This window comes from Streptomyces sp. NPDC028928 (assembly GCF_055564915.1).
The window spans coordinates 217,935-265,032 of sequence record NZ_JBVHVI010000015.1; the positions used below are offsets into that span (position 1 = coordinate 217,935).

Below are 47,098 nucleotides of genomic sequence, written 5' to 3' on the forward strand. Positions count from 1 at the left end.
GACAGAAAGCAGGTCCTCCGGGCACGAAACCCCAACAGAACCGTCTCCTTCCGCTTCTTCCGCCTCCCCCCCTGGACCCACACAACCCCCGCCCGAGAAAGCACCCCCCCCCCCCTCCTGCCCCCCCCCGCCTCGGCGTTTCCGCCCCCTAGCGCGGCTGGGCCGACGCGTCCGGCCGCAGCGAGCCCGCCTTCGCCTTCGGGACCTCCTTGCCGTCCGTGCCGACCACCGTCCGCCCGTCCAGCGGCGCGTCCAGCGTCACCGTCTTCACGTACTCCTTGGCGATCAGTACGCACACCCGGCCCGGCCAGGGCTTCTCGGTGACCGTCACCGTCACCCGGCCGCCGCTCTCCCGGGCCGACGTCCTGTAGTCGGCGCACACACCGCCGTAGAAGCTCAGGTTCAGCGTCCGCCCGTCGGCCGTGTAGGCGTTCACCTTCACGCTCCGGCTTCGGCCGGGCGCGCCGGTGGACGGCGGCGCCGAGGGCGCGGAGGGCGCGGCGGCCGTCTTCGACGTCAGGTACCTCGGGTCGACCGCCGGATACGTCACCGTGAACGCGCCGTCCGCCCCGGACCCCCGCACCTGGAACAGCCAGGACGGCACCAGCGTCTGCCGCCCGCCGACGGAGTGCGCGGCCAGCCCGAACACCGCCTTCTCGACCGTGACCGTGTTCGTCTCCCTGTCCGCCGTCGGCTTCTTCGGTGCTCCCGTGGACGCGCCGCACGGCTGCTCCAGCCGGTCCTTCAGCGGCACCGGAGTGGCGCACCCGCCGATCCCCATCCGGTGGCCGTCCTTCGCCGGCCCGTTCAGCAGCTCCAGCGTCTTCTCCGCGCCCAGCACCGGGTACGTGTCGCCCTTCACCGGGGTGGCGAGCAGCCCGTGACCGCCGACCAGCTCGCCCGTCCGGTCGACGGTCAGGCCGGTCGTCCAGCCGTACGTGGGCAGCCCGCCCACCACCGGGTCCGCGTTCACCACCCGCCGGGCGCCCATCACCTGGCCGGCGTCGGTCCTCGCGTCGTCCAGCCCCGCCGCCCTCAGCACCGGCGCCGCCGCCTTCTCGGCGTCGGCCACGCTCACCGGGTCGCCGGCCGGAGCGCCCGGGTCCTGCGTGCAGACGGTCACCTTCCGGCAGTTGTCGGTGCCGGGCGCGTACCGGTCGAAGCTCCAGCTGCCCGGCGCGTCCCGGTTCACCTTCAGGCTCGGCCCGGACCCGTCCTGGCCGCCGACCCGCCACATCCGCCCCTCGGCCACCGGCGCCCCGTCGATCCCGAGCGCCTTCGCCAGCCGGGCCACCTGCTCCCGGCCCACCTCGGCCCCCGGCTCGTACACCGGTGCCGAACCGGGCCCGTCCGGCAGCTCGCCCCGCGCGACGTACCGGGTGCCGTACGGGTCCGGTTCGCCGGGCGCGATACCGCCCGTGCCGGAGTCCGCCCAGCCGTCCAGGGCGAGCGGTGGGGGAGTACCGGCCCCGGCGGGTGCCGCCGCGTCGCCCGTACGGTCGCCCGGGGCGCCGCTCGCGGCGAGGTAGGCGCCGCCCGCGCCGATCAGGAGAACGGCCGCGGTGGCCACGGTGACGATGGTGCGACTACGCGCCCGCCTCGGTTCCGTCGTTGCCGACTGCGGGTCCGTGGTCGCTTCTCGCGCAGTTCCCCGCGCCCCTTCGGGGCGCTCAGGCCGGTCGGTGTTCACCGCATCGCTCCTCGCTGGGTCGGGTCCGGCGATGGGACGCGGGAAGGGAGCGTACGGTTCCCGGGCGCGCGCCTCCGGGTCAGTCGCCGTAGTCGGACATCGCGTCCAGCAGCCGGGCGGACCGCACCGGCACGCTCACCCCGTGGATGAGGGACGGCGGCACCGGCCGGGGCTCGGCGTGCTCCGGGACGGCCCAGTGCGGGGCCATCCGGGCGCAGTCGCCGCGCAGCGCGGCGAGATCGCCGTCGAGGTCGGCCGGGGCGTGGGAGGTGACCTTGGGGTTCGTCATGACCGAACCGTAGGCACGGCTCAGGGGGCGAAGAAAGAGCTACTATCGGGTAGTTTTGCCTGCTTCAGTGGCGGCTTCCGACCGGGTAGCGTGAACTGTCAACCCAGCCTCCCGCAGGAGAATCCCCGTCGTGCGCATCGCAGTCACCGGCTCCATCGCCACCGACCACCTCATGACCTTCCCCGGCCGCTTCGCCGACCAGTTCGTCGCGGACCAGCTGCACACGGTTTCGCTCTCCTTCCTGGTCGACAACCTCGACGTGCGCCGAGGCGGTGTCGCCGCCAACATCGCCTTCGGCATGGGCCAGCTCGGCACCGAGCCGATCCTGGTCGGCGCCGCCGGCTTCGACTTCGACGAGTACCGGGCCTGGCTCGACCGGCACGGCGTGGACACCGCCTCGGTCCGGATCTCCGAGACCCTGCACACCGCCCGCTTCGTGTGCACCACCGACTCCGACCACAACCAGATCGGCTCCTTCTACACCGGCGCGATGAGCGAGGCCCGGCTGATCGAGCTGAAGACGGTGGCGGACCGCGTGGGCGGCCTCGACCTGGTCCTCATCGGCGCCGACGACCCCGAGGCGATGCTCCGCCACACCGAGGAGTGCCGCACCCGGAACATCCCGTTCGCCGCCGACTTCTCCCAGCAGATCGCCCGCATGGAGGGCGAGGAGATCCGCGTCCTGCTCGACGGCGCGACCTACCTGTTCTCCAACGAGTACGAGAAGGGGCTCATCGAGTCCAAGACCGGCTGGACCGAGGCGGAGATCCTCTCCAAGGTCGGCCACCGGGTCACCACGCTCGGCTCGCGCGGCGTGCGCATCGAGCGGACCGGTGAGGACCCGATCGAGGTCGGCTGCCCGGAGGAGGAGCGCAAGGCCGACCCCACGGGTGTCGGCGACGCCTTCCGCGCGGGGTTCCTCTCCGGGCTGGCCTGGGGGGTCTCGCTGGAGCGTGCCGCGCAGGTCGGCTGCATGCTCGCCACGCTCGTCATCGAGACCGTGGGGACGCAGGAGTACCAGCTGCGCCGGGCGCACTTCATGGAGCGGTTCGTGAAGGCGTACGGCGACGAGGCGGGCCAGGAAGTGCGGGCCCACCTGGGCTGAGGGGCGTACCGACCCCCGGGCAACTCAGCTCACCCGGCGTACCAGGTACGCCGTCCCCCTCTTCGCCGGTTCCTCTCCGACGTACTCCTGCCCCCGCATCTCGCACCACGCCGGGATGTCCAGGCGGGCCGCCTCGTCGTCGGAGAGGACCCGGACGATCCCGCCCACCGGTACCTCCCCGAACACCTTCGCCAGCTCGATGACCGGAATCGGGCAGCGCTTGCCGAGGGAGTCGACGACCAGTTCCGCCGCCCGGACGGCCGTCGTGGGAGCCGGCGCCCCCAGCTTCTCCCGGACGCCCGCCACCGTCTCCGGCAGCACCTCCAGGAAGCGGTCCACGTCCGCCTCCGGCGTGCCGGGCGGCAGGGACACCCGTACGTTGCCCTCGCTGAGCACGCCCATGGCCTTCAGCACATGGCTGGGCGTCAGCGTGCTGCTCGTGCAGGAGGAGCCGGAGGAGACCGAGAAGCCGGCCCGGTCCAGCTCGTGCAGCAGGGCCTCGCCGTCGACGTAGAGGCAGGAGAAGGTGACGACCCCGGGCAGCCGGCGCTCGGCGTCGCCGACCACCTCCACGTCCGGCACCAGCCGCGGCACCCGTGCCCGGATCCGCGCCGTCAGCTCCCGCAGCCGTACCGCCTCCTGGGCCGCCTCGGCCCGTACCGCGCGCAGCGAGGCCACGGCCGCCACGATGGCCGGGAGGTTCTCGAAGCCGGGCGCCCGGCCGGACTCCCGCTCGTCCACCGGCCCTTGGGCGGCGAACCGCACCCCCTTGCGGACGACGAGCAGCCCGACCCCCGACGGCCCGCCCCACTTGTGCGCGCTGGCCGCGAGCAGCGACCAGTCACCCTCGACCGGCCCCCAGCCCAGCGACTGGGCCGCGTCCACCAGCAGCGGCACCCCGGCCGCCCGGCACACCTCGGCCACCTCGGCCACCGGCTGCACGGTCCCCACCTCGTGGTTGGCCGACTGCAGGCAGGCCAGCGCGGTGTCCGCCCGGAGCGCGGCCGCGTACCCCGCCGGGTCGACGGCTCCGGCCCGGCTGACGGCCACCCGGGTGACGCTCCCGCCCTCCGCCTCGAACACCTCCGCCGAATGGAGTACGGAGGAGTGTTCGACGGACGACACGATCAGGTGGCGTCCCACCCGCCGCCGCCCGGCCAACGCCCCCGCGATCCCGCTGTGTACGGCCCGGGTGCCGGACGACGTGAACACCACCTCGTCGGCCCGGCAGCCGACGGCCTCCGCGGCCGCCTCCCGCGCGGCGTCCAGCAGCATCCGCGCCTTGCGCCCCTCCCGGTACAGCCGCGCGGGATCGGCCCAGCCCTCATCCAAAGAGGCCAACAGCGCCTGACGGGCAACGGGATGGAGAGGGGCGGCGGAGGCAGCGTCAAAGTAGGCCATACGGCAACGCTAAACCGCCGGTCAGGGCAGTGCCCCGAAGGGGCGCGGGGAACGGCGCGACCAGCCACAACGCACCCGCAGCCGCCAATCAAGCGAACCACCCGAGTCAGTAGGCACCCCTCCCCGCGAACCCTCGGAGAGGGTGGGCTAGGGTTTGGTCCGCATAAACATCCAAACCCCTGCCCGACGCAGGGCGGCGACCGACCAGCGAGAAGGCCGCAGCCAACCGCGCGGGCGAGACTCTCGGGAAGGCGCTACGTGAGTCCCAACGGCTCCGACCGCTCGCCGCGGCGCCCGATGCGGCGGAAGCTGCTGCAGGCACTGACCGCGGGCCTGGTCCTGGCGACCGCAACCGGTTGCACATACAAGGACTTCCCCCGCCTTGGCATGCCCACCCCGACCACGGAAGAGGCTCCGCGGATCCTCTCCCTGTGGCAGGGCTCCTGGGCTGCCGCGCTCGCCGTCGGCGTGCTGGTGTGGGGCCTGATCCTGTGGAGTGCTTTCTTCCACCGGCGCAGCCGCACCAAGGTCGAGGTTCCTCCGCAGACCCGGTACAACATGCCGATCGAGGCCCTGTACACGGTGGTCCCGATCATCATCATCTCGGTGCTCTTCTACTTCACGGCCCGGGACGAGTCGAAGCTCCTGGACACCTCGAAGAAGCCCGACGTCACGGTCAACGTGGTCGGCTTCCAGTGGAGCTGGGGCTTCAACTACATCGAGAACGTCCCCGGTTCCACCGGCGATGCCAAGACCGACAAGAACCTGGACGCCATTCCGGACCGGTTCAAGAAGGCATTCCCGGCGAACGCCGGCGGTGTCTACGACGTCGGCACGCCCGGCACGCGGAACCCGCAGACGAACAACCCCGGTCCGACGCTCTGGCTCCCCAAGGGCAAGACGGTCCGCTTCGTCCTGACCTCGCGTGACGTCATCCACTCCTTCTGGGTGGTGCCGTTCCTCATGAAGCAGGACGTCATCCCGGGCCACACCAACGCCTTCCAGGTGACCCCCAACAAGGAGGGCACCTTCCTCGGCAAGTGCGCCGAGCTGTGCGGCGTCGACCACTCCCGGATGCTGTTCAACGTGAAGGTCGTCTCCCCCGAGCGTTACGAGCAGCACCTCAAGGACCTCGCCAAGAAGGGGCAGACCGGTTACATTCCCGCCGGCATCGCGCAGACGAGCCACGAGAAGAACCGGGAGACGAACAACCTGTGAGCATCCTCAACGAACCCCAGGGTGCCGCGGCAGCTGAAGGCTCATACGCTGACGAGCTGCCGGTCAGGCGCAAGCAGCCCGGCAATGTCGTGGTGAAGTGGCTGACGACCACCGACCACAAGACGATCGGCACGCTGTATCTGGCGACGTCGTTCGCGTTCTTCCTGATCGGTGGCGTCATGGCGCTGCTCATGCGCGCCGAGCTGGCCCGGCCGGGCATGCAGTTCATGTCGAACGAGCAGTTCAACCAGGCGTTCACGATGCACGGCACCGTGATGCTGCTGATGTTCGCGACGCCGCTGTTCGCCGGTTTCGCGAACTGGATCATGCCGCTGCAGATCGGCGCGCCCGATGTGGCGTTCCCGCGGCTGAACATGTTCGCCTACTGGCTGTACCTGTTCGGCTCGCTCATCGCGGTGGGCGGCTTCCTCACCCCGCAGGGTGCGGCCGACTTCGGCTGGTTCGCCTACAGCCCGCTGTCGGACGCGGTCCGCTCGCCGGGCATCGGCGCCGACATGTGGATCATGGGTCTGGCCTTCTCCGGCTTCGGCACCATCCTCGGCTCGGTCAACTTCATCACCACGATCATCTGCATGCGTGCCCCGGGCATGACCATGTTCCGCATGCCGATCTTCGTGTGGAACGTGCTGCTGACCGGTGTGCTGGTCCTGCTGGCCTTCCCGGTGCTGGCCGCCGCGCTGTTCGCCCTGGAGGCGGACCGCAAGTTCGGCGCCCATGTCTTCGACCCGGCCAACGGCGGCGCACTGCTGTGGCAACACCTCTTCTGGTTCTTCGGCCACCCAGAGGTGTACATCATCGCCCTGCCGTTCTTCGGCATCATCAGCGAAGTGATCCCGGTGTTCTCCCGCAAGCCGATGTTCGGCTACATGGGTCTCATCGGCGCGACCGTCGGGATCGCCGGTCTGTCCGTGACCGTGTGGGCCCACCACATGTACGTCACCGGCGGTGTGCTGCTGCCGTTCTTCTCCTTCATGACCTTCCTGATCGCGGTCCCGACCGGTGTGAAGTTCTTCAACTGGATCGGCACCATGTGGAAGGGCTCGTTGTCCTTCGAGACGCCGATGCTCTGGGCGACCGGCTTCCTGATCACCTTCACGTTCGGTGGTCTGACCGGTGTCATCCTGGCCTCGCCGCCCATGGACTTCCACGTGTCCGACTCGTACTTCGTGGTGGCCCACTTCCACTACGTGGTCTTCGGTACGGTCGTCTTCGCCATGTTCTCCGGCTTCCACTTCTGGTGGCCGAAGTGGACCGGCAAGATGCTGGACGAGCGCCTCGGCAAGATCACCTTCTGGACGCTGTTCATCGGCTTCCACGGCACCTTCCTGGTCCAGCACTGGCTGGGCGCCGAGGGCATGCCGCGCCGGTACGCCGACTACCTGGCGGCCGACGGCTTCACCGCGCTGAACACGGTCTCGACCATCAGCTCCTTCCTGCTCGGCCTGTCGATCCTGCCGTTCCTCTACAACGTGTGGAAGACGGCCAAGTACGGCAAGAAGGTCGAGGTCGACGACCCGTGGGGCTACGGCCGCTCGCTGGAGTGGGCGACCTCCTGCCCGCCGCCGCGGCACAACTTCCTCACCCTGCCGCGGATCCGCAGCGAATCCCCGGCGTTCGACCTGCACCACCCTGAGATCGCCGCGCTCGAACAGCTCGAGCACGCCGGTCACGGCACCGCCGTCGCGGGCAGCAAGGAGGCCGGCAAGTGAAGATCCAGGGTCGGATGTTCATCTGGCTGAGCGTCTTCATCCTGATCATGGCCATCGTGTATGGCGTGTGGTCGAAGGAGCCGGCCGGTACCACCGCTCTCTTCCTGGCCTTCGGCCTGAGCGTCATGATCGGCTTCTACCTGGGCTTCACCGCCCGGCGGGTCGACGCGGGCGCCCAGGACGACAAGGAGGCCGACGTCGCGGACGACGCGGGCGAGCTGGGCTTCTTCAGCCCGCACAGCTGGCAGCCGCTCATGCTGGGCTTCGGCGGCGCGATCGCCTTCCTCAGCATCGCGGTCGGCTGGTGGCTGATCTACTTCTCCGCCCCGTTCATCCTGGTCGGCCTGTTCGGCTGGGTGTTCGAGTACTACCACGGTGAGAACCGCACCCAGTAGGACACGCGGAACGCGCCGGGAGCCCGGACCCTCCCCTCGGGGGGTCCGGGCTCCCGGCTTTTCCGTCGCTTCCGGCGGGTCCTTCCTTTGCCGCAATGCCGTTCCCTCGTACGAGTTACCTGCCGCGCCGGTACGGTCTCCAGCTCATAGCGTGATCGTATGAACCACACTCCGCGGACCCGCACCGTCGTCAGCTGCACGCTGCTGGTGACCGCCCTCGGCGCGGGCGTCACCGCTTGCGGTTCGGACGGCAACCCCCTGTCGGCCAGGCCGTACGACGCAGCGGGCCTGATCTCCTTCAACGGCCCCACCGAAGCGGGGAAGCGGGCCGACCCGGACAAGCCCCTGGAGGTCACCGCCAACAGCGGTGAGGGCCGGATCACGGACGTCACCGCCCAGGACTCCACAGGGCGCTATGTGGCGGGCGAACTCGCCGCCGACGGCAGCCGTTGGCACAGCACCTCACCACTGGCCGCCAACGCCCACTACACGGTCACGGTGAGCACCGAGGACGAGGACGGCGCGCCCGGCCGCAAGGTCCTCACGTTCGACACCAGCAAGCCCACCAGCAAGAAGCGCCTGAACGTCACGTTCGGGCCGGAGAAGGGCACATACGGCGTCGGACAGCCGATCACGGCCCAACTCGACCACGAGATCAAGGACAAGGCGCAGCGCGCCATCGTGGAACGCGCCCTGCGGGTGGACTCCACGCCGGCCGTGCCGGGCGCCTGGCACTGGGTGGACAACAAGGAACTCCACTACCGTCCCAAGGAGTACTGGCCCGTCCACGCCACCATCCAGGTGCACAGCAACCTGGACGGCGTCAAGATCGGCGACCGGCTGTGGGGCGGCGCGTCCAAGCCGCTGACCATCACCACGGGCGACAAGATCGAGGCCGTCACCGACGCCGCCTCGCACCAGATGACGGTCTACAAGAACGGCCAGGAGATCAACCAGATCCCCGTCACGACGGGCAAGCCCGGCTTCGAGACCCGCAACGGCGTCAAGGTCGTCCTGGCCAAGCAGTACTTCGTACGCATGCGCGGCACCACGGTCGGCATCGCCGAGGGCAGCGCCGACTCCTACGACCTGCCGGTCTACTACGCCACCCGCGTCACCTGGTCCGGCGAGTACGTCCACGCCGCCCCCTGGTCCGTGGGCTCCCAGGGCTACGCCAACGTCAGCCACGGCTGCACGGGGATGAGCACGTCCAACGCCGAGTGGTTCTTCGAGACCGTGCGCGAAGGGGACCTCGTCAAGGTCATCAATTCCAACGGCGACGACATGGAGCCCTTCGGCAACGGCTTCGGCGACTGGAACGTCGACTGGCAGAAGTGGCGTCAGGGCAGCGCCCTCTTCAACGGCAAACCGGACGGCCCGGCCCCGTCGGACGCCCTGAGGATCCAGCCAGCGGCCCTGTGAACGCGCCGCGGGGGCGCGAGGCACGAGCCCCGCGCCCCGACCCGCTAGGCGCCGACCAACCGCTTCCGACGCAGCAGGGAAGCCAGGGCCGAGGCGAACTCCACCGGATCCACCGGCAGGGTGACCGCCGCGTCCGCCCGGCTCCACGTGGCCAGCCAGGCATCCTGCGGCCGTCCCATCAGCAGCAGCACCGGCGGACAGCCGAACACCTCGTCCTTGATCTGCCGGCACACTCCCATGCCCCCCATCGGCACGGCCTCGCCGTCGAGCACGCACACATCGATGCCGCCCTTGTCCAGCTCCCGCAGCACCGCGTCCGGCGTCGCGCACTCCACGAACTCCACCAGGGGGACGTCCGGGGCCGGCCGACGCCCGGCGGCCAGCCGTACTTGCTCGCGGGTGTTGGAGTCGTCGCTGTAGACCAGCACCGTGGCGGTCGGCTGCATTGTTCCTCCGAGACGTCAGCGTCGTACGGACAGGACGGGCAGGCCCGTTCCGGCGGATGTTACTCCCGTCGTCGTCCCCGTGAACACCACGTCGAACACCACGTCAACACCGGTCTGGCGGGTGGCAACACTCCGAACGGCACCCCCCGGAGTGAGCGCGAGATAAGCGACCGACATAATGTCGGTCGTGGCGACAGCAACGACAGTAGAAACCGGGCACGCGCACCCGTCGGTCAACCGGCCGAACCTCACCAGCGTCGGAACCATCATCTGGCTGAGTTCCGAGCTGATGTTCTTCGCGGCCCTCTTCGCGATGTACTTCACCCTCCGGTCGGTGACCGGACCGGTCCACTGGAAGGAACAGGCGGAGGCACTCAACGTGCCCTTCTCCGCCACGAACACCACGATCCTGGTGCTCTCCTCCCTCACCTGCCAGCTCGGCGTGTTCGCGGCCGAGCGCGGCGATGTGAAGAAGCTCCGTGGCTGGTTCATCCTCACCTTCATCATGGGTGCGATCTTCATCGGCGGTCAGATCTACGAGTACACGGAGCTGGTGAAGAAGGACGGCATCTCGCTGTCCTCCGACCCGTACGGCTCGGTGTTCTACCTGACCACCGGCTTCCACGGCCTGCACGTGACGGGCGGTCTCATCGCCTTCCTGCTGGTCCTCGGCCGCACCTACATGGCCAAGAGGTTCACTCACGAGCAGGCGACCGCCGCCATCGTCGTGTCCTACTACTGGCACTTCGTCGATGTCGTCTGGATCGGCCTCTTCGCCACGATCTACCTGATCAAGTAGCCGGGACCGCTCCCGCACATCCAGAAGCACCGACGCAGAAGATCCTGACACCGGGGTAATCCGTGAAAAAGCTCTCCGCACGACGACGCCATCCGCTGGCGGCGGTCGTCGTCCTACTCCTCGCGCTGGCGGCCACTGGGGGGCTGTACGCCGCGTTCGCGCCTGCGGGCAAGGCGCAGGCCGATGAATCCTCCCAGTCCCTGACCATCAAGGAGGGCAAGAAGCTCTACGAGGTCGGCTGCGCCAGCTGCCACGGCACCGGTGGCCAGGGCTCCTCCGACGGCCCGAGCCTCGTCGGCGTGGGTGCCGCCGCTGTCGACTTCCAGGTCGGCACCGGCCGTATGCCCGCCGCGACCTCGCAGGGCGCCCAGGTCCCGCGCAAGAAGCCCATCTACACGCAGGCCCAGATCGACCAGCTCGCCGCGTACGTCGCCTCGCTGGGCGCCGGCCCGAGCGTGCCCACCGAGCAGCAGTACGGCCCCGAGGGCGCGGACATCGCCAAGGGTGGCGAGCTGTTCCGCACCAACTGCGCGCAGTGCCACAACTTCACCGGCAAGGGCGGCGCCCTGACCAAGGGCAAGTACGCGCCGAGCCTGGAGGGTGTCGCTCCGAAGCACATCTACGAGGCCATGCAGACGGGCCCGCAGAACATGCCGTCCTTCCCCGACACCACGATGTCGGAGAAGAACAAGAAGGACATCATCGCGTACCTGAACGCGGTCAACGGCAGCGAGACGGAGAACCCGGGCGGTCTGGAGCTGGGCGGCCTCGGGCCGGTCAGTGAGGGTCTGTTCGGCTGGATCTTCGGCCTGGGCGCGCTGATCGCGGTCGCCGTCTGGGTCGCCGCTCGGACCGCAAAGGCCAAGAAGTCATGAGTAGCCAAGACATTCCTGAAGAGAACCTGCCCGCTGAGCAGGACCACGCACACGGCGCGGTAGGGATCGCGGACGAGGAGAACCCGTTCGCCGACCCGGGCCTGCCGCCGCACGAGCACCGGATCCAGGACATCGACGAGCGGGCCGCCAAGCGGTCCGAGCGCATGGTCGCCCTGCTGTTCACGGTGTCGATGCTGGCCACCATCGGCTTCATCGTCGCGTACCTGGCCATCCCGACCGACAAGTCGATCTTCGTCTTCCCGATCGGGCACATCAGCGCGATGAACTTCGCGCTGGGCCTGACCCTGGGCGTGGCGCTGTTCTGCATCGGCGCGGGCGCGGTCCACTGGGCCCGCACCCTGATGTCCGACGTGGAGGTCGCCGACGACCGGCACCCGATCGAGGCTCCCGCCGACGTCCGGGCGAAGGTCCACGCGGACTTCCGCCAGGGCGCCAAGGAGTCGGCGCTCGGCCGCCGCAAGCTGATCCGCAACACGATGTTCGGCGCGCTGGCCCTGGTGCCGCTCTCCGGCGTCATGCTGCTCGGCGGCCTCGGCCCGGCGCCCGGCACCAAGCTGCGCCACACCATGTGGGCCAAGGGCATGCGCCTGGTCAACATGAACACCAACCAGCCGCTGCGTCCCGAGGACGTCGCCGTGGGCTCGCTCACCTTCGCCAAGCCGGACGGCCTGGAGGAGCACGACGAGGAGTTCCAGAACGAGATCGCCAAGGCTGCCCTGATGATCGTCCGGATCCAGCCGGGCAACATCAAGGACAAGCGCGAGCTGGAGTGGTCGCACGAGGGCATCGTCGCGTACTCGAAGATCTGCACCCACGTCGGCTGCCCGATCTCGCTGTACGAGCAGCAGACCCACCACGTGCTGTGCCCGTGCCACCAGTCCACCTTCGACCTCTCCGACGGTGCCCGAGTGATCTTCGGCCCCGCCGGCCACGCCCTGCCGCAGCTGCGCATCGGCGTGGACAGTGAGGGTTACCTCCAGGCGCTCGGCGACTTCGAGGAGCCCGTCGGTCCTGCATTCTGGGAGCGCGGATGAGTACTTCAGAGAACGAGACCCGCTCTCGCGGGAAGGCTCCGGCCGGCGAGCGGATCGCCGACTGGGCCGACGGCCGGCTCGGGATCTACTCCCTGGCCAAGGCCAACATGCGCAAGATCTTCCCCGACCACTGGTCGTTCATGTTGGGTGAGGTCTGCCTCTACAGCTTCATCATCATCATCCTGACGGGTGTCTATCTGACGCTGTTCTTCCACCCGTCGATGAACGAGGTGGAGTACCACGGCTCCTACGTCCCGCTCCAGGGACAGCTGATGTCCGAGGCGTTCAGCTCGACCCTGCACATCTCCTTCGACGTGCGCGGTGGTCTGCTCATCCGGCAGATCCACCACTGGGCCGCGCTGATCTTCCTCGCCGGCATGTTCGTGCACATGATGCGCGTGTTCTTCACGGGCGCGTTCCGCAAGCCGCGTGAGATCAACTGGCTGTTCGGCTTCCTGCTGTTCGTCCTCGGCATGTTCACCGGTTTCACCGGTTACTCGCTCCCGGACGACCTGCTCTCCGGCACCGGTGTCCGCTTCACCGAGGGCGCGATCCTGTCCGTGCCGATCGTCGGCACGTACATCTCGATGTTCCTCTTCGGCGGCGAGTTCCCCGGCCACGACTTCGTGGCGCGGTTCTACTCGATCCACATCCTGCTGCTGCCGGGCATCATGCTCGGCCTGGTGGTGGGCCACCTGATCCTGGTCTTCTACCACAAGCACACGCAGTTCGCGGGTCCCGGAAAGACCGAGAAGAACGTCGTCGGCATGCCGCTGCTGCCCGTGTACATGGCCAAGGCCGGAGGCTTCTTCTTCCTGGTCTTCGGTGTCATCGCGGCCATCGCGGCCGTCGCGCAGATCAACCCGATCTGGGCCATGGGCCCCTACCGTCCGGACCAGGTGTCCACCGGCGCCCAGCCCGACTGGTACATGGGCTTCGCCGAGGGTCTGGTCCGCTACATGCCGGGCTGGGAGATCAACCTCTGGGGTCACACGCTCGTCCTGGGCGTGTTCATCCCGCTGGTGCTCTTCGGTCTCGTCCTGATGGCGATCGCGGTCTACCCGTTCATCGAGTCCTGGATCACCGGCGACAAGCGCGAGCACCACATCCTGGACCGCCCGCGCAACGCCCCGACCCGCACGGCCTTCGGTGTCGCCTGGGTGACCGTGTACATGGTCGGTCTGGTGGGCGGTGGCAACGACCTCTTCGCCACCCACTTCAGCCTGTCGATCAACGCCGTCACCTGGTTCGTCCGGATCGCCTTCTTCGCCGGACCGGTGATCGCGTTCATCGTCACCAAGCGGATCTGCCTCGGCCTGCAGCGGCGCGACCGCGACAAGGTGCTGCACGGTCGCGAGACCGGCATCATCAAGCGGCTGCCGCACGGTGAGTTCATCGAGGTGCACGAGCCGCTCAGCCAGGAGCAGCTGCACACGCTCACCGCGCACGAGCAGTACAAGCCGGCCGAGATCGGTCCGACGGTCGACGAGAACGGTGTCGAGCGCAAGGTGAAGGCCTCGGAGAAGCTGCGCGCGAAGCTCTCCAACGCCTACTACGGCGAGGACAACCAGATCCCGAAGCCGACCGTCGAGGAGTACAAGGAGATCACGAGCGGCCACGGCCACCACTGATCCCCGCGTCGCCACGCCACGCTGAAGGGCCCCGTCCGTAACCCGGACGGGGCCCTTCGCCGTGCCGCCGGCTGGATAGGGTGGGGTACGACGGAGCAGGAACCTGTACGAGGAGCGGCTGATGAGCGCTGTGACCCCCGCTGGAGGCGACACCGCGGCGGGCCGCTCCTGGCCCGCCCTGCTGAACGGCCTGCTGGACGGCCGGGACCTGTCCGCCGACGACACCGCCTGGGCGATGGACCTGATCATGCGCGGGGAGGCGACCGACGCCCAGATCGCCGGGTTCATGGTGGCACTGCGGGCCAAGGGCGAGACGGTCCAGGAGATCACCGGACTCGTCCGGACCATGTACGCGCACGCGAACGTCATCGAGGTGCCCGGACCGGCCGTGGACATCGTCGGCACCGGCGGCGACGGCGCCAAGACGGTGAACATCTCCACCATGTCCTCGATCGTCGTCGCCGGCACGGGCGCGAAGGTCGTCAAGCACGGCAACCGCGCCGCGTCCTCCGCCTCCGGCTCCTCCGACGTCCTGGAGAAGCTCGGGATCAACCTGAACCTGACCCCGCAGCGGGTCGCCGAGGTCGCCGAGGAAGCCGGCATCACCATCTGCTTCGCGGTCCGGTTCCACCCGTCCCTGCGCCATGTGGCCCCGGCCCGCGCCCAGTTGGGCATCCGGACCACCTTCAACGTGCTGGGCCCGCTCACCAACCCGGCCCAGGTGCGGGCGCAGGCCGTCGGGGTGGCGGACCCCCGGATGGCGCCGATCGTCGCCGGTGTCCTCGCCGAGCGGGGCAACTCCGCGCTGGTCTTCCGGGGCGAGGACGGCCTGGACGAGCTGACCGTCACGGCGCCCTCCCGGGTGTGGGTGGTGCGGGACGGCAAGGTGACGGAGGAGACCTTCGACCCGCGGGACGTCGGCATCGGCCTCGTCCCCGTGGACGCCCTGCGCGGCGCCGACGCCTCCTACAACGCGGAGGTCGCCCGGCGGCTGCTGGACGGCGAGATGGGCGCCGTACGGGACGCCGTGCTGCTGAACTCGGCGGCGGCGCTGGTGGCCCTCCAGCCGACGGACGCGCCGCTCGCCGAGCAGCTCCGGGCCGGCATGGCGAAGGCCGCCGAGTCGATCGACTCGGGCGCCGCGAAGCGCACCCTGGACCGCTGGGTGGCCGTCAGCAACGCCTAGCGGGTTTCACCCGTCGTCGTCCCGCGATCCGGACACCGGGTTGCGGGGCGACGATCACATCGCGTACGTTCCTGTACCAGGTCATGAGTGACAGTCATGAGGCCCCGGCCGACTGTCCGGCAACCCTCCGTCCGTGGCGGGGTGCCCCGGGTGAAGACCAGGCCGTGCACAGCAAGGTGTACGGCAAGCGCGGATCCCTCACGAACCCAGGGATCCTGGTCGTCGAGGAGTCTTCCGTGAGCAAGCGAATGCGTTAGGGCCGCAGAGCCCCGCCTCCGCACACCCTTTTCCTTCTTCTTCCTCTTCCTCTCACGGGAGTTCCGCCATGTCCGTCTCCAGCGCTGCCTCCGACCAGACCGTTTGCACCCCTCTGCCCGTTCTGGGGCGAGATGTCACTGTCCCGCTCGTCACCGGCGGCGAAGTCACCTACGCCGCACTCGACTACGCGGCCAGCGCCCCCGCCCTCCAGCGCGTCTGGGACGACGTCGCCGCGTACGCCCCGTACTACGGCAGCGTCCACCGCGGTGCCGGCTACCTCTCCCAGCTCTCCACGGACCTGTTCGAGAACGCGCGGAACACGGTCGCCGACTTCCTCGGCTGCCGGGCCACCGACCAGGTGGTCTTCACCCGCTCCACGACGGACTCCCTCAACCTCCTCGCCCGCGTGATCCCGGCCGACTGCCAGGTCTTCGTCTTCGAGACCGAGCACCACGCCTCCCTGCTGCCCTGGCAGGACGCGCGGGTCACCTACCTCGACGCCCCGCGCACCCCGCAGCAGGCCGTCCAGACGCTGGAGCGGGCCCTCGCCGACCGCGACCCCTACGGCCCGGCCCTGGTCTGCGTCACCGGCGCCTCCAACGTCACCGGCGAGCTGTGGCCGGTGCGGGAACTGGCCGCCGCCGCGCACGCCCACGGCGCCCGCATCGTCCTGGACGCCGCCCAGCTCGCCCCGCACCACCCGGTGTCCGTCACCGACCTCGACGTCGACTGGATCGCCTTCTCCGGCCACAAGCTGTACGCCCCCTTCGGCTCCGGCGTCCTGGCCGGCCGCGCCGACTGGCTCCAGGCGGCCGAGCCGTACCTCGCGGGCGGCGGCGCCAGCCGCAAGGTCACCCGGCGCGAGGACGGGGGAGTGGCCGTCGAGTGGCACGAGACCGCGGCCCGCCACGAGGCCGGCTCCCCGAACGTCATCGGCGCCTACGCCATCGCGTCGGCCTGCAAGGCCCTGACCGAGGCGGGCTGGGACACCCTGGTGGCCCGCGAACAGCAGCTCGTCCGCGCGGTCCGCGAGGGCCTCGCCGAGGTCCCCGAGGTGAAGATCCTCTCCCTCTTCGGCGACGACGCCCCGCGGGTCGGCGTCCTCTCCTTCGTCGTCGAGGGCTGGAACAGCTCCCACTTCGCCGCCGCCCTCTCCGCCGAGTACGGCATCGGCGTCCGCGACGGCCTCTTCTGCGCCCACCCCCTGGTCCGCACCCTCCTCGGCAGCGACCCCCAGACCCAGGGCGAGTGCGGCGCCCCCGACGCGGCACCCGGCGAGAAGTCCCTCAACGCCATCCGCGTCAGCTTCGGCGCCGGCACCCCCGACGAACACGTCGAGCGCTTCGTCAGCGCCGTCAAGGAACTGGTGGCGGAGGGCGCGAAGTGGACGTACAGGACGGAGGACGGCCGCTGCGTGCCGGCGGTGTGATGCGGCGCCCCGCACCCGTCCGACGCTGAGGCGCATATAACCTCCCCCTGACGACACGTTGGACAGGGGGACCCGGAGTGCAGCCGCTGCGCGCAGCAGACCCGCGCCACATCGGCCCGTATACAGTCATGCACAGACTCGGCGCGGGCGGCATGGGCGAGGTCTACCTCGCCGCGTCCCGCACGGGCCTCAGACTCGCGGTGAAGGTGGTGCGGGCCGAGCACGCCGAGGACCGTACCTTCCGCGCCCGCTTCCGCCACGAGGTCCGCGCCGCCCAGACCGTCGGCGGCGCGGGCACGTACACCGCACGGGTCGTGGACGCCGACACCGAGGCCGAACGGCCCTGGATGGCGACGGAGTTCGTGCCGGGCCCCAATCTGCGGGACGCCGTCCTGGACCACGGCGCGCTGCCCGGGCCCGCGGTGCGGATCCTCGCCGCCGCACTCGGCGAGGCGCTGGCCGCCATCCATGCCAAGGGCCTGGTCCACCGGGACCTGAAACCGTCGAACATCCTGCTCGGCCCGGACGGGCCCCGGGTCATCGACTTCGGGATCGTGCGGGCCCTGGAGGCCACCGCGCTGACCCGCACCGGCGCGGTCGTCGGCTCGGTCGGCTACGTCTCTCCGGAGCAGATCCGCAACGGGGGCCAGGTCGGCCCGCCGAGCGACGTCTTCTCCCTCGGCGCGGTCCTCGCCTACGCGGCGGGCGGCCGGGAACCCTTCGGCGAGGGGCAGGACTCGGTGGTCCTGCTGCGCATCCTGACTCGTGACGTCGACCTGTCCGGCGTCCCGGAGGACATCCGTCCGCTGGTGGCGGCCTGCCTGCGCGAGGACCCGCTGGAGCGCCCGGAACCGGCCGAGGTGGTGGCGAGCGCCGGCTTCACCCCGAAGACCCTGCGCACGGCCGTCCGCCCGGACTGGTACGGCCCGGCCGCGCGGCCCCGCCCGACCCCCGACGACCGCCCCAGCGGAGTGGAGTACCTGGCCCCCGCCCCCGCCGCCTCGACCTCCGCCCCCACCAGTTCGCCCGCTCCCACGACCCCGACCCCTGCTTCTGCCGCCTCGGCTCCTGCCTCTGCCGGCTCGACCTCCGCCCCCACCAGTTCCGGCTCGCCCGCTCCCACGACCCCGACCCCTGCCTCCGCCGCCTCGGCTCCTGCTTCTGCCGCCTCGGCTTCTGCTCCCGTCGGCCCGACTCCTGCCTCGGCCGCCTCGGCTTCTGCTTCCGTCGGCCCGACTGCCTCCGCCGCCTCGGCTCCTGCCTCCGTCGGCCCGACTGCCCCCGCCGCCTCGGCTTCTGCTTCCGCCGGCCCGACCCCTGCCTCCGCCGCCTCGGCTCCTGCCTCCGTCGGCGCGATCCCCGCGCCCGTCGGCCGCACCAGTCCCGGTTCACCCGCTCCCGCTCCCGCCCCCGTCCCCGCCTCCGCGACCCCGACACCCGCCCCCGCAGGTCCCACCAGTCCCGGTTCACCCGCTTCCGGCCGCCGCCTCGGGCCCGTCGCCCCCGGCCGCCGTCGTCTGCTGAAGGCCATCGCCGGCGGAGCCGTCGCCGTGGCCGGCGCGGGTGTCGGCGGCTGGCTGCTGGAGCGGGGAGTCGGTACCGAGAGCCTGCACGGCAGCTACCGCTCACCCGAGGGATCGTCCCCCGGCGTGGCGGCGAGCCAGGGCGCGGACCGGCCCGCGGTGCTGCGCTGGAGTTACGACCTCGGCGGCATCGGCGGCCTGGACGGGGCGTGCTGCGCGCTCTCCCCGGACGGCTCCGTCGTCTACGCCGGCACCTCCGGCGGCGTCCTGCACGCGGTCTCCCGGGACGGCTCCAAGCGCTGGAAGGTCCGGCTCGGCGACGACGTCTCCACCCCCGTGGCCACCCGGGACGCCGTGTACTGCGTGGTCGGGTTCGACGCCGACGACGAGCGCAGGCTGACCGCGGTGAGCCCGTCCGGCAGCCCGCTGTGGACCCGCACCCTCGGTGACCGGGGGTACGCCGTCCCCGTCCTGCTCGGCTCGGACGTGCTCGTCTCCGTCGGCGGCACGGACGCGGGCGGGCTGCGCCGCTACGCCTCTGACGGCAGCGAGAAGTGGACCGCCAGGACCCCGGCCGGCCCCACCGGCACGCCGATCGTCGCGGGCGAGGTGATCTACACCGGCAGCTACGGCGACGCCCTGCTGGCGCTGGACGCGCGGGACGGTTCACGCAAGTGGCAGGTGTCCGCGGGCACCGACGTCACGGCCGTCGCCCTCGCGGGCACCACCCTGTTCGCGGACTCCGCCGCCGAACGCCAGGGCCTGCGCGTCTCGGACGGCCGGCGTCTGTGGCGCAGGGAGGCCGACACGGGTTCGTTGAGCGCGGGCAGCCGCGCACTGGCCGTCGGCGCGGAACAGGGCACCGTGTACGCCGTGCGGGCGGCCGACGGCTCCCGCGCCTGGGCGTACGACATCAAAGGGAGCACGGCCGAGCCGCGGGCGGTCGTGGCCGGCGAGACCGTGTACGTCCGCGCGGGTGACCGGGTCTGGGCGCTGGACCTGGGCGGGAAGAAGCGCTGGAGCGCGGCCCTCGGCCGTGCCGCGGGCGACGACCAGCACACCCCGCTCGTCCACGCCGGCCGCCTCTACGTCCCCTCCGGCACCGGCATCGCGGCGGTGCAGATCAGCGGCCAGGGGGTGTCTTCCCCCTAGTTGTCGAGGCCGATCGCGAAGGCGGCCTCCAGGTCGTGCTGGGAGTAGGTGCGGAAGGCGACGTGCGTGTCCGTGGCCTCCACGCCGGGGATCTTGCTGATCCGGCCCGGGATGACCTCGGCGAGGTCCTCGTGCTGGCGGACCCGGACCATGGCGATCAGGTCGTAGGTGCCGGTGACCGAGAAGACCTCGCTGACGCTGTCGAGCGCGGCGATCCGCTCCGCGATCTCGGGGATCCGGTCCACGCTGGTCTTGATCAGGACGATCGCGGTGATCACGGCTGTTTCTCTCCCTCGGTGACCGGAGCTGGGGCGGCCTTCACTCTAGTCCCACGGCCGTACCGCACCCACGCGTAACCGAACCCGAGACCGAACCCCACCAGGTGTGCCAGATACGCCACCCCGGGCCCGTCCGAGGCCTGCCCCGCCGCCAGCCACTGCAGGGCCGCCCAGAGCGGCAGCACCACCCACGCGGGGAAGCGCAGCGGCAGGAAGAACAGGAACGGGAGGAGACTGGTCACGCGCGCGTGGGGGAACAGGTAGAGGAACGCCCCGAGGACCGCCGAGACCGCCCCGGAGGCGCCCACCAGCGACTGCTCGGACGTGGCGTTGGCCGCCGCGTACCCCAGCAGCGCGAGGTAGCCGCAGCCCACGTAGAAGAGGGTGAACTCCACCCGGCCCATCCGCTCCTCGGTCATCGCCCCGAAGACGAAGAGGAAGAGCATGTTGCCGAGCAGGTGCACCCAGCTGCCGTGCACGAACAGCGCGGTGGCCGGGGTGAGCGCCGCCCCGGCGGGTCCGTCGAACAGCTCGGCCGGGACCACGCCCCAGTGCCGGAAGTACGTCCGCTGCGCGGCGAGCAGCGCGTCCCCGGAGCCGTGTCCGGGGACCAGCCCGGAGGCCGGGCCGAGCGCGAAGATCAGGGTGCACAGGGCGATGAGGCCGTACGTCATCGGGGCCGAGGTGCCCCGGACCGCTCCGAGTGTCCTGCCGGCCGCCCTGCTCCAGGTGCTGATCATGACTACAGAGCATGACGTAACGGGACGCAAGCTGACAGACCGCCTCGCCGCCGTGAACGGACGGGCGGCGAGTCCCCGGCAGGCCGTAGGGTTACGAGCCACACGCGTCGGGGGACGGCGCGGACCGACACGAGAAGGAAGAGAACAGTCACCATGACGGTTCCCCTGCCGACGGCCACGACACGATGGCGCTGCACCCTGTGCGGCAACCTCACCCGGTTCGACGTCACCCGCTCGTCGAAGGTCGTCGAGTACGTCCACCTCGACCTGGCCGGTGAGCCGAAGGTGGAGGAGCGCGAGGTGGTCAGTGAGACCATCGAATCGGTGCGCTGCCGCTGGTGCAACGCGGTGGACCAGGTGGAACTCGTGGACAGGCCGGGCGCCGGCTCCTGAGCGGAGCGGCCCCCGGAGAGGCTTTTTCCGGTATTGGGGTGTGACGGATGGTGGAGACCGCAGGCGGGGGGCCGGGCGACGGCACCGCTGAGGTGCTTGACCGTCCGCTGCCCGACGGCGTGCGCCGGCGCGTCGTCCAGATCGTGTCGGACGGCTTCGGCGGGCTGACCGTGGCGGAACTGCCCGCCCAGCTGAGGCAGTACGCCCGGTTCGCCCCCAATCGCCGGGCGAAGTTCGCCGGGAACGCGATGGCGGCGGCGCTGGAGACCGATCCGCTGTTCCGGCAGCGGATCGGGGAGAAGTTCAGAGAGGCCCAGCCGGAACTCTCCGGCGCCCTCGACTCCGGCTCCCCGCCCCCGGCCGCGGACCCGCTCGACGTGGCGGCTGCGGCCTACGTACTGCGCCCGGCGGGCTGGGTGAAGCTGGTCACCGCGGCCGGCGAGGAGGCCCAGCGCGCGGACGCCGAGCGCGCCGACGAGGAGAGCCGGGCCGAACTGGAGCGGCTGCGGGCGGAGCTGGCGCAGGCCCGGGAGCACACCCGCGCCGAGACCGAACGTCTGCGCACGGAGCTGGAGTCGGCCCGGAAGGAAGCGGAATCGCTTCACCGGAAGCTGCGTGCCGCGCTCAGTGACGTCAAGCGGGGCGAGGCCGCGCTGCGCAAGGCGCAGGGCGAGATGGACGCCGTGCGCACCGAGGCGCAGGCCCAGGTGTCGGCCGCGGAGAGCGAGGCCCGCCGGCTCAAGTCCCGCCTGGGCGAGGCCGAGGCCGCGCTGGAGGCCACCCGCCGTGCCGCGCGTGAGGGCCGCAGCGTGGAGGACATGCGGGTACGGCTGCTGCTCGACACCCTGCTGGACGCGACCCAGGGTCTCAGGCGTGAACTCGCCCTGCCCCCGGTGTCGGTGCGTCCGGCCGAGACGGTGGACGCGGTCGAACCGGGCCGGATGACACCGAAGGACATCGCCGCCCGCGCGCTGTCCGAGGACGATCCGGCCATCCTCGATCAGCTGCTGGCGCTGCCGCAGGCGCATCTGGTCGTCGACGGCTACAACGTGACCAAGACCGGCTATCCGCAGATGCCGCTGGAGAAGCAGCGGCTGAGGCTGCTGGGCCAGCTGTCGGCGCTCGCCGCGCAGACCGGGGCCGAGGTGACGTGTGTCTTCGACGGCGCCGAACTCGCCGCGCCGGTGCTGCTCGCGCCGCCGCGCGGGGTGCGGGTGCTGTTCTCCAAGCCGGGCGTGACGGCCGACGAGCTGATCCGTCAACTGGTGCGCGCGGAGCCGCCGGGACGTCCGGTCATCGTCGCCTCCACCGACCGGGAGGTCGCCGACGGGGTCGCGAGGGCGGGTGCCCGACCGGTGGCCTCTGCGGTACTTCTGAAGCGACTGTCCTGAAGGTCCAACGGGCGTAGGCAATGCCCGAATTGGCCGCTTCCTCACGCAGCGCAGTGTCAGTCACGCATCACTGCATGTGAGTTGTGTGCAAAGAATGCATTGCGTGACGGGAATTTTTGGTGTGAGGATTTGAATGATCACAACTACATCACTAGGGTCTGGGCTCGAACCTCCGAACGGGTGATCACTCACAAGAAGGAGTTCGTCCTCCGTGGCGTCCCACCGTCGACCCAAGCAGCCGAGCCGCACCCGTGTGACCGTGCTCACCACCGCTGCCGCAGCTGCCGTCGCGCTCAGCGCCAACGCCGCCAACGCCGCGCCGAGCGAGAAGCTCAGCAAGGACGAGGTCAAGGCCAAGGTCGACAAGCTCTACGAGCAGGCCGAGCAGGCGACCGAGAAGTACAACGGCGCCAAGGAGAAGCAGCAGAAGCTGCAGAAGGAAATCTCCACGATCCAGGACAACGTCGCCCGCGGCCAGGAGGAGCTGAACAAGCTGCGCGACGGCCTGGGTTCGCTGGCCACCGCCCAGTACCGCTCCGGCGGCATCGACGCCTCGGTCCAGCTCTTCCTCTCCTCCGACCCGGACGACTACCTCGACAAGGCGTCCACGCTCGACCAGTTGAGCAGCCAGCAGGTCGACGCGCTGAAGAAGATCCAGGACAAACAGCGCGAACTCGCCCAGGAGCGGGCCGAGGCCACCGAGAAACTCAAGGACCTCTCCGCCACCCGCACCGAACTGGGCAACAAGAAGAAGGAAGTCCAGAGCAAGCTCGCCGAGGCGCAGAAGCTCCTGAACACCCTCACCGCCAAGGAGAAGGCGGAACTCGCCGAGAAGGAGCAGCGCGCCAACCGCTCCTCCACCGAGCGCGTGGACCTCGGCGACGCCCCGCCGGCCTCCAACCGCGCCCAGGCGGCCTTCGCCGCCGCCCAGACCCGGCTCGGCTCGCCCTACGTCTACGGCGCCACCGGCCCCTCCTCCTTCGACTGCTCGGGCCTGACCTCCTGGGCCTACGCCCAGGCCGGCGTCTCCATCCCGCGCACCTCCGAGGCGCAGTCGCAGATCGGTACGAGGATCACTTCGGTCAACGACTTGAAGGTCGGCGACCTGGTCTTCTTCTTCAACGACCTGCACCACGTCGGCCTCTACGCGGGCAACGGCCAGGTCCTGCACGCCCCGCGCACCGGCACGGTGGTTCGTTACGAGTCCATGAGTACGATCGGCGGCCCGTTCATGTGGGGCGTCCGGGTCTGACCCACGGCACCCCGCGGACACGGCACACGGGGCCGGTACACGGACCGACACACGGACACGGTGGCGCCCGAACGGGCGAATCCCCGGGACCCGAACTGACTCCACGCCCCGCCGGTGACCTGCGTCAGCGGCGGGGCGTCAGTCTGCGTTGACTCCGAGGTCTTTGGTCCGGGCCGGTCCGCACGGCTACTGTCTGCCGCGTTTCCCCGGCGCCGGGGCCTCCCCGTCCCCAGGCGCCGGGGCAACGGTCTTCGTCCGCCAGCAGAAGGACTGCCGTGGGGTCCCATCGCCGCCTTGCACCGTCCGGATTCGACCGGGGCGCCCTCGCCCTGTGCGTGCTGTCGGCCGCGGCCGCGCTCGGCGCCGTACCGGCGCAGGCCGCGCCGGGCGCCGACACCCGGGCCGAGGTGGACCGCCTGTACGAGGAGGCCGAGAAGGCGACCCAGGCCTACGACAAGGCCGACGAGCGCGCCGGCCTGCTGCGCCGGGAGGTCCGCGACACACAGGACCACATCGCCCGGCAGCAGCAGCGCGTCAACGAGCTGCGCGAGCAGCTCGGTTCACTGGCGGGCGCCCAGTACCGCTCCGGCGGCATCGATCCGGCGGTCGCCCTGCTCTTCTCCGCCGACCCGGACGACTACCTGGACAAGGCGTCCACCCTCGACCGCATCGGCGCCCGGCAGGCCGGCCGGCTCAGGGAGTTGCAGTCCGTGCTGCGCGAACTCGCCCAGGAGCGCGCGGAGGCGGCCGGCACCCTCGCCGAGCTGGAGCGCAGCCGCAAGGCCGTGGCCGCGCACAAGCGGACCGTGGAGCAGAAGCTCGCGCGGGCCCGGCAGCTGATCAACGCCCTGCCGGCCGGCGAACGCGCCGCCTACGACCGGGCCTCCCGGGGCAGCCGCGCGGACCTGCCCGAGCCGACCGGCGCCGCCGCCCCCGAAGGCCGCGCCGCCGCCGCCCTGGCCGCCGCCCGCTCGGCCCTCGGCCGCCCCTACGTGTGGGGCGCCAACGGCCCCTCCGGGTTCGACTGTTCGGGCCTGATGCAGTGGGCGTACGCGCACGCCGGTCTCCATCTGCCGCGCACCTCGCAGGAGCAGCGGTTCGCCGGCCGGCAGGTCCCGCTCTCCCAGGCCCGTCCCGGCGACCTGGTCGTCTACCGCTCCGACGCCAGCCATGTGGCGATGTACGCGGGCAACGGCCAGGTCATCCACGCCCCCTATCCCGGCGCCCCGGTGCGCTACGACCCGGTCGGGATGATGCCGGTCTCCTCGGTCACCCGGCCCTGACCGCGCTCGGCGCCGTACGATCGGCGCGTGGCTGGTCGCAGGCGGGCGTGGAGCATCGGAGCCGTGGGGCTCGGTCTGCTGCTGCCGCTGACCGGGTGCGACCGGCCGACGGCGGCCGACTCCGCGCGCGCCGAGGTGCAGCAGGTCCTCGACCGGCGCGCGGCGGCCCTGCTCGGCCACGACGAGACGGCCTACGGCACGACCGGCGCCCGCACCGAGTACACCCGGCTGCGCGCGCTCCCGCTGGCCTCCTGGAGCTACAAGGTCGGTGCCCTGCGCCGTACCGCCTCCGGCGCCACCGCCGACGCCGAGCTGCGCTACCGGGTCGCCGGCTACGACCGGGCCCCCGTCGGCACCCGCCGCACCCTCACCCTGGGCCGCACCGCCGACGGCCGCTGGTACGTCACCGCCGACAAGCCCGCCGAGGAGGCCGGGCAGCAGCTGTGGGACCAGGGCACGGTGACCGCCGTCAAGGGCGCGCGCAGCCTGGTGCTCGGCACCGGGGGCTCCGCCGCCGATCTGCGGACGTACGCCCGGCTGGCCGACCGGGCGGTCCCGGCCGTCTCCGGGGCCTGGGGCACCGACTGGAGCCGCCGGGTCGTCGTACTGGTCCCGCGGTCCCTGGCGGGCATGGCGTCCCTGCTGGGCTCGCCCGCCGCCGACTACCGGGGCATCGCCGCCGTCACCACCGGCGAGACGGGCGGGCCGGGCCGGGCGCCGGCGGACCGGGTGGTGGTCAACCCGGAGGCGTACGCCCTGCTCGGCGACGCCGGCAAGCAGGTCGTCCTCACCCATGAGACGACCCATGTCGCCACCCGGGCACGCACCACCGCCGCCACCCCGCTGTGGCTCTCCGAGGGCTACGCCGACTGGATCGGCTACCTCGGCACCGGCCGCACCCCGGCCGAGGCCGCCCCGGAACTCGCCCGTGCCGTCCGGGACGGCGAGGTGCCCGAGGCGCTCCCCGCCGACGAGGACTTCGGCTTCACCCGCGAGCCGGTGAAGCTGGCGCGGGCCTACGAGGGCGGCTGGCTGGCCTGCCGGATGATCGCCGACCGGTGGGGCGCCGCCCGGCTCGGCGCCTTCTACCGGTCCGTGGGCGCCCACCCGGAACGGGCGGGCGCGGTCGAGGAGGCCCTGCGGGAGGTGCTCGGGACGACACCGCGGGAGTTCACCGCCCGCTGGCGCGACTACGTCACGACCCAGCTCGGCTGAGCACCTCGATGGCCTCCCGCAGCCATTCCCGCTCGGCCTGCCCGGTGGCCCGGGCCACCCGCAGCATGCCCGCGCGGAACAGGTCCCCGGCCTCCTCCGCCCGCATCGGCTCGCCCTTGCGGTAGAAGAAGCTCGCCGGGGTCTCGAGGAACTCCAGGCGGCGGCGGAGCACGGCGGCCTGCTCGGCGGGGTCGTCCAGGTGCCGCAGGAAGGCCAGGACCGTGTTGAAGCGGACGTGGTCGGTGATCTCCGCCTGCTTCGGGTCGCGGAGCCGCTCGCGCAGCTCCGCGCGGCCCTTCGCGGTCAGGGACAGCACCCGGCGCGGGGCGGCGCTCACGCCGTCCTCGGTGCGCTGGTCGAGCAGGCCGGCGGCGACGAGGCGGTTGATGGCCGGGTACAGCGCGCCGTCGCTGACCGGGCGGACATGCCCGCTCAGTGCGCGGATGCGGTCCTTCAGTTCATAGCCGTGCAGTGGCTCCTCGGCGAGGAAGCCCAGGATCGACAGCTCCAGCACGTGCGTTCCTCCTTGCGGCTCTCCGGCCTCCATGCTACCTCTTATCGAGCTACCTCGAACCGAGGTAGCTCGATAAGAGGGCCTCGACAAGAGGGTCTCCCTGCCGAGGAGCCGGACCGTGAACGCCCACCGCAGGCAGCTCATCGCGCTCGCCCACCCCGTCTATCTCTCGCTGCTCGCCTCCGTCGCCTCCGGGATCATCAACACCGTCTGGGTCTCCCGGCTCGGCGGTGCCGCCGTCGCCGCCGTGGCCGTCGCGACCAACACCGAGAACGTGCTGCTCGGCGTCGCCCTCGTCTTCGCCTCCGGTACGACCGTGCTGGTGGCGCACGCCCGCGGAGCCCGCGACCCGGCCGCCGTACGGGCCGCCGTACGCGGGGGCTGGGCGCTGTGCGCGCTGGTCACGCCCGTGGTCGCGGTGGGCGGCTTCCTGCTGCGCGAGCCGCTGGCCGGCCTGGTGCTCGGCGGCGGCGGCCCGGCGGCCGTGCGCCTCGCCACCGCGTACTTCGCGCTCTCCCTGCCCGGCATGGCCGTCTTCTTCGTCCAGCAGCTCGTCGACGGCATCCTCAAGGGCACCGGCGACACCCGCACCCCGATGCGTCTCGCCCTGCTGGCCAACGGGCTGATCCTGGTCTGCGACCCCGTCCTCATCCACCTCTACGGCGTCCCCGGTGCCGCCGCCTCCACCGTGCTGTGCCGTGCCGCCGCCCTCGCCCTCGGCCTGCGCGCCCTGCGCCGCACCGCCCTGCTGCGCACGGCCGCCCGGACCCGGCCCGCCGCACCCCTCCCGGCCGCCCTGCGCCGCACCCTCGCCACCGGGCTGCCCATGTCCGCCGACTTCACCGTGCGGCAGGGCGGCGCCCTGGTGCTGGTGGCCATCGTGGCCCGGCTCGGCGTCACCGCGGTGGCCGCCTACTCCATCGCCTACAAGGTCATGTACCTCGCCACCATGGCCTTCTACGCGGTGCGGCAGGCCGCCGCCATCCACACCGCGCACATCCGGGGCTCGGGCGGGGACGCCCGCCGGGACATCGGCCGGCAGGCGGTGCTCGTCGCCGGGACCGCGGGCCTCACGGCCGCCGCGCTGTTCGCCGTCACCGCCCCCTGGATCATGGCCGCCTTCGGCGCCGGCCCGGAGGTCGCCCACCAGGGCGTGCTCTTCCTCCGCTGCATCGGCCCCTACCTGCTGCTGATGGCCTGCTTCATCGCGCTCGGCGGGGTCTTCGAGGGCAGCGGGGGAGCGCCCGCGCTGCTGCGGGTCACCCTGCTCGGCACCGCCGTCCAGCTGTCCCTGGCCCACGCGCTCTCCGGCCTCGGCCTGCCCGGCGTCTGCCTGGCGCTGGCGCTCGCGATGGCCGTGCAGTGCGCGGCCGTGGCGGCGCTGCTGCGGCGGGCCCGGCGTCAGGAGGAGACCGGGGTCTCCTTCGCGCGGGCGGCCTGAGGCGGGAAGGGGGAGGACGCGGCCCGCGGGACGGTCGCCCGCCACAGCCGGCGGGCCGCCGTGACCGTGGCCGCGACCAGCAGACCGTTGCGCACCACCAGCAGCGTCACGCCGTACCAGTCGCTCAGCACCACGTGCGAGAAGCCCAGCGGGAACTCCAGGACCGTCACGAAGGACGCGAGGACGACCAGCAGCGCGGGCGCCCCCATCCGGCTCGCCCGGTGCGTCAGGCACACCGCGGCCAGGCCGACCAGCCACACCAGGTACTGCGGGCTGATCACCCGGCTGGTCACCGTGAACAGCAGCACCGCCGTCAGTGCCGCGTCGGCGAGGGCGGGCGGCTCGAAGCGGGCCGCGCGCAGCCGCCACAGCAGCAGCCAGCCGAACGCGGCCCCGGTCAGCGCCAGCGCGGCCGTGCTGACCTGGTCCACATACGGGCCCAGGAACTCGATCGACCCGTAGTTCAGCAGCACCTCGCCCCGCCAGCCGTAGTGCCGGCCCACGTGGAAGACCAGGGCGCCCAGCGACTCCACCTCGGTGCCCCGGTCCCGCTGGAAAGTCAGGAACGCGAACGCGCCCGGCATGGACACCGTGAACAGCAGTGCCACGCCCGCCGCGGTCACCACCGCCGACGCCCACGCCCGCCGCCGCACGGCACCGACCAGCAGCAGCGCCGGCCACACCTTCAGCAGCGCCCCCACCGCCGCCAGCGCGCCCATCACCCGCGGGCGCCGGGCGCCGGCGAGCAGCGCCGCCACGGCCACCGCGGTCACCATCACGTCGTAACGGGCGTACACCGTCGGCCCCAGCAGCGGCACGCCCGCCACCCACACCCAGGCCCCGCGCGGCGACCGCCCGGGCCGCCGGCCCGCGTACACCAGCAGCGCCAGCACGGCGACGTCGGCGAGGCAGGCCAGCACGAAGAAGGCGTGCGCGTACGACAGGAAGGGCAGCACGGCGGGGGACAGGACCGGCAGTGCCGCGGCGGGCGGGTACTGCCAGGTCACGTCGTCCAGCGGAAACGTTCCTTGCCGCAGGACCTCGTACCAGCCGCGGTAGATCACCGACACGTCCGAGGTGACGTCGGGGCCCGGGAAGGTGTACACCCGGAAGACGAAGAGCAGCAGCACCACGCGTGTGACGCCCCAGGTCACGAGCAGCCAGGCCAGGGACCGCCCGGCACCCTTCGTCTCCACGTGATCCCCTGCCGTCCGATTCCCGGGTCGATTGCCGTGCCGTTCGAATCCGCTTCGAGCGACCATGATGTCCTGCGCGGCTGTGCGCATGCCACAGACTCGGCCGGGCCCGGCCGCGGACGGCCCATTCGGTAGGGTCGGCGGCGATGCACAAGACCCTGATCGTCACCAACGACTTCCCGCCCCGGCCGGGCGGCATCCAGGCCTTCCTGCACAACATGGCCCTCCGCCTGGACCCCGGCCGGCTGGTCGTCTACGCCTCCACCTGGAAGCGCGGCCGGGAGGGGGCCGAGGCCACCGCCGCCTTCGACGCCGAGCAGCCCTTCACCGTCGTACGCGACCGTACGACCATGCTGCTGCCCACCCCGCAGGCCACCCGGCGGGCGGTCGGGCTGCTCCGCGAGCACGGGTGCACGTCCGTGTGGTTCGGCGCGGCGGCCCCGCTCGGGCTGATGGCACCGGCGCTGCGCCGGGCCGGCGCCGAGCGGCTGGTGGCCACCACCCACGGCCACGAGGCCGGCTGGGCCCAGCTGCCCGCCGCCCGGCAGCTGCTGCGCCGGATCGGCGAGTCCACGGACACGATCACCTACCTCGGCGAGTACACCCGCTCCCGGATAGCGACCGCGCTCACCCCCCGGGCGGCCTCGCGGATGGTGCAGCTGCCGCCCGGGGTCGACGAGAAGACCTTCCACCCCGGCTCCGGCGGCGACGAGGTCCGCGCACGGCTCGGCCTGACCGACCGCCCGGTGGTCGTCTGCGTCTCCCGGCTGGTGCCGCGCAAGGGCCAGGACACGCTGATCCGGGCCATGCCCCGCATCCTCGCCGCCGAGCCGGACACGGTCCTGCTGATCGTCGGCGGCGGCCCGTACGAGAAGGACCTGCGCCGGATGGCGTACGAGACCGGCGTCGCCGACTCGGTCCGCTTCACCGGCTCCGTGCCCTGGTCCGAGCTGCCCGCCCACTACGGCGCCGGCGACGTCTTCGCCATGCCGTGCCGCACCCGCCGCGGCGGCCTGGACGTGGAGGGCCTCGGCATCGTCTACCTGGAGGCCTCCGCGACGGGCCTGCCGGTCGTCGCGGGCGACTCGGGCGGCGCCCCGGACGCGGTCCTGGAGGGCGAGACGGGCTGGGTGGTCCGGGGCGGCTCGGCCGAGCAGACGGCCGAGCGGATCACCGTCCTCCTCCAGGACCCCGGACTCCGCCGCCGCATGGGCGACCGGGGCCGGCAGTGGGTGGAGGAGAAGTGGCGCTGGGACCTGCTGGCGGAGAGGCTGAAGGCCTTGCTCTGAACCTTGCCGGCGCTCTAGGCGGAACCGAAAAATCCGCACATGCTGCGCATCATGACAGCAAACCTGATGCAGCGTCAGCTGACAAGACGTCACATCCTCGGTATGGCCGCACTGCAAACCGCCGCCGGCCTCGGATTCACCCGCATCGGCCTCCAGTCCGCCCGCGCGGCGGAACCCGCCGCCGCCGACAACGCCCCGGCGATCGTCGTCGGCTCCGGCTACGGCGGCGCGGTCGCCGCCCTCCGCCTCGGCCAGGCCGGCATCCGCACCCTCGTCCTGGAGATGGGCGGGCTCTGGAACACCGCCGGCCCCGACGGCAAGGTCTTCTGCTCCACCACCGCCCCCGACCAGCGCTCCATGTGGTTCCGCGCCCGCACCGAGGCCCCGCTCGCCACCTTCCTCTGGCTGGACGTGGTCAACAAGGCCATCACCCCCTACCCGGGAGTCCTGGACCGGGTGCACTACGACCACATGTCCGTCTACGTCGGCCGGGGCGTCGGCGGCGGCTCCCTGGTCAACGGCGGCATGGCCGTCACACCGCCCCGCTCCTACTTCGCCGAGCAGTTCCCGGCCGTCGACGCCGACGCCATGTACGGCACGTACTTCCCGCGCGCCCGCGCCATGCTCGGCGTCAACTCCGTCGACCCCGCCTGGTTCGAGTCGACCGAGTGGTACCAGTTCACCCGGACCTCACGGAAGGCCGCCGCCAACGCCGGCCTGAGGACCACCTTCGTGCCGAACGTCTACGACTTCGGCCACATGCGGCGCGAGGCCGCCGGCACCGCCACCAGGTCCGCGCTCGCCGGCGAGGTCATCTACGGCAACAACCACGGCAAGCGCAGCCTCGACAAGACCTACCTGGCCGCCGCCCTCGGCACCGGCAACGTCACCATCCACACCCTGGAGAAGGTCACCTCGGTCAGCCGGGCGGGCGACGGGTCGTACGTCCTGACCGCCGACCGGATCGACGGCACCGGCGCGGTCGTGGAGCGCAAACAGTACGGCTGCACCTACCTGTTCCTGGCCGGCGGCAGCCTCGGCACCACCGAACTTCTCGTCCGCGCCCGGGACACCGGCACCCTGCCCGACCTCGCCCCCGCCGTCGGCGCCGGCTGGGGTACCAACGGCAACACCATGCTCGGCCGCGCCAACCACATGTGGGACACCGTCGGCGCCCACCAGGCCACCATGCCCGTCATGGGCATCGACGACTGGGCCAACCCCGACAACCCGGTCTTCGCGGAGATCGCCCCGCTGCCCATGGGCTTCGAGCACTGGATCAGCCTGTACCTCGCGATCACCAGAAACCCCGAGCGGGCGTCGTTCTCGTACGATTCCTCGTCCGGCGCGGTGAGACTCGGCTGGACCGCCGGCCAGAGCGCCGTGTCGGTCGCCATGGCCAAGAAGCTGTTCGACCGCGTCAACGCGGCCAACGCGACCATCTACCGGTACGACCTCTTCGGCTCGGCCGGCAAGGTCTTCGCCGACGACTTCACCTACCACCCGCTCGGCGGCTGCGTGCTGGGCCGAGCGACCGACGACTACGGCCGGGTGAAGGGGTACGCGAGGCTCTACGTCACCGACGGCTCCCTCGTGCCCGGCTCGATCGGCGTGAACCCCTTCGTCACCATCACCGCGCTCGCCGAACGCACGATGGCGCGGGTCCTCGCCGAGGACACCGCGCCATGACGCTCTTCCAGCAGGGAGGCTATTTGGCGTAGATCGCCTCGATCTCGTCCGCGTAGTCCTTCGCCACCACGTTCCGCTTCAGCTTCAGCGACGGGGTGAGGTGGCCCGACTCCTCCGTGAACTGGGAGGACAGAATGCGGAACTTCCGCACCGATTCCGCCTTCGACACCGCGGCGTTGCCGTCGTCCACGGCCGCCTGGATCGCCGCCTGCAGATCCGGGTCCTCGCGCAGCGACGCCGCGGTGGAGCCCGCCGGCTTGCCGTGGTCGGCGGCCCAACGGCCCAGGAACTCCTCGTCGATGGTGACCAGCGCGCCCACGAACGGCCGCCCGTCGCCCACCACCATGCACTCCGCGACCAGCGCGTGCGCCCGGATCCGGTCCTCGATCACCGCGGGGGCCACGTTCTTGCCGCCCGCCGTGACGATGATCTCCTTCTTGCGGCCGGTGATCCTCAGATAGCCGTCCTCGTCCAGGGTGCCGATGTCACCCGTGTGGAACCAGCCGTCGGCCAGGGCCTCTGCGGTCGCGCCCGGGTTGTTCCAGTACTCCTTGAACAGGTGCTCGCCGTGCAGCAGCACCTCGCCGTCGTCGGCGATGCGGACCACCGAGCCGGGCAGCGGCTGGCCGACCGTGCCGATCTTCTGCCGGTCCCAGGGGTTGAACGCGGTCGCCGCACAGGACTCGGTCAGGCCGTAGCCCTCCAGCACCGTGAAGCCGATGCCCCGGAAGAAGTGCCCGAGCCGCTCGCCCAGCGGGGCACCGCCGGAGATGGCGTACTCGCCCCGGCCGCCCAGGACCGCGCGCAGCTTGCTGTAGACCAGCTTGTCGAAGACCTTGTGCTTGAGCTTCAGGCCGAACGACGGGCCCGACGGGCTGTCCAGCGCCTTGCTGTAGGCGATCGCGGTGTCCGCCGCCTTGTCGAAGATCGCGCCCTTGCCGTCCGCCTGCGCCTTGGCCCGCGCCGAGTTGTAGACCTTCTCGAAGACCCGCGGCACACCGAGGATCAGCGTCGGCCGGAACGCGGCCAGTTCGTCGGTGAGGTTCTTGATGTCCGGGACGCAGCCCAGCTTGATCGGCGCCATCATCGGCGCCACCTGCACCAGCCGCCCGAAGACATGAGCGAGCGGGAGGAAGAGCAGGACCGAGCACTCACCGGTGCGGAACAGCGGACGCAGCCGCTCCACCACGTTCCCGCACTCGGCGAAGAAGCTGCGGTGGGTGAGCACACAGCCCTTGGGGCGCCCGGTCGTACCGCTCGTGTAGACGATGGTCGCCGGGTCGTCGGCCCGGGCGAGCGAGCTGCGCTCCTCCACCGTCGCGTCGCTGACGTCCTGCCCGAGGCGCCCCAGCTCCTCCACCCCGGCGGCCTCGATCTGCCAGACGTGCTTGAGCGCGGGCAGCGCGTCGCGGACCGACTCGACGGCGGCCGTGTGGCCCGCCAGCTCGGTGATGCAGGCCGTCGCGCCCGAGTCGCCGAGGATCCACTGCACCTGCTCCGGCGAGCTGGTCTCGTACACCGGCACGGTGATCGCGCCCGCGCTCCAGATCGCGAAGTCGAGCAGCGTCCACTCGTACCGCGTGCGGGACATCAGGCCCACCCGGTCGCCCGGCTGCACCCCGGAGGCGATGAGCCCCTTGGCGGCGGCGCGCACCTCGGCCAGGAACTCCCGCGCGGACACGTCCTGCCAGACCCCGCCCACCTTGCGGGCGATGACGGCCACGTCGGGATGCTGCGCGGCGTTTCTGCGGACGATGTCGGTCAGATTGCCGTCCGCAGGGACCTCGTACAAAGCCGGAAGGCTGAACTCGCGCAAGACTGCTGCTCCTCTTAGGGCGCCGGCGCCACGACGTTGTGCGATGCGACGGTGCGGTCCAAGGCTCGGGCGAGTGCTCCGGATCAGCATGAGCGTTCACATGTTGAAAACCAGAGCACGACTGGACTGCCCGGACGTTACCCGCCGGTATGGCGTCTACGACAGGGGGTCCCGGCGAGATGTTCGCTGCGTCACACACGTGGGCGTTCCTTCGCGCACAGTAGTCCACGGCCGAACCGACCGGCGAGTAACCGCAGGTTGGACCGGCACTGTTCACAAGTGCACCGCTCCGCCTACGCTTGATCGTCATGGCTTCCACACGCACCGGCGACCGGCGGACCCGCGTCCACGTGGTCAGCGACGTGCACGGCAACGCCCGCGACCTGGCCCGGGCCGGCGAAGGCGCGGACGCCCTGATCTGCCTCGGCGACCTCGTCCTCTTCCTCGACTACGCCGACCACTCGCGCGGCATCTTCCCCGACCTGTTCGGCAAGGAGAACGCCGACCGCATCGTGGAGCTGCGCACCGCCCGCCGCTTCGAGGAGGCCCGCGCGTTCGGCGCCCGGCTGTGGGCCGGCATCGGCACCGACCGGGCCACCGCCATCGAGGCGGCCGTGCGCAAGCAGTACGCCGAGCTGTTCGCCGCGTTCCCCACACCGACGTACGCCACCTACGGCAATGTCGACATGCCGCAGCTGTGGCCCGAGTACGCCCGGCCCGGCACCACCGTCCTCGACGGTCAGCGGGCGGAGATCGGCGGCCGTGTCTTCGGCTTCGTCGGCGGCGGACTGCGCACCCCGATGCGCACGCCCTACGAGATCAGCGACGAGGAGTACGCGGCGAAGATCGAGGCCGTCGGCGAGGTCGACGTGCTGTGCACCCACATCCCGCCGGAGGTCCCCGAGCTGGTGTACGACACCGTGGCCCGCCGCTTCGAGCGGGGCAGCCGGGCCCTGCTGGACGCCATCCGCCGCACCAGACCGCGGTACGCGCTGTTCGGACACGTCCACCAGCCGCTGGCGCGCCGGATGCGGATCGGCGCCACCGAGTGCGTGAACGTGGGGCACTTCGCCGGGACCGGCACGCCCTGGGCACTCGAATGGTGAGGCCCGGCAGGCGCGGTGAAGGCGGCGGGCCGGCGGCGCGGTAGCCTTCACGCTGCACACACGTGCGCAGACCCGCGCACACGGAACTCTCCCACCGGCCCGCATCTGGAGGAGCCACGGCGATGGCGGAACACACCAGTTCGAGCATCACGATCGAGGCGGCTCCGGCCGACGTCATGGCGGTGATCGCCGACTTCGCTCGCTACCCGGACTGGACCGGCGAGGTGAAGGAGGCGGAGGTCCTCGCCACCGACGCCCAGGGCCGCGCCGAGCAGGTACGCCTCGTCATGGACGCCGGTGCCATCAAGGACGACCAGACCCTCGCCTACACCTGGACCGGCGACCGCGAGGTCTCCTGGACCCTGGTCAAGTCCCAGATGCTCCGCTCCCTCGCCGGCTCCTACCTCCTGAAGCCGGCGGGCGCTGGCGCCACCGAGGTCACCTACCAGCTCACCGTCGACGTCAAGATCCCCATGCTCGGCATGATCAAGCGCAAGGCGGAGAAGGTCATCATCGACCGGGCGCTGGCGGGACTGAAGAAGAGGGTGGAGTCGGGGCAGGAGTAGTCGCTCCGTTCGATCCTCGCGCACGACGGTACCGTTCACCCCCATGCGCACCCTCCTGATCACGGGCCCCGGCGGTAGCGGCCGTACGACCATCGCTGCCGCCACCGCACTGCGCGCCGCTGCCGAGGGCACCCGCACCCTCCTGCTCGGCGCCGACCGTACCGACACCCTCGGCGCGGCCCTGGGCACCGCGACAGGACCGGCCCCCACCGAGGTCACCGAGCACCTCACCGCCTGGCGGCCCGATGCCACGGAACGCTTCCGGCAGGACCTCACCGCCTTCCAGACCCGCGCCGCGAACGTCCTCGACCTGCTCGGCGCCGCCCGCCTGGACGCCGAGGAGGTCACCCCGCTGCCCGGCGCCGAGGAACTGTCCTTCCTGCGCGCCCTGCGGGACGCGGCCCTCTCCGAGCGGTACGGCCTCCTCGTCGTCGACCTCCCGCCCCTGCCCCAGGCCCTCGCCCTGCTCGGCCTCCCCGAGGAACTGCGCCGCTACCTGCGCCGCCTGCTGCCGCCCGAGCGGCAGGCCGCCCGCGCCCTGCGCCCGGTCCTCGGCCGGCTGGCCGGCGTCCCCATGCCCGCCGACTGGCTGTACGAGACGGCGGCCCGCTGGGACGTCGAGCTGGCCGCCGTCGAGGCCGTCCTCACCGACCGGGACACCGCCGTACGCCTGGTCGCCGAACCCGGCCCGGCCGGCGCCGCCGCCGTCCGCGCCGCCACCCTCGGCCTCGCCCTGCGCGGCCTGCCCACCGAGGCCCTGATCGCCCACCGCACGCTGCCCGAGACCACCCCGGACGCCTGGCTGGCCTCGCTCGTGGCCCAGCAGCGCAAGACGCTCGCCGACTGGCAGGAGTCGTACGACGTCCACCCCGTCCCGCACCTCGGCCGAGACCCGCACGGCCCCGACGACCTCACCGCCCTCGCCGTACCCGCCGTCAACCCGGCGCCCACCCCGGTCGAGTGGCCCGTCACCGACCGGATCGCCGAGGACGGCGTGCTGGTCTGGCACCTCCCGCTGCCCGGCGCGATACGGGACGAGCTGGACCTCATCCGGCGCGGCGACGAACTCCTGATCACCGCCGGCCCCTTCCGCCGCATCGTCGCGCTGCCCTCCGCCCTGCGCCGGTGCACCGTCGCCGGAGCCGGACTCCAGGACGGCGAGCTGCGCATCCGCTTCGCCCCGGACCCCGACCTGTGGCCCGCCAAGGGACGGTGAACGGGGCACGCCCGTTCGGGTAACGTCGTAAAGGCGAACCGTAGTCAGGAGCCGCCATGAGCGAAGAGCGCGCCGCACCCGACCCTTCCGAGGAGGAGCCGGCGAGGGCGACCGACGCAGACGCCGACGCCTGGGCACGGGCCTGCGCCGAGGACCTCGACGCCGAGCGGGCCCGCCGCCGCGCCGAGCACGGCCCGCCCCCCGGTTCCGCGGCCGAGGAGCTGAAGAAACTCGTGGACGCGGTGGCCGACAAGCTGTCCGGCCTCCCGTCACCGCTCCTCGGCGGCCTCGCCGGACCCGCCGCCCAGCAGATGGTGCGGCAGGTCGTCCAGCAGGCGAAGGCCGCCGTCGAGCCCGTCATAGACCGCAACCCGGACGTGTTCGACCACCTGGCCGCGGCCGGCAGCGAGCTGCTCGCCGCCTACCGCTCCGCCGTCCAGGCCCAGGAGTACCGCTGGACCGCCCGCACGGCCGGCCCGGCGGACGACGACCGGCCGGACCGGCGCGACCGGGGCGAGGGCACCGGTCCAGGGGAACGCATCGACCTGGACTGAAGCCCTCCCACGGCAGGGCCTCGGGTACGGTTGGCCGTAGCGGGGCTCGACCGAAACTGAGGGATTCATGGGACTCACCATCGGCGTCGACATCGGCGGCACGAAGATCGCGGCCGGCGTGGTCGACGAGGAAGGCAACATCCTCTCGACCTTCAAGGTGCCGACCCCCACCACGCCCGAGGCCATCGTGGACGCCATCGCCTCGGCGGTGGAGGGTGCGCGCGCCGGGCACGAGATCGTCGGCGTGGGCATCGGCGCGGCCGGTTACGTCAACCGCCAGCGTTCCACGGTGTACTTCGCGCCCAACATCGACTGGCGCAACGAGCCGCTCAAGGAGAAGGTCGAGGCCCGCACAGGCCTCCCCGTGGTGGTCGAGAACGACGCCAACGCCGCCGCCTGGGGCGAGTACAAGTTCGGCGCGGGCAAGGGCCACCGCAACGTCATCTGCATCACGCTCGGCACCGGCCTCGGCGGCGGCATCATCATCGGCAACAAGCTGCGCCGCGGCCACTTCGGCGTAGCAGCGGAATTCGGCCACATCCGGATGGTCCCGGACGGCCTGCTGTGCGGCTGCGGCTCGCAGGGCTGCTGGGAGCAGTACGCCTCCGGCCGCGCCCTGGTCCGCTACGCCAAGCAGCGCGCCAACGCCACGCCCGAGCGCGCCGAGGTCCTGCTGGCGCTCGGCGACGGCACCCCCGACGGCATCGAGGGCAAGCACATCTCCATGGCCGCCCGCCAGGGCGACCCGGTCGCCGTGGACTCCTACCGCGAGCTGGCCCGCTGGGCCGGCGCCGGTCTCGCCGACCTGGCCTCCCTCTTCGACCCGTCCGCGTTCATCGTCGGCGGCGGCCTCTCCGACGAGGGCGACCTGGTCCTCGACCCGATCCGCAAGTCGTACAAGCGCTGGCTGGTCGGCGCCAACTGGCGCCCGATGGCCGACGTGATCGCGGCCCAGCTGGGCAACAAGGCCGGACTCGTCGGCGCTGCCGACCTGGCCCGGGAGCCGGACCCCGTCATGTGACGGCGACTGTGCCTGCCTGAGGGGCGCGAGGCCGTATGAGCCCCGCGCCCCTCCCCATGGGGCGTACATTGATCCACATGGAGCTGCTCCCCAACTCCCGCACGGAGCCCGACGGTTCCGCCGTCATCCGCGTCCTGAGCTACAACATCCGCTCGATGCGGGACGACACCGCCGCCCTCGCCAGAGTGATCAGCGCCTGCGCCCCCGACCTGGTCCTCGTCCAGGAAGCCCCCCGTTTCTTCCGCTGGCGCAAGAAACTCGCCCGCCTGGCCCGCGCAGCCGGCCTCGTCGTCCTCACCGGGGGAGCCACGGCAGCCGGTCCGGCGATCCTGTGCAGCCTGCGCGCCACCGTCGAGCGCACGGAGGACGTCCTCCTCCCCCTCACCCCAGGCCTCCACCGGCGCGGCCTCGCCACGGCGGTGGTCCGTTTCGGCGGCGCCCGCCTCGGCGTGCTCAGCTGCCACCTGTCCCTCCAGCAGGACGAGCGCTACGACCAGGGCGGAATGCTCCTCGACCGGCTCGCCGGACTCGGCGTGGAACACGTCGTCGCGGGCGGCGACCTCAACGAACGCCCCGACGGCCGCACCTTCCGCCGGCTCGCCGAGAACCTCCAGGACTGCCGTGCGACCGCACCCTGGGGCGGCGAGTTCACCTCCACCCCCGCCGACCCCCGCCAGCGCATCGACGCGATCTTCGCCTCCAAGGACATCGAGGTGCTCGGCTGCGGCGTCCCCCTGGACCAGCCGGGGGTGCGCCAGGCAGACCTGAGGGCGGCCACGGACCACCTTCCGGTCCTCGCCGCCCTCAGAATCCCGGCCTGAGCCGGTTCAGACCACCGCCCCGCGTCCGGGGTCGTCGTCCTCCTCGTCGTCCGTCCGCATCCGCGTCACCAGGGTCACGAAGCCGCCGAGGAAGCCGCCGATGCCGAGGGTCGCCAGCCACCAGGTCATGTCCCAGCCGAGCAGCACCGCCAGCAGGAGCAGGACGGGGCCGCCGACCACGCCGAGCCAGGCGAACCTGGCGGTCGTGTCCGCGGTCGGCAGCGGCGGCGGCTCCGGCGGGACGAAGTGGCCCTCGTCGTCCTCGTCGAAGTCGTCGTCGGACGGCTCGGCCGGCGAGAAGTCGCGGGGGCCGACCCCGGGCGCGAAGGAGACCGAGCCGCCCAGCGGCCGGGCGGGCTGCCGGCCCGCGGAGTCCTCCGCGTCGGCCCCGGGGTCGCTCTCGGCGTCCTTCGCCGCGTCCCTCACCGGGTCCTTCGCAGGGTTCGTCACCGGGTCCTTCGCAGGTTTCGTCACCGGGTTCGCCGCCGGGTTCGCCGCCGTGTTCTTCTCCAGCAGCGCGAGGTCCTCCACCGGCTTGAACGGCCGGGCACCCGGCGGGTCCGGCGGCTCCTCGCCGTACCCGGCGACGATGGCACGCCAGGCGGCGTCCTCGTCGAACGGCACCTCCTGCCTGTCCGGCTCGCGAGCCTGACCGCCCTGGTCCTCACGGCCCTCGCGGTCCTCACGGTCGGAGTCGTGCTCAGCCAACTGCGGCCGTCCCTTCCTTGCCGACGATGGGTGCGAGCCGGCCGATGAAGGCGAGGCTCTCCTCGAAGACCCGGTCCGCATCCTTGTCCAACGTCGCCACGTGGTAGCTGTGTTCCAGCACGATCTCCGTGACGTCCGTGGACGACACCCGGCTCAGCACCCGCGCCGAGTCGGCCGCCGGCACGACATGGTCCCGGGCGCTGCGCAGCAGCAGCAACGGCTGCGTGACCTGGGGCAACTCGCCGTCCAGCCGACGCAGGAACACCCGCAGCGAGTGCGCCGCGTGCAGCGGCACCCGGTCGTATCCCAGCTCCGCCGCGCCCGGCTTCGCGATGTCGCTCGCGATGCCCCTCGTCGTCCGCACGAGGTGCCGGGCCACCGGAAGGGCGTACGCCGACAGGCCGTGCACCCGGTTCGCCGGGTTGACGACCACCGCGCCCGCGACCCGCTCGCCGTGCCGGGCGGCGAGCCGGAGCGCCAGCGCCCCGCCCATCGACAGGCCCGCGACGAAGACCCGGGAGCAGCGCTCGGTGAGGACGCGCAGCTCGCGGTCCACCTCCGCGTACCAGTCCTGCCAGGTCGTGAGCTGCATGTCCTCCCAGCGGGTGCCGTGGCCGGGCAGCAGCGGCAGGGACACGGTCAGGCCGCGGGCCGCGTGGTGCTCCGCCCAGGGGCGCAGCGACTGGGGCGAGCCGGTGAACCCGTGGCAGAGGAGAACCCCCACCTCCCCGCCCTCATGGCGGTACGGCTCGGCTCCGGGGAGAACTGGCATGTGCTTCACCGTACGCGACCGCACCGACACCGACCAGGGTCGTCGGGCCCATTGTCGGCGCTCCGGGTTAAGGTCTCTCCGACGGAAACAGGAGGCACACGGGTGTTGTACGGCACGATGAAGGTCGCCATCGGAGGGCCGCTGAAGGTCGCCTTCAGGCCTTGGGTGGAGGGCCTGGAGAACATCCCGGCCACGGGCCCGGCCATCCTGGCCAGCAATCACCTGTCCTTCTCGGACTCGTTCTTCCTGCCGATCGTGCTGGACCGCAAGGTCACCTTCATCGCCAAGGCCGAGTACTTCACCACCCCGGGCGTGAAGGGCCGCCTCACCGCGGCCTTCTTCAAGGGCGTCGGCCAGCTCCCGGTGGACCGCTCCGGGGCGCGCGGCGCCGGTGAGGCGGCGATCAAGAGCGGTATCGAGGTGCTGGAGCGCGGCGAGTTGTTCGGCATCTACCCGGAGGGCACCCGCTCGCCGGACGGCCGGCTCTACCGGGGCAAGCCCGGCGGCCTCGCGCGCGTGGCGCTCGCCACCGGCGCGCCGGTCATCCCGGTCGCCATGATCGACACGGAGAAGATCCAGCCGCCCGGCAAGGTCGTGCCGAAGCTGATGCGGCCCGGCATCCGCATCGGCAAGCCCATGGACTTCAGCCGCTACCAGGGCATGGAGCACGACCGGTTCGTGCTGCGCGCCCTGACCGACGAGGTCATGTACGAGATCATGAAGCTCTCCGGCCAGGAGTACGTCGACATGTACGCCACCGCCGCCAAGCGCCAGATAGCGGAGGCGGCGAAGGCGGCCAAGGAAGCGGAGAAGGCGGAGAAGGCCGGGAAGAAGCAGGACGAGTCCTAGACAGGGGCACAAGGGGGAGCCGGGGGGACCGGGGGAGATGCCCAAGCGCGAGCGCGTGATGCGGATGTCGGTCGAGCTGCCGCTGTGGCGGGCGCTCGCCGGCTACCGCGTTCTCACCATGCTGTACGCCATCGGCCTGTGCGCCACGGCGTACGACGACTTCGTGCGGCCCTGGGTGGCCGTCGCCTACTACGCCGTCCTGGCCGTGTGGACCCTCGCCACCCTGCCCAAGGTGGCGAGTGCGGCCAGCTGCACCGGGCGGTTCCTGGCCGCGGACCTGACCGTCGCTCTCGTCGGCATCCTGCTCACCCCGGTCGCCGACAGCCACGAGCGGATCGCGGGCGGCGGCCCCACGCTGCCGTCGATATGGACCGCCGGCGCGGTGCTGGCCTTCGCCATCAAGGGCGGCTGGCGCTGGGCGGCCGTCGCCTCCACGGCCGTCGCCGCCGTCAACCTGGTCGAGCGCGGCCACCCCGCCCGGGACACCGTGCACAACGTCATCCTCGTCTGGGTCGCCTCCATAGCCATCGGCTACGTCGTGGAGGTGGCCCGCGCCTCCGAGCGCACCCTCGCCCGCGCGCTGGAGATCGAGGCCGCGACCCGGGAGCGGGAGCGGCTGGCCCGGGACATCCACGACAGCGTGCTGCAGGTGCTGGCGATGGTGAAGCGCCGGGGCGCGGCCCTCGGCGGCGAGGCGGCCGAGCTGGGCCGGCTGGCCGGGGAGCAGGAGGTGGCCCTGCGCACGCTGGTGTCGGGCGGCCTGGTGCCGGTCTCCCGGGTCTCGGAGGACGCCTCCGCCGGAGCCGTCGTACGCGCCGTCGAGGAGCCGGACGAGGAGGACGGAGCGGCCGGACCGGTCGACCTGCGGTCCCTGCTCGCCGGCTACGCCCGCGCCCGGGTCAGCCTCGCCGAGCCCGGCGCCCCGGTGCTGCTCCCGCCGGCCGCGGCCCGGGAGGTGGCCGCAGCGGTCGGCGCCGCCCTGGACAACGTCCGCCGGCACGTCGGGGAGGACGCGCGGGCCTGGATCCTGGTCGAGGACGAGCCGGACGAGATCGTCGTCACCGTCCGGGACGACGGCCCCGGCATCCCCGAGGGCCGGCTCGCGCAGGCCGAGGGGGAGGGCCGGCTCGGGGTGGCCCTGTCGATCCGGGGCCGGCTGCGCGACCTCGGCGGCAGCGCCGAGATCGTCTCCGTCCCCGGGCAGGGCACGGAAGTCGAACTGAAGGTACCGAAGGGCGCCGTGCGGGCGCGGGGGAAGAAGGCGGAGCAGCGATGACACAGCAGCAGGACCCGATCAAGGTCATGGTGGTGGACGACCACCCGATGTGGCGGGACGCGGTCGCCCGTGACCTGGCCGAGTCCGGCTTCGAGGTGGTCGCCACCGCCGGCGACGGCGAGCAGGCCGTCCGCCGCGCCAAGGCCGCCGCCCCCGACGTCCTCGTGCTGGACCTGAACCTGCCCGCCAAGCCCGGCGTCCAGGTGTGCAAGGAACTCGTGGGCCACAACCCGGCGTTGCGGGTGCTCGTCCTGTCGGCGAGCGGCGAGCACGCGGACGTGCTGGAGGCCGTGAAGTCCGGCGCGACCGGCTATCTGCTGAAGTCGGCCTCCACCGAGGAGCTGCTGGACGCGGTGCGCCGTACCGCCGTCGGCGACCCGGTGTTCACGCCGGGCCTCGCCGGGCTGGTCCTCGGCGAGTACCGGCGGCTGGCCGCCGAGCCCGTGCCCGCCCCGGACGCCGAGGAGCCAGGCGCGCCCCGGCTGACGGACCGGGAGACGGAGGTGCTGCGGCTGGTGGCGAAGGGCCTGAGCTACAAGCAGATCGCCGAACGCCTCGTCATCTCCCACCGCACGGTGCAGAACCACGTCCAGAACACCCTCGGCAAACTCCAGCTGCACAACAGGGTGGAGCTGGTGCGGTACGCGATAGAGCGCGGACTCGACGAGGGATAGGCACGAGGGGACGCGGAACGGAGCACGGGGAACGGAGCGCATTTCCGGCCATACGCAGGAATCACCCTTCTCGCCTATCCCGATGTGACCTGAATCACCATTAGCGTGACCGGTCGTCAGGCAAGCGCGGTGAAGGGACATTTCCATGCGGGTCGGAGTACTGACCGGAGGCGGCGACTGCCCCGGGCTCAACGCCGTCATCCGGGGCATCGTCCGCAAGGGCGTGCAGGAGTACGGCTATGACTTCGTCGGCTTCCGGGACGGCTGGCGCGGCCCCCTCGAAGGCGACGCCATCCGCCTCGACATCCCCGCGGTGCGCGGCATCCTGCCCCGCGGCGGCACCATCCTCGGCTCCTCGCGCACCAACCCCCTGAAGGTGCAGGACGGCATCCGCCGCATCAAGGAGAACCTGGCCAAGCAGGAGATCCAGGCCCTGATCGCGATCGGCGGCGAGGACACCCTCGGCGTCGCGGCCCGCCTGTCCGGCGAGTACGGCGTGCCCTGCGTCGGCGTACCGAAGACCATCGACAACGACCTGTCCGCCACCGACTACACCTTCGGCTTCGACACCGCCGTCAACATCGCCACCGAGGCCATCGACCGGCTGCACACCACCGCCGAGTCCCACATGCGGGTGCTGGTGGTGGAGGTGATGGGCCGGCACGCCGGCTGGATCGCCCTGCACTCGGGCCTGGCCGGCGGCGCCAACGTCATCCTCATCCCCGAGCAGCGCTTCGACGTCGACCAGGTCTGCGACTGGGTGACCTCCCGCTTCCGGGCGTCGTACGCCCCGATCGTGGTCGTCGCCGAGGGCGCCATGCCGAAGGACGGCGACATGGTGCTCAAGGACCAGTCGCTGGACTCCTTCGGGCACGTCCGGCTCTCCGGGGTCGGCGAGTGGCTCGCCAAGGAGATCGAGAAGCGCACCGGCAAGGAGGCCCGCACCACGGTCCTGGGACACGTCCAGCGCGGCGGCACCCCGAGCGCCTTCGACCGCTGGCTCGCCACCCGCTTCGGCCTGCACGCCATCGACTGCGTCCGGGAGGGCGACTTCGGGAAGATGGTCGCCCTGCGCGGCACCGACATCGTCCGTGTCCCTCTCGGCGAGGCCACCGCCAGGCTGAAGACGGTCGACCCGAAGCTCTACGAAGAGGTGGGGGTCTTCTTCGGCTGACGGCGGCCCCGGAGGGCTACACGGTCGTGCGGCGCAACTGACCGGCCAGTTCCCGCACGACCGCCGCCCCGTTCAGGGTGAGGACCGACTCCGGATGGAACTGCACCCCCGCGAACCCCGGCCCCCGCAGGGCGTGCACCTCGCCGTTTACCGCCCGGCTCACCTCCACCCCGTGCGCCGCCAGCTCACGGGCCGCCTCCTCGTCGCAGCGGGCGACGAAGCTGTTGTAGAAGCCGACCGTCTCCGGCCGCCCGAACAGGTCGATCTGCGTCTGCGCCCCCTGGTACGGCACCTCCTTCCGTACGATCTCCAGCCCCAGCTCGGCCGCGAGCAGCTCGTGCCCGAGGCAGACGCCGAGCACCCCGTGGCGGTGCTTCCCGATCACCTCGGCGGCCAGGCCCCGCAGGAACCGCATCTTCGGGTCGCCCAGGTCGGAGGGGTCGCCGGGACCGGGCCCGAGCACCACCGTCCCCGCGTGCGCGCGCACCGCCTCCCGCAGCCCCGGCTCGTCGTACCGCCGGACGGTCACGTCCAGTCCGCTCGACCGCAGCACATGCGCCAGCATCGCGGTGAAGGTGTCCTCGCCGTCCACGATCAGCGCGTGTCCGGTCAGCTCCCGGGACCGCTCCTGCATGCGCAGCCAGAACGGCGCCAGCGACGAGCGGCGCCCGTCCAGCGCGTCCCGCACCCGCGGGTCGTCGGCCAGCCGGGGCCGTACCGACTCCGCGCCCGGCCTGCCCGGGCGCACCCCGAGAGCCGCCAGCACCCCTGCCGCCTTCGCGTGCGTCTCCGCGACCTCGCCGGCCGGGTCGGAGCCGCGCACCAGCGTCGCCCCGACGGGAACGCGCAGCCGTCCGTCGGCACGGATGTCGGCGGTGCGGATCAGGATGGGGGAGTCGAGGGTCTGCGCGCCCCCGGAGTCCCGCCCGAGCAGGGCGAGCGCACCGGCGTAGTACCCGCGCCCCCCGACCTCGTGCCGCTCGATGACCCGGCACGCGTTCTGCACGGGCGATCCGGTGACCGTGGCCGCGAACATGGTCTCCTTCAGCACCTCCCGGACATCCAGCGAGGACTTGCCGCGCAGTTCGTACTCGGTGTGTGCGAGGTGGGCCATCTCCTTCAGCCGTGGGCCGACGACCACCCCGCCCATGTCGCCGACGGTGCACATCATCTTGAGCTCCTCGTCGACGACCATCGACAGCTCCTCGATCTCCTTGCCGTCGGCGAGGAAGTCGAGCAGGTGCTCGGGGGTCGGACCCTCGGCGGGATAGCGGTACGTCCCGCTGATCGGGTTCATGACGACGGTCCCGCCGGACATCCGGACGTGCACCTCGGGGCTGGCGCCGACGAGGGTCCGCTCACCGGTGTGGACGACGAAGGTCCAGTACGCGCCCCGCTCACCCTCCAGCAGCCGCCGGAAGAGCGCGAGCGCGTCGGCCCGTCCGAATCCCGGGATCTCACCCTCGTACGTCCGCCGGATCACGAAGTTGGCACCCTCGCCGCGCCCGATCTCGTCCCGCAGTACCCGCCCGACGATCTCGCCGTACTCCTCGTCACCGACGTCGAAGCCACCGCCCTCGACGCGGACGGCGTGCGCGGGGAGCTGCGCCAGGGCGTCGGCGAGCGGGATGCCGTACGACTCCTCGGGGATCAGGACGGACAGCGGGGTGCCGTCGTCACGGACGTCGAAGCCGCGCTCGCGGATCTGCCGGAAGGGGACGAGCGCGAGGCCCTTGTCGGGGAGGTCGGCGAGACGGTCGTAGGTACTGACAGGGCCGAGGAACACCTCCACGGTGTTCTCGTCATGGCCGGGGGTGCGGCGGCGCAGCAGGGCGAAAGGTCGGTCGTCGTCCAGCAGCTGTGTCAGGTCCATGGTTCCTCAGCAGTCGATGATGAGGAACGGCCCGGAAACGCCGAAGGCCGCCCCTCGGGCGGCCTTCGCGAAGTCTTGCGTACGCGCAGTCAGTGGGCCGCCGGATGAGCGGTCCACCACCAGTTCTGGGTCGAAAGCGCGAACATGCGGGGAACCCTACCGCACCCCCGGACCGTCCGCGGGATGATCGCTCCGTCTCATCCTTCGAGCCGGAAGAAAAAACACCGGACACGACCCCGTAATGTTTACGAGGTGACCGTGAACGCTAAGACCAGCCCGAGTGCTGGCAACACCTGGCGAGACCTGCCCGCGGCGCAGCAGCCCGAGTACCCCGACCCCGAGGCTCTGCGCGCAGTGATCGCGGACCTCGAGTCGTATCCGCCGCTC

43 protein-coding genes, 1 pseudogene and 1 riboswitch are annotated in these 47,098 nt (G+C 71.7%); of the genes and pseudogenes, 31 read left to right on the forward strand and 13 right to left on the reverse strand.

The annotated features are described in order from the left end of the window. Positions 1-148: 148 nt before the first annotated feature. A complete protein-coding gene (locus ACZ4U1_RS32445) occupies positions 149-1,690 on the reverse strand; it encodes a hypothetical protein (RefSeq protein WP_467907732.1) in 1,542 nt (513 codons plus the stop codon). A 79-nt stretch (positions 1,691-1,769) separates the two neighbouring features. After that, the gene (locus ACZ4U1_RS32450; protein ID WP_467907733.1) at positions 1,770-1,979 is read right to left on the reverse strand and encodes a hypothetical protein; all 210 of its coding nucleotides are present in this window, start codon (positions 1,977-1,979) and stop codon (positions 1,770-1,772) included. A 130-nt stretch (positions 1,980-2,109) separates the two neighbouring features. Between ACZ4U1_RS32450 and ACZ4U1_RS32455 the strand changes: the two genes are divergently transcribed. Further along, positions 2,110-3,084, forward strand: coding sequence for a carbohydrate kinase family protein (locus ACZ4U1_RS32455; protein ID WP_467907734.1), 975 nt, complete (start codon positions 2,110-2,112; stop codon positions 3,082-3,084). A gap of 24 nt (positions 3,085-3,108) precedes the next feature. Here the strand turns inward: ACZ4U1_RS32455 and ACZ4U1_RS32460 are convergent, their stop codons facing one another. Beyond that, entirely contained in the window at positions 3,109-4,485 is a 1,377-nt protein-coding gene (locus ACZ4U1_RS32460; protein WP_467907735.1) for an aminotransferase class V-fold PLP-dependent enzyme, read from the reverse strand. Between the two features lie 258 nt (positions 4,486-4,743). Between ACZ4U1_RS32460 and ctaC the strand changes: the two genes are divergently transcribed. The 4 genes from ctaC to ACZ4U1_RS32480 all read left to right on the forward strand — a co-directional run bounded on the left by ctaC (position 4,744) and on the right by ACZ4U1_RS32480 (position 9,250). After that, complete coding sequence (ctaC, locus tag ACZ4U1_RS32465) at positions 4,744-5,703, forward strand: aa3-type cytochrome oxidase subunit II (RefSeq protein ID WP_356162449.1); 960 nt, start codon at positions 4,744-4,746, stop codon at positions 5,701-5,703. After that, entirely contained in the window at positions 5,700-7,433 is a 1,734-nt protein-coding gene (gene ctaD / locus ACZ4U1_RS32470; RefSeq protein WP_467907736.1) for an aa3-type cytochrome oxidase subunit I, read from the forward strand. The genes ctaC and ctaD overlap by 4 nt, the downstream gene beginning before the upstream one ends. Beyond that, the gene (locus ACZ4U1_RS32475) at positions 7,430-7,828 is read left to right on the forward strand and encodes a cytochrome c oxidase subunit 4 (RefSeq protein ID WP_356161733.1); all 399 of its coding nucleotides are present in this window, start codon (positions 7,430-7,432) and stop codon (positions 7,826-7,828) included. The genes ctaD and ACZ4U1_RS32475 overlap by 4 nt, the downstream gene beginning before the upstream one ends. Before the next feature lie 159 nt (positions 7,829-7,987). After that, positions 7,988-9,250 carry a L,D-transpeptidase gene (locus ACZ4U1_RS32480; RefSeq protein WP_467907737.1) on the forward strand — a complete coding sequence of 421 codons (1,263 nt, stop codon included), beginning with the start codon at positions 7,988-7,990 and terminating at the stop codon, positions 9,248-9,250. A 44-nt stretch (positions 9,251-9,294) separates the two neighbouring features. On the opposite strand, the gene ACZ4U1_RS32485 is transcribed toward ACZ4U1_RS32480, so the two are convergent. Further along, complete coding sequence (locus ACZ4U1_RS32485) at positions 9,295-9,696, reverse strand: response regulator (protein WP_467907738.1); 402 nt, start codon at positions 9,694-9,696, stop codon at positions 9,295-9,297. Positions 9,697-9,874: 178 nt separating this feature from the next. Here ACZ4U1_RS32485 and ctaE point away from each other — a divergent pair, with 178 nt between their 5' ends. The 7 genes from ctaE (at position 9,875) to ACZ4U1_RS32520 (ending at position 19,604) form a co-directional block, all read left to right on the forward strand. Beyond that, on the forward strand, positions 9,875-10,495 hold the full coding sequence (gene ctaE, locus ACZ4U1_RS32490; protein WP_030348419.1) for an aa3-type cytochrome oxidase subunit III: 621 nt from the start codon (positions 9,875-9,877) through the stop codon (positions 10,493-10,495). A 62-nt stretch (positions 10,496-10,557) separates the two neighbouring features. Next, positions 10,558-11,370 (forward strand): cytochrome bc1 complex diheme cytochrome c subunit, encoded by an 813-nt coding sequence (gene qcrC / locus ACZ4U1_RS32495; RefSeq protein WP_467907739.1) that lies wholly within the window; start codon positions 10,558-10,560, stop codon positions 11,368-11,370. Beyond that, a complete protein-coding gene (gene qcrA, locus ACZ4U1_RS32500; RefSeq protein ID WP_467907740.1) occupies positions 11,367-12,425 on the forward strand; it encodes a cytochrome bc1 complex Rieske iron-sulfur subunit in 1,059 nt (352 codons plus the stop codon). Before qcrC ends, qcrA begins: the two co-directional genes overlap by 4 nt. Beyond that, entirely contained in the window at positions 12,422-14,056 is a 1,635-nt protein-coding gene (gene qcrB, locus ACZ4U1_RS32505; protein WP_467907741.1) for a cytochrome bc1 complex cytochrome b subunit, read from the forward strand. The genes qcrA and qcrB overlap by 4 nt, the downstream gene beginning before the upstream one ends. Positions 14,057-14,177: 121 nt before the next feature. Further along, entirely contained in the window at positions 14,178-15,242 is a 1,065-nt protein-coding gene (gene trpD / locus ACZ4U1_RS32510) for an anthranilate phosphoribosyltransferase (RefSeq protein ID WP_467907742.1), read from the forward strand. A 79-nt stretch (positions 15,243-15,321) separates the two neighbouring features. Beyond that, a riboswitch (SAM riboswitch) is annotated at positions 15,322-15,438 on the forward strand. Positions 15,439-15,567: 129 nt separating this feature from the next. Continuing rightward, on the forward strand, positions 15,568-16,929 hold the full coding sequence (locus tag ACZ4U1_RS32515; protein WP_467907743.1) for an aminotransferase class V-fold PLP-dependent enzyme: 1,362 nt from the start codon (positions 15,568-15,570) through the stop codon (positions 16,927-16,929). Between the two features lie 128 nt (positions 16,930-17,057). Then, the gene (locus tag ACZ4U1_RS32520) at positions 17,058-19,604 is read left to right on the forward strand and encodes a serine/threonine-protein kinase (protein ID WP_467907744.1); all 2,547 of its coding nucleotides are present in this window, start codon (positions 17,058-17,060) and stop codon (positions 19,602-19,604) included. Here the strand turns inward: ACZ4U1_RS32520 and ACZ4U1_RS32525 are convergent. Both ACZ4U1_RS32525 and ACZ4U1_RS32530 read right to left on the reverse strand, forming a co-directional pair. Continuing rightward, positions 19,601-19,882, reverse strand: a complete 282-nt coding sequence (locus ACZ4U1_RS32525) for an Lrp/AsnC family transcriptional regulator (protein WP_356862017.1) — start codon at positions 19,880-19,882, stop codon at positions 19,601-19,603. The genes ACZ4U1_RS32520 and ACZ4U1_RS32525 overlap by 4 nt on opposite strands. Then, complete coding sequence (locus ACZ4U1_RS32530; protein ID WP_467907745.1) at positions 19,879-20,622, reverse strand: rhomboid family intramembrane serine protease; 744 nt, start codon at positions 20,620-20,622, stop codon at positions 19,879-19,881. Before ACZ4U1_RS32530 ends, ACZ4U1_RS32525 begins: the two co-directional genes overlap by 4 nt. 153 nt (positions 20,623-20,775) lie before the next feature. Between ACZ4U1_RS32530 and ACZ4U1_RS32535 the strand changes: the two genes are divergently transcribed. From ACZ4U1_RS32535 to ACZ4U1_RS32555, 5 genes are all read left to right on the forward strand, one after another. Continuing rightward, on the forward strand, positions 20,776-21,015 hold the full coding sequence (locus ACZ4U1_RS32535; RefSeq protein WP_055541554.1) for a hypothetical protein: 240 nt from the start codon (positions 20,776-20,778) through the stop codon (positions 21,013-21,015). 47 nt (positions 21,016-21,062) lie between these two features. Next, on the forward strand, positions 21,063-22,406 hold the full coding sequence (locus ACZ4U1_RS32540; protein WP_467907746.1) for an NYN domain-containing protein: 1,344 nt from the start codon (positions 21,063-21,065) through the stop codon (positions 22,404-22,406). Between the two features lie 211 nt (positions 22,407-22,617). Continuing rightward, on the forward strand, positions 22,618-23,658 hold the full coding sequence (locus ACZ4U1_RS32545; protein WP_467907747.1) for a C40 family peptidase: 1,041 nt from the start codon (positions 22,618-22,620) through the stop codon (positions 23,656-23,658). A gap of 275 nt (positions 23,659-23,933) precedes the next feature. Beyond that, positions 23,934-24,941, forward strand: a complete 1,008-nt coding sequence (locus tag ACZ4U1_RS32550) for a C40 family peptidase (protein WP_467907748.1) — start codon at positions 23,934-23,936, stop codon at positions 24,939-24,941. 27 nt (positions 24,942-24,968) lie between these two features. Beyond that, entirely contained in the window at positions 24,969-26,156 is a 1,188-nt protein-coding gene (locus ACZ4U1_RS32555) for a hypothetical protein (protein WP_467907749.1), read from the forward strand. On the opposite strand, the gene ACZ4U1_RS32560 is transcribed toward ACZ4U1_RS32555, so the two are convergent. Then, entirely contained in the window at positions 26,137-26,670 is a 534-nt protein-coding gene (locus ACZ4U1_RS32560; protein WP_467907750.1) for a PadR family transcriptional regulator, read from the reverse strand. The two genes, ACZ4U1_RS32555 and ACZ4U1_RS32560, sit on opposite strands and share 20 nt — an antisense overlap. Positions 26,671-26,770: 100 nt before the next feature. Between ACZ4U1_RS32560 and ACZ4U1_RS32565 the strand changes: the two genes are divergently transcribed. Further along, complete coding sequence (locus tag ACZ4U1_RS32565; RefSeq protein WP_467907776.1) at positions 26,771-28,111, forward strand: MATE family efflux transporter; 1,341 nt, start codon at positions 26,771-26,773, stop codon at positions 28,109-28,111. On the opposite strand, the gene ACZ4U1_RS32570 is transcribed toward ACZ4U1_RS32565, so the two are convergent. Beyond that, on the reverse strand, positions 28,072-29,307 hold the full coding sequence (locus tag ACZ4U1_RS32570; protein WP_467907751.1) for a glycosyltransferase 87 family protein: 1,236 nt from the start codon (positions 29,305-29,307) through the stop codon (positions 28,072-28,074). The genes ACZ4U1_RS32565 and ACZ4U1_RS32570 overlap by 40 nt on opposite strands. Positions 29,308-29,453: 146 nt before the next feature. On the opposite strand from ACZ4U1_RS32570, the gene ACZ4U1_RS32575 reads away from it, so the two are divergent. Then, on the forward strand, positions 29,454-30,596 hold the full coding sequence (locus tag ACZ4U1_RS32575) for a glycosyltransferase family 4 protein (protein ID WP_467907752.1): 1,143 nt from the start codon (positions 29,454-29,456) through the stop codon (positions 30,594-30,596). A gap of 66 nt (positions 30,597-30,662) precedes the next feature. Next, positions 30,663-32,285, forward strand: a complete 1,623-nt coding sequence (locus tag ACZ4U1_RS32580) for a GMC oxidoreductase (protein ID WP_467907777.1) — start codon at positions 30,663-30,665, stop codon at positions 32,283-32,285. A 19-nt stretch (positions 32,286-32,304) separates the two neighbouring features. Here ACZ4U1_RS32580 and ACZ4U1_RS32585 read toward each other — a convergent pair whose 3' ends face one another. Then, the gene (locus tag ACZ4U1_RS32585) at positions 32,305-34,101 is read right to left on the reverse strand and encodes an AMP-dependent synthetase/ligase (protein WP_467907753.1); all 1,797 of its coding nucleotides are present in this window, start codon (positions 34,099-34,101) and stop codon (positions 32,305-32,307) included. A 350-nt stretch (positions 34,102-34,451) separates the two neighbouring features. Between ACZ4U1_RS32585 and ACZ4U1_RS32590 the strand changes: the two genes are divergently transcribed. The 6 genes from ACZ4U1_RS32590 to ACZ4U1_RS32615 all read left to right on the forward strand — a co-directional run bounded on the left by ACZ4U1_RS32590 (position 34,452) and on the right by ACZ4U1_RS32615 (position 39,385). Continuing rightward, entirely contained in the window at positions 34,452-35,207 is a 756-nt protein-coding gene (locus ACZ4U1_RS32590; RefSeq protein ID WP_467907778.1) for a metallophosphoesterase family protein, read from the forward strand. 122 nt (positions 35,208-35,329) lie between these two features. Continuing rightward, positions 35,330-35,773, forward strand: coding sequence for an SRPBCC family protein (locus tag ACZ4U1_RS32595; RefSeq protein WP_467907754.1), 444 nt, complete (start codon positions 35,330-35,332; stop codon positions 35,771-35,773). Between the two features lie 43 nt (positions 35,774-35,816). Next, entirely contained in the window at positions 35,817-36,989 is a 1,173-nt protein-coding gene (locus ACZ4U1_RS32600; protein WP_467907755.1) for an ArsA family ATPase, read from the forward strand. 56 nt (positions 36,990-37,045) lie between these two features. Beyond that, positions 37,046-37,543, forward strand: coding sequence for a DUF5304 domain-containing protein (locus ACZ4U1_RS32605; protein ID WP_467907756.1), 498 nt, complete (start codon positions 37,046-37,048; stop codon positions 37,541-37,543). Positions 37,544-37,610: 67 nt separating this feature from the next. After that, positions 37,611-38,564, forward strand: a complete 954-nt coding sequence (locus ACZ4U1_RS32610; protein ID WP_467907757.1) for an ROK family glucokinase — start codon at positions 37,611-37,613, stop codon at positions 38,562-38,564. A gap of 77 nt (positions 38,565-38,641) precedes the next feature. Next, positions 38,642-39,385 carry an endonuclease/exonuclease/phosphatase family protein gene (locus tag ACZ4U1_RS32615; RefSeq protein WP_467907758.1) on the forward strand — a complete coding sequence of 248 codons (744 nt, stop codon included), beginning with the start codon at positions 38,642-38,644 and terminating at the stop codon, positions 39,383-39,385. 6 nt (positions 39,386-39,391) lie between these two features. Here the strand turns inward: ACZ4U1_RS32615 and ACZ4U1_RS32620 are convergent, their stop codons facing one another. After that, entirely contained in the window at positions 39,392-40,093 is a 702-nt protein-coding gene (locus tag ACZ4U1_RS32620) for a hypothetical protein (RefSeq protein ID WP_467907759.1), read from the reverse strand. Further along, positions 40,086-40,865 carry an alpha/beta hydrolase gene (locus ACZ4U1_RS32625; RefSeq protein ID WP_467907760.1) on the reverse strand — a complete coding sequence of 260 codons (780 nt, stop codon included), beginning with the start codon at positions 40,863-40,865 and terminating at the stop codon, positions 40,086-40,088. Before ACZ4U1_RS32625 ends, ACZ4U1_RS32620 begins: the two co-directional genes overlap by 8 nt. A 105-nt stretch (positions 40,866-40,970) precedes the next feature. Between ACZ4U1_RS32625 and ACZ4U1_RS32630 the strand changes: the two genes are divergently transcribed. The 4 genes from ACZ4U1_RS32630 to ACZ4U1_RS32645 all read left to right on the forward strand — a co-directional run bounded on the left by ACZ4U1_RS32630 (position 40,971) and on the right by ACZ4U1_RS32645 (position 44,838). Then, on the forward strand, positions 40,971-41,714 hold the full coding sequence (locus ACZ4U1_RS32630; RefSeq protein ID WP_467907779.1) for a lysophospholipid acyltransferase family protein: 744 nt from the start codon (positions 40,971-40,973) through the stop codon (positions 41,712-41,714). Between the two features lie 37 nt (positions 41,715-41,751). Then, positions 41,752-42,990 carry a MacS family sensor histidine kinase gene (gene macS, locus ACZ4U1_RS32635; protein WP_467907761.1) on the forward strand — a complete coding sequence of 413 codons (1,239 nt, stop codon included), beginning with the start codon at positions 41,752-41,754 and terminating at the stop codon, positions 42,988-42,990. Next, positions 42,987-43,664, forward strand: coding sequence for a response regulator (locus tag ACZ4U1_RS32640; protein WP_467907762.1), 678 nt, complete (start codon positions 42,987-42,989; stop codon positions 43,662-43,664). Before macS ends, ACZ4U1_RS32640 begins: the two co-directional genes overlap by 4 nt. Before the next feature lie 145 nt (positions 43,665-43,809). Next, a complete protein-coding gene (locus tag ACZ4U1_RS32645; protein WP_467907763.1) occupies positions 43,810-44,838 on the forward strand; it encodes a 6-phosphofructokinase in 1,029 nt (342 codons plus the stop codon). A 16-nt stretch (positions 44,839-44,854) separates the two neighbouring features. On the opposite strand, the gene ACZ4U1_RS32650 is transcribed toward ACZ4U1_RS32645, so the two are convergent. Both ACZ4U1_RS32650 and ACZ4U1_RS32655 read right to left on the reverse strand, forming a co-directional pair. Further along, positions 44,855-46,711 carry an anthranilate synthase family protein gene (locus ACZ4U1_RS32650; protein WP_467907764.1) on the reverse strand — a complete coding sequence of 619 codons (1,857 nt, stop codon included), beginning with the start codon at positions 46,709-46,711 and terminating at the stop codon, positions 44,855-44,857. 89 nt (positions 46,712-46,800) lie between these two features. After that, positions 46,801-46,857: a trp operon leader peptide gene (locus ACZ4U1_RS32655; RefSeq protein ID WP_078912442.1), complete on the reverse strand. Its 57-nt coding sequence runs from the start codon at positions 46,855-46,857 to the stop codon at positions 46,801-46,803. Positions 46,858-46,963: 106 nt separating this feature from the next. Between ACZ4U1_RS32655 and ACZ4U1_RS32660 the strand changes: the two are divergent. Next, positions 46,964-47,098 (forward strand): annotated as a pseudogene (locus ACZ4U1_RS32660) (3-deoxy-7-phosphoheptulonate synthase class II); the annotation flags it as partial.

Coding starts and splice junctions, on each gene's coding strand:
- qcrB (WP_467907741.1), top strand. CDS start 12,422: ATGAGTACTTCAGAGAACGAGACCCGCTCTCGCGGGAAGGCTCCGGCC.
- ACZ4U1_RS32600 (WP_467907755.1), top strand. CDS start 35,817: ATGCGCACCCTCCTGATCACGGGCCCCGGCGGTAGCGGCCGTACGACC.
- ACZ4U1_RS32450 (WP_467907733.1), bottom strand. CDS start 1,979: ATGACGAACCCCAAGGTCACCTCCCACGCCCCGGCCGACCTCGACGGC.
- ACZ4U1_RS32595 (WP_467907754.1), top strand. CDS start 35,330: ATGGCGGAACACACCAGTTCGAGCATCACGATCGAGGCGGCTCCGGCC.
- ACZ4U1_RS32540 (WP_467907746.1), top strand. CDS start 21,063: ATGGTGGAGACCGCAGGCGGGGGGCCGGGCGACGGCACCGCTGAGGTG.
- macS (WP_467907761.1), top strand. CDS start 41,752: ATGCCCAAGCGCGAGCGCGTGATGCGGATGTCGGTCGAGCTGCCGCTG.
- ACZ4U1_RS32605 (WP_467907756.1), top strand. CDS start 37,046: ATGAGCGAAGAGCGCGCCGCACCCGACCCTTCCGAGGAGGAGCCGGCG.
- ACZ4U1_RS32640 (WP_467907762.1), top strand. CDS start 42,987: ATGACACAGCAGCAGGACCCGATCAAGGTCATGGTGGTGGACGACCAC.
- ACZ4U1_RS32625 (WP_467907760.1), bottom strand. CDS start 40,865: ATGCCAGTTCTCCCCGGAGCCGAGCCGTACCGCCATGAGGGCGGGGAG.
- ACZ4U1_RS32520 (WP_467907744.1), top strand. CDS start 17,058: ATGCACAGACTCGGCGCGGGCGGCATGGGCGAGGTCTACCTCGCCGCG.
- ACZ4U1_RS32515 (WP_467907743.1), top strand. CDS start 15,568: ATGTCCGTCTCCAGCGCTGCCTCCGACCAGACCGTTTGCACCCCTCTG.
- qcrA (WP_467907740.1), top strand. CDS start 11,367: ATGAGTAGCCAAGACATTCCTGAAGAGAACCTGCCCGCTGAGCAGGAC.
- ACZ4U1_RS32650 (WP_467907764.1), bottom strand. CDS start 46,711: ATGGACCTGACACAGCTGCTGGACGACGACCGACCTTTCGCCCTGCTG.
- ACZ4U1_RS32485 (WP_467907738.1), bottom strand. CDS start 9,696: ATGCAGCCGACCGCCACGGTGCTGGTCTACAGCGACGACTCCAACACC.
- ACZ4U1_RS32575 (WP_467907752.1), top strand. CDS start 29,454: ATGCACAAGACCCTGATCGTCACCAACGACTTCCCGCCCCGGCCGGGC.
- ACZ4U1_RS32580 (WP_467907777.1), top strand. CDS start 30,663: ATGCAGCGTCAGCTGACAAGACGTCACATCCTCGGTATGGCCGCACTG.
- trpD (WP_467907742.1), top strand. CDS start 14,178: ATGAGCGCTGTGACCCCCGCTGGAGGCGACACCGCGGCGGGCCGCTCC.
- ACZ4U1_RS32460 (WP_467907735.1), bottom strand. CDS start 4,485: ATGGCCTACTTTGACGCTGCCTCCGCCGCCCCTCTCCATCCCGTTGCC.
- ACZ4U1_RS32480 (WP_467907737.1), top strand. CDS start 7,988: ATGAACCACACTCCGCGGACCCGCACCGTCGTCAGCTGCACGCTGCTG.
- ACZ4U1_RS32610 (WP_467907757.1), top strand. CDS start 37,611: ATGGGACTCACCATCGGCGTCGACATCGGCGGCACGAAGATCGCGGCC.
- ACZ4U1_RS32535 (WP_055541554.1), top strand. CDS start 20,776: ATGACGGTTCCCCTGCCGACGGCCACGACACGATGGCGCTGCACCCTG.
- ACZ4U1_RS32530 (WP_467907745.1), bottom strand. CDS start 20,622: ATGATCAGCACCTGGAGCAGGGCGGCCGGCAGGACACTCGGAGCGGTC.
- ctaE (WP_030348419.1), top strand. CDS start 9,875: ATGTCGGTCGTGGCGACAGCAACGACAGTAGAAACCGGGCACGCGCAC.
- ACZ4U1_RS32615 (WP_467907758.1), top strand. CDS start 38,642: ATGGAGCTGCTCCCCAACTCCCGCACGGAGCCCGACGGTTCCGCCGTC.
- ACZ4U1_RS32645 (WP_467907763.1), top strand. CDS start 43,810: ATGCGGGTCGGAGTACTGACCGGAGGCGGCGACTGCCCCGGGCTCAAC.